The following is a 57,398-nucleotide window of genomic DNA, read 5'->3' as shown; positions in this document are numbered from 1 at the left end:
GTCGCGGAGCTGCGGTGATGGGGCGCGGACGCCGGCAACTTTCAGCGGCGTGAAAGTCCGCTCGCACAGGCGTTTGCCGCGTGCTCATGTGACGGCAACTCCGCGGGCGCCGAACGGACGTGCGCCCGGCGCCGCATCCCGGATCGCCCGGCGCCGCCGTCCGGATCGCCCGGCGCCGCCGTCCGGATCGCCCGGCGCCGCCGGTCAGGCGAGCATGCGCAGAGCGTCCGCGGTGGCCGGGGAGAGCCGCGGACCCGACGGCTCGGCCAGCTCGGACAGCGGTATCCAGCGGGCCGCGCTGGTGGAGCCGTCCTGCTCGGTGACGGTGAGCGGGCCCGGCGCCAGGCGGACGAGGTGGAAGAGCCCGACCAGGTGCCAGCTCACGCCGAGCCGGTGCGCGGTGTACGTCCGGGCCTCCAGCAGGCGGGCGTCGAGCAGTTCGAGGCCGGTCTCCTCCCGCAGCTCCCGGGCGAGCGCCTCGGCCGGCTGCTCGCCGGGGTCGATGCCGCCGCCGGGCAGATGCCACGACCCGGGCTCGAACACCGGTGAGGCGTCGGAGAGCCGGGTGAGCAGCAGTCGCCCGTCGGTGCGGGCGATGGCGTAGGCCGACACGCGGGTGCGTACGGGCTGCTCCGGCACGGCTTCCCTCCAGGGCGGCTCGGGACGACGGGACCCCCATTCGATCATGCGGCCGGCGTGCGCGCCGCGCGGGGGAGCCGGTACGGTCACGCCCGTGACGGAGCCGCTGCCCCACTTCCCCTACCACCCCGACCCCGTGGCGACCGGCTCGGTCGCCGCCGCGGACCGGACCTGCGTCTGCTGCGGGCGGGCCCGCGGGTACCTCTACCGCGGTCCGGTCCACGCCGAGGCCGACCTGGCCGGCCGGATCTGCCCCTGGTGCGTGGCGGACGGCAGCGCCGCGCGCCGGTACGACGCCCACTTCATCGGTGACCCGATCGGCGACGACGTGCCGCTGGAGGTCCTGCTGAGGGTGGACCGCCACACGCCCGGGTACAGCGCGTGGCAGGACCCCCGCTGGTACTTCCACTGCGGCGACGGTGCCGCGTTCCTCGGCGCGGTCGGCGCGGCCGAACTCGCCGCGTACCCGGACGCGTCGGCCTTCCTGCGCGGTGAGATCGCGAACTGGGGCTGGGCCGTCGAGGACATCGTGAAGTACCTCGCCGCGCTGGACCGCGACGGGCAGCCGACCGCGTACCTCTTCCGCTGCCGGGTGTGCGGCGCCCACCTCGCCCACTCCGATTTCACGTAGCACGGGCGCCGGCGTCTTCGTCAGGTGAAGGAGGGCCAACGGTCGGTGGACCAGGCGTGCCAGGTGGGCCAGGGGGGAGGGGGAGGGTCGAGGTCGTGTCCGGTGAGCTCGGCGGGGGTGGGCTCCTGGAAGGCGGCTCGCCAGCGGAGGAGGTCCGCTTCGGTCATGGGGAAGGTCTCGTCCGGGGTGGTCGCCTGGCGGTGGGCGATCCGGGCGCGTTGGGTGTCGAGGTCCACCGGCGCGTACACGAGGTGGCAGGTGGCGCCCGCGGACCTCGCCAGCCAGCGGATCGCGGACCGCTCGTCGCGCGACCAGCAGCCGAAGTCCAGGATCACGTGGGTGCCCAGCCGCAGCGCCTGCAGGGCGAGGGAGAGCAGCCGTCCCTCCAGCACGTCGCGCTTGCCGCCCGCGTCGGACTCGCCGAAGAGCGGGATCATCCACTCGTCGGGCGTCAGCCGCAGCGCGCCGTGCTGTGCGGCCAGCTCCCGGGCCCGCGTGGTCTTGCCGGCTCCGGGCAGGCCGACGGTCAGGAACAACAGGGTCACACCGGGATCGTTCAGGGAGACCGGGGCGGAGGACAACTGCTTTCTCCGGGCGGGTACGGACTCGGGTGCCGGTTCAGGTGCGGGTTCAGGTGCGCGGGGGCGGCGCCCCGGACCGGCCCGGAGCCGAGGCCGGGCGCGGCACGGCGGGGAGGAAACGGGAGAGCGGGGGCTCGGTGGCCAGGACGGCGCCCGCGGTGATGGTGAAGGTCAGGGTGACGCAGATCGCGATCAGCCAGGACAGGAGGGTGAAGACCGAGCCGAGCGGGCCGTAGGTGGCGAGGCTGCGGTTGAGCGCGATCGGCATGTAGACGCGGGCCGTGACCGAGAGGGCGGTCATCGCGGCGGCGGTGAGGACCGCCCCCGGCAGCAGCGGCAGCCAGGGCAGGCGGGCGCCGAGCAGGAGGTGCTGGGTCCACCACCAGACCGCGAGGTCGGCGAGGAAGATCAGCGGCACCCCGAGCCACGGCCCGGCGCCCAGCCCGTCGCGCAGCGGCCCTTGCAGGACAAGCACCGCCACCCAGGCCACGATCCAGGCGAACCAGCGCCACACCACCACCCGCGCCGCCGAGCGCGGCAGCAGCCAGGCGCGTTCGCAGACCCTGGCCATCGCCCGGCTGCTGGCGGTCGCGGCCAGCAGCGCGACCAGCGCACCGATCGCCCCGGTGGTCTGCCGCTCGGTGTCGGTGTCGGCGCTGTCCGGGCGGTAGAGCTGTTCGAGCTGGCGCTGGGCGCTTCCGTTCAGCCCGAAGAGGTCCTGCGCGGAGTCGACGATGTGGGTGCGGACGGACTGCGGGGTGAAGGCGGCCGCCACGAACATGAACGGCACGGCGGTGAGGAAGAGCTGCGCCGCCAGGCGGGTGGCCGCGTCCAGCAGGTTCACCGACAGCAGGCGCGCGGTCAGCTCGGTCAGTACGGGGAAGCGCTGCTCGGCCGTCCGGCGCGCGGCCAGCGTCCGCACCCGCAACGCCGACCAGCGCCCGCGCCGGCGTCCGCCCTCGCGCGCCCGCGCCCGCCGGGACCCGCCGCCCTTGCGGTCCGGCTCGCCCGGAGGCGGGGCCGTGGTGGCCATGGCTACCTCCGGCACGTGGGGGACGCACTGAGGGAATTATGCGATGAATGCGGTATTCACGCCGTTCGGGGCAGGCCGGAGCCGCGAGGAGAATCCACTAAGGTATTCTTAGTGCGCCGGGCGGATCGGCCCGGCGTACCGCTGGAACCGCGGAAACACCGAAACGCAGCACGCAGAAGGAGACGCGATGTCGAAGCTCGGGATCATTGTGGCGAGCACCAGGCCGGGACGGCTGGGTCTGCCGATCGCCCAGTGGTTCGAGGGGGAGGCGCGTACGCACGGCGGCTTCGACGAGATCGACCTGATCGACCTCGCCGAGATCGCGCTGCCCTTCATGAACGAGCCGAACCACCCGCGGCTCGGCCAGTACACCCACCAGCACACCCGCGACTGGAGCGCCCGGGTCGCCGGCGTGGACGCGCTGGTCTTCGTGATGCCGGAGTACAACTACGGCTACAACGCCGAGCTGAAGAACGCCATCGACTACCTGCACAACGAGTGGCTCTACAAGCCGGTCGGCTTCGTCAGCTACGGCGGGGTCTCCGCGGGCACCCGCGCGGTCCAGATGATCAAGCAGGTCGTGACGACCCTGAAGATGACGCCGGTCTTCGAGGGCGTCAGCATCCCCTTCGTCCGGCAGTTCATCGACGAGGAGGAGCAGGTGCAGCCGAACGAGACCATGCTCGCGTCGTCCAAGGCGATGCTGGACGAGCTGGTCAGGGTCGAGGCGGCGCTGCGCCCGCTGCGGCCCGCTCTGGCAGAATCCCGGCAGGGCGCGTAACACCGCACCGACAGCGCCGCGCGCGGGCCGCCCGCCCGCCCGCGGCGCGCACTACGGAGACGGGGGTCCCCGATGGCGTCCCAGGACCACGCGGCGGCGATCGAGATCCACCGGGTGTGCGAGCGGTTCCACGCCGCCATCGAGCTGATCGGGGGCCGGTGGACCGGCGCCATCCTGCGCGCCGTGTTCACCGGCCAGCACCGCTTCGCACACATCCGGGCGGCCGTGCCGGGGCTGAGCGACACCATGCTCGCCCAGCGGCTGCGCACCCTGGAGGAGCACGGCGTGCTCGAACGCCGGGCCGGGGCGAGCGGCCCGGCCCCGGTCGAGTACCACCTCACCGACAAGGGACGGGAGTTGGAGCCGGTGCTGGAGGCGGTCATCGCCTGGTCGCACCGCTGGATTCCGCTCCCGCCGGCTACCGCGCCCGATTCGCCGCCCGCGCCGGCTCCTTCGTCCGGGCCCGACTCGCCTTCCGCGCAGGCCCCTTCGCCCGCGGGGTGACCGCGCCCCTCGCACCGGCCCCGGCCTCGCCCCGCCGCTCGCTCCGGCCCCGCCCGGCTACGACGTGATCAGGTCGAACTCCTCCCACGGCCCGATCGCCGTGCGGTTCGCGATCAGCGGCGCCGCGCCCGCGTCCTCCGCCGTCACGTAGTCGCCGTCGGCCCGCGCCAGCAGGCTGACGCTGCCGTCGCCGTTGTGCACCAGCTGGAAGGTCTCCCATCCGCCGACCGCCGTACGGTTGGCGATCAGCGGGTCGGCGCCGGCGTCGTCCGCGGTCACGATCAGCCCGTTCGCGTGCGCGCGCAGCGCGATGTCGCCGCCGCCCAGGTCGAGTTCGTCGAACTGCTCCCACGTCCCGATCGCCGTGGCACTCGCGATCAGCGGTGCCGCACCGGCGTTGGCGGCCGTGACGTAGTCGCCGTCGGCATGCGACCGCAGGCTCACCACGCCCGCGGACGGCTGGCTGCCGGAGCCGTCGAAGAGCGACAGGTCGACGGCGTCGGCGATGGCCTGCAACCCGGCCTCGTTCGGGTGGAGATGGTCACCCGCGTCGTACGACGGCAGGTAGCGCTCCGGGTTCGCCGGGTCGTGGGTCGCGGCGTCCTGGTCGACCACGGCGTCGCACCCGCTGCCCGCGCCGCGGATGAAGGCGTTGACCGCGTCCCGGGAGTCCTCGCCGGCCTGCGACCAGCCGCCCGACCCCTGGAACGGGGTGAGCGTCGAGCACAGGAAGGAGATGCCGGCCTGGTGCGCGCGCGAGATGAGCTGCTGGAGCGCGGCGATCAACTGGTCACCGGTGGGCGGGTTCGCCACCCCGACATCGTTGATCGGGTCGTCGGAGAAGATCACCCAGCGCACTCCGGGCTGGCCGACCACGTCCCGGTCGAAGCGGTTGAGCGCGCTCTGCCCGGCGCCGTCGCTGAGCAGCTTGTTGCCGCTGATGCCCTGGTTGAGCACGCCGACCGTACGGCCGCTGTCCGACAGCCGCTGCGCGAGGTCGTTGGGCCAGCGGCGGTTGTCGTCCTGGGCCGAGGCCACCCCGTCGGTGATCGACGCGCCGAGCGTGACCACCGCGCCCGCGGCCGCGGAGTTCTGCACGTCCAGGTTGGTCAGGAACGCGTAACTGCCGCTCGTCGAGGCGCCGTTGAGCGTCACGTCGCCGCTGACGTCGCCGCCCGCAAGATAGTTGGTCTGGGTGCCCTGCTGGTGGTAGGTCGCCGAGCCGGTCGCGTTCGGCAGGTAGAAGCTGACCGCCACGTCCGACAGCGCGGACACCGTGAACGCGACCGAGTCGCTGACCGCCGTGCCGCCGGCCGGGATCGTCACCGACGGCTGCCCGCCGAAGTCCACCACCCGATCCGTGCCGGTGTCCACCGACGAGCCCGAGGTGCGCCGCGCCACATGCACGTCGGAGACGGTCAGCGGCGCCGACCCGAAGGCGTTGGAGATCCGGATACGGGCCGCGCTGCCGCCGATGCTGGTGTGCACGATCTGCCGGAGCGTCTGCTGGCCGTACGACGGGCCGCCGCTCTGCGGGGACACCGACCAGCTCCCGGTCCAGCCTCCGGCGTCGGCGGCCGGAGCGGTCGTGCGCGCGGGGGCGGACCGCGGTGCGGACCTGGATACGGACCCGGATGCGGATGCGGCTGCGGGCTCGGATGCGGTCGGCGTCGCTGCCGACGCGCCGGAGGACAGTGCCGGGACGGACAACCCAGCGGCGAGCAGGACGGCCGCGAGGACCGCCGCTCGCCGGCGGGCCGGTACGCGTCGTTGCATGGGAACTCCTGAGGGGGGAGGGGCGGGCGGGATGCCTGCTCCGTGGAGGTGCGACGGCGGACGCCTGGACTGTAAGTCCGCGCCCTGGTCCACGCCAATCCCCTTGCGGGCGGCGAAAGTTCGGATGACTCGCGGACGGATGTCCCGTGTGGTGGCGAAATCCGGCCGACCGGCGCCCTGACATCGGATCTCTCGGCCGCCGAGGTGGTGTGGTGACTCCGGTCACCACTTCGGCCGCACGGCTGCCGCGGCGCCGCGATTTGCTACGGTTGAGGTGTTCGCCCCGACGAGCGCGCCGTACCGGGACCCTGCAAAGACGGCGCACCCCCGTAGTCACCAACCCGCGGAGGTGCCGTCATGGCATGGGTCCTGATCATTGTCGCCGGTCTGCTCGAGGTCGCCTGGTCGATCGGCATGAAGTACACCGACGGTTTCACCCGGCTCGGGCCGAGCCTGCTCACCGGGGCCGGCATCGTGGCGAGCATGCTGCTGCTCTCGCAGGCGGCGAAAACCCTGCCGATCGGCACCGCCTACGGCGTCTGGGTCGGCATCGGCGCGGCCGGCGCCGCGGTGGTCGGCATGCTGCTGCTCGGCGAGCCGATCTCGGCCGCGCGGATCTTCTTCGTCTGCCTGCTGGTCGCGTCGGTGGTCGGGCTGAAGGCCACCTCGGGCCACTGACCGGCGTCGCCTCGCCCACGGCCCGCCCGGCGCGTCCTCCGACGCCGCCCGCGGGCACGGACAGGGGCCCGGATGCGGACTTCCGCATCCGGGCCCCTGTGGCGCTACGGCGCCGTCAGCTGCGACGGCTCCGCCTGACGCTGTGTCAGTGCGCGCGGCCGGTGCCGCGGCGGCGTACCACGAAGGTCACCGCACCACCGAGGGCGACCAGCACCACGGCGAGCGTGGCGAACAGCCCGGTGTTGCCGCTGCTGCCGGTGTGCGCGAGCGAACCGGTCGCGGACGGCGACGGGGAGTCGGTGTCACCGACGGCCGGCGCGCTGCTCGTGGCGGTGGCGGTGGCGCTCGCCGTGTCGCTCGGCGTGGCGGAGGAGGTGTCCGTCGGGCTGCCCGACGGCGTGCCGGTCGGGGTGTCCGTGGGGGTGCCGGTCGGCGTGTCCGTCGGCGTGGCGCTGTCCGAAGGGGACGGCGACGCCGGGGGAGTGGTGGGCTCGGTGGTGGTGCAGTCCTTGCCACCGGTCGGCCCGTTCCACGAGGCGAGCAGGTTGGAGCCGATCACCGACCCGTTCGGGCCGTGCGGCGCCGGGCCGTGGCCCGCGCCGGTCTTGCCGTCGTACTCGGTGCTGCCCTTGTACAGGTCGATCTGCGCGAAGCAGCCCGTGGCGGGCGCGGACACGGTGAGCGTGCCCTTCTTGTGGCGCTGCACGGTCACCGTGGAGAAGTCGGTGAGCACCTGCTGGCCGGAGGACGCGAAGTCCGGGCCCTGCGCGAGGTAGACCGCGAGCGAGACCGTGCAGGTGCCGCCGTCGGCGGTCACGCCGATGCTGATCCTGCCGTCGCTCGACGGCTTGATCGAGGCCAGGCCCTTGCCGGGCGTCCACGTCTTGCCCTCGACGGTGAACACGCACTTGCCGTCAGGGGTGGGCGTGCCGCCCGGTCCCTTGTGCTGCGCCGGATACGTCGACTGCCCGCCGTGTGCGGACGCCGGTCCGGCACCCACTGCCGTGGCGGCCGCGACCGCGGTCGCGGCCACGGCTATCTGCCATGTTCTGGTGCGTCTTGACATGAGAAAGCACCCCTCCCTCGTGCTCGGCGACCCGTGGTCGCACACGAGGGAGATCTGCTCCGGCGTGCGCCGCACCGATGTGCGCGGGCGTCGTGCGCCGGGGAACGGAATACGCCGGGCAGCCCCGGACCCGGGATCATGACGCATCGTGTCGGTGTGACCGGAGGTATGTCAAGCCAGGTCATAACGGCGAACACACCCTCGTCCCACCGCGTTTCGCCCGTTCCCGGACCACCTCTGACACCACCGGACGCACTCACCCCGCGCTCCCCGGCCGCCTCCCCGGGGGAGGTCGCGTGTCCGGCGGGGAGGCGATCGGGGGCAGGCGGTCGCGGCAGGTGGTCGGTGGTCCGGTGGCCGGTGGTCAGCTCGCCGCGCGGTAGGCCACGCCCGAGGAGTTGGGCACGGTGCCGTCGTACAGGCCGGTGGGGCTGGTCGCGGTGGACAGGGTGAACCAGGCGTAGCGCTCGACGAACGGCAGGCTGTCGAGCATGGCCGTGGAGGAGGTGACGAAGTCGGTCTGCTGCTGGGCGGTCGGGTAGCGCGGCGTGCTGCCGGAGAAGTCGGTGAGGGCGTACTCGGTGAGCCAGATCGGCTTGTGGTAGCGGTCGTACACCGCCTGGAGGTAGCCGCGCAGCTCGTCCGCGGCCGCCGACGAGAAGTCGCCGCCGTACCAGTGCAGCGGGATGAAGTCGACGCGGTAGCCGCGGGCCGCCGCGCCCGACATGAACTGGTCCAGCCAGCCGCCCGGGGTGTCGCCGCCGTACGCCACCGCCGGGGCGCCGAGCCGCAGCCCGGTCGCCTCCAACTGCGGCCACAGGTCGAGCGCCTGGTCGGGGGACATGGCCGCCTGGCCGGCCAGGTCGGGTTCGTTGAAGCCGAGCAGTTCGGTGCCCTGCTGGGCGGCCTGGGCGAGGGCGGTGGCGTTGACGTCGGCCGCACCCCAGATCATCGGCACGAACTCGGTGCCGGCCGGCCCCGTCACGGCGCCGGGCGTGGTGCTCCAGTCGTAGTACCAGCCGGCCCCGACGTCGGCGAGCGCCTGCGAGGCGCCGTCGACCGGGGTGACGCTCACGCCCTTGCGCGCGTCGGCGCCGGCCGCGGGGGTGCGGCCGAGCACGGTGAGCACGGCCAGCACGGCCAGGGCGACGACCACGGGCAGCAGGCGGGCGGGGACGCGGCCGAGGCTTCGCGAAGTGGTCACGGCGACGTCCTCTCAGTGGAAGGTGACGGTGAAGCCGCTGCATGACGTGCAGTCGCGCACCACCTTGTTGCCCGGGACGGTGTCGGCCTTCGACCAGGCGTAGGCCCAGGGGCAGTGCCCGCCGATCGCGTCGCTGTACGGGGTCTGCGCGTCGCGGTCGGGGTTGACGCACAGCGCGAGGCCGGTCCCCACGTCGGTGGTCAGGTCGTCGGGCGGGCAGTACGGCAGCAGGTCGTCCGGGCAGCCCTCCGGGGCGCAGGCCCCGCCGTCCGGCGGCGGGGCGACACCGTCGGGGCTGATGGTGACCGGCACCGAGAAGGCGTTGACGTAGCTGACGTTGTACCAGGGCGCCAGGCTGTCGGACGGGTCGAAGTTGAACTCGGCGAGGCTGACCGGCTGTTCGCCGGTGGTGCAACTGCCCACCGAAGCACCGCAGTCACCGAGTACGCAGTGGAACGTGCTGCCGTCGGCTCCCGAACACCCCTCGCGGGCGAAGAACTTGCCGCGCCAGTGGCCGGCGCCGGTGTCCTCCGGGATGGCGACGGTGGCGGACTGGCCGGTGTCGAGCGTGGGCAGTCCGGTGAGCTGCGCGGAGCCGTCGGCGTTGACGTTGCTGCCGATCCAGATGGTCTGCCCGGTGTCGTTGACCAGGGTGACCGGGTGCTCGGTGACGGTTGGTGCGGCGGTGGCGGGTGCGGTCGTGCGATGCGGCGCCGTGGCGGCTGCGGCGGGGCCGCCGGCCGCGGCGGTGGCCGCGAGCACGCAGCTGACGAGGAGTAACAGGGCGGACAAGGCCGAACGCAGCCTCATACGGACCTCCGTGGGGGGAAGGACGTGGGCAAGGACGTCGGGAGGACATCGTTGCCATGGTCATGCCCGTCTGGTTCCCGGATGAAGCCCCGCTTGCCGCCGCGGGCGCTGTGCGCCGGGCGTACGGGGGTGGCGAGGGGGAGTCGGAGGGGGCGGGTGCCTTGGAGTCGCGAGCCGGGAGCGGGGGCCCGGGCGGGACGGGACTCGGGAGCCGAATTTGCTCAAGGCTGTTGATAAGTTAGGTTGAGTATATGGCCGACGAACCGGATGCCGGCGAGGTCGCCGCAGTCCTGCTGGCGAGCTTCAGCGTGCTGCTGCGACGGGTGCGACAAGTGCCCGCCGCGGGCGAACTCACCATGCCCGAGCGCAGCGCCCTGTCGCACCTGGAGCGCTCGGGCCCCACCACCTCCTCCGCGCTCGCCCGGGAGGTGCAGATCACCGCCCAGGCGATGGGGACGACGATCGGCGCCCTGCACGCCCGCGGCCTGGTCGAACGCCGTCCGGACCCGGACGACGGCAGGCGCGCCGTGCTCACGGTCACCGACGCCGGCCGGCAGGCGCTGCGGGACAAGCGCAACGCGCGGACCGAACTCATCGCCCAGGCCCTGACCAGCGGTATGTTCACCCCCGCTGAGCTGGATCAGCTCGCAGCGGCCGCCGCGCTGCTGGAGCGACTGGCCCGGAACATCTGACGCCGACGGAAACCAGCCGACCTCCCCAGGAGAGACAGCCATGGCACAGACGACGCACCACCGCACGTCCGCACCCGGCGGCGGCGCCACCGCCGCCGTCGCGGCGGTCCGGATGATCGGGGCGGCACGATGACACTGCTCGGCGGGCTGCTGAAGAACCGCAGGGCGGGGGACGCGCACCTGGCGTGGCACCTGCCCAACCTGCAAGGCCCTGACGAACTGGCCCTGACCAGCCGGGACTTCGACGAGGGCGGCGCCATGGCGCTGGAGCACTGCGAGAAGCGCGTGGGCGGCGCCGACCTGTCCCCGCACCTGGCCTGGACCGCGCCGCCGGCCGGCACCGCCCAACTCCTCCTGGTCGTCGAGGACATCGACGTCCCCCTGGCCAAGCCCGCCGTGCACTGCGTCGCCCTCGTCGACCCGGCGGCGGGGCACCTGGACCCCGGCGCGCTCCGCGCACGGCAACCGGCCCCCGGAGTACAGGCGTTGCGCGGCACCGTCGGGCGCGGGTACCGCGGCCCCGGGCCCATCAAGGGCCATGGGCCGCACCGTTACGTCTTCCAGCTGTTCGCCCTCGCCGCTCCCGTCGGCGCCACCCCTGACGGCACGTCACCGGAGCGGGCCCGTCCCCGCACCCTCCTGCCCACCGTCGCCGGGCCCGTCCTCGGCCGCGGCCGGCTGACCGGCGTCTACGAGCGCTGACCCCCGGTCCGGGGACCCCGGACCCGTGGCCCTCGCGCGAGCCGCCGTGCGGCGGGCGGCAACTGCCGCCCGCCGCACGGCGTTTCGTCGATCCGGCGCACGCCCTTGCGTGGCGCCCCCGGTCCGCTCAGCTGGTCCAGATCTGGAACTCCGCGATCTGCCCCGCGGGCCAGCCGGTGTTGGCGGTGATGTTCAGCCGGAAGTAGCGCTGGGTGGTGGCCGGGAAGGTGATCGTGACGGTGTTGCCGGTCGCCGGATCGAAGGTGTAGGCGGCCGAGGACTTCACGGTGCCGAAGGTCGTGCCGTCGGTGCTGCCCAGCACGGACAGGGTCTCGGTCCGCGCGCCCCAACCGGCGGGCAGTTGCAGCACGATCCGCGACGCGCTGTGCGCCGCGCCGAGGTCGGTCTGGAGCCACTGCGGAAGCGCGTTGTCGGCGCTCTCCCAGTACGTGTTCCGGGAGCCGTCGGTCGCGTTCGACGAGGGGTAGACGTCGGTGTGGCTCGACTCGCTCGTCGGACGGTTCGCGGCGAGGTCGACGGCGGCGGAGCTGTCCGCGGTGAAGGTCAGGGAGTTGACGTTCCAGCCGCCGCTGTCCTGGTTCAAGGTGAGCACCTGACGGCCCGCGGGCAGCGTGACCTCGGTGTTCACGGTGGCCCAGTCCTGCCAGTCCCCGGTGCCGGGCAGGTCGACGGCGCCGCTGAGGTTCGCGCCCGCCGCGTCGGACAGGTGCAGCGCCCCCGGCACCGCCGCCGGATCGGCCACCCGCAGGCCGACGGTGTACGTCCCGGCCGTGGCGACGTCCACGGTGTAGCGGAACCACTGCCCGCTGTCGCTCCAGCCGAGGTCGTAGCCGCCGCCGGTGTCCGAGGTGGTCTCCAGATTCACCCCGTCCGCACGGTAGTTGTCGGCGTTGCCGTTGACGCTGGTGACGTGGTACGCCACTCCCTCGCCGCCGGTGTCGTAGTTCTCCGCCTGGACCGTGCCCGGGACCGCTGCCGCGGTGCCGCCGAACGGGCCCTCGGGCGCGGAGGGTTCCCAGTTGTTGCCGCTCAAGGTGGCGGTGAATCCGCTGGAGTTGTTGATGTACGCGGTGGCCCCGGTGTGCAGGCCGCTGACGGTGTTGCCGGTGATGGTCGCCGAGCCGGTGGGCGCGGGGTAGAACGGCGGCGCGATCACCACGCCGTTGCGGCCCGGGTCGGTGACGGTGTTGTCCTGTAGAAGGGAGTTGGTCGAGGTGGAGAAGTCGATCCCGTCGTAGAGCGAGTCCGTGACGGTGTTGCCGGTGGCGGTCACCGAGTCGACGACGCCGGTGTTCTGCCCGTCGCCGCCGTTGCCGATGTGGAAGGCGGGCTGGCCCTGGCTGTAGGCGTTGCCGCCGGAGCGGACGACGGTGTTCCCGGAGATCGTCGCGGACAGCAGGTCGCTGCCGTTGACGCCGAACCGCCCGGCGCCCAGGCCGATATAGCGGGCGGTGTCGCTGATGTAGTTGTCGGTGACGTGGTGGCCGCTGCCGCCGTAGATCCCGATGCCCTTGCCGCCCCAGGGCGCGATCGAGGTGTTGTTGCTGACGGTGATGTTCGTCATCGGGTTGTAGAACGTCTGGGAGCCGTCGCTGTTGGTGTTGTAGTGCACCGAGTTGATGGCGATGGCGTCGTCCCCGGTGCCGCGGACGAAGTTGTTGGTGACGGTCAGGTTGTTGCCGGTGTCGGCGTTGAGCGAGACGTTGTTGACGTTGATGCCGTCCGCCCAGACCGAGGTGAGCCGGCTGTTGCGGACGGTGCCGCCGGTGCCCGAGGCCCAGAAGCCGGACATGGTGTGCTGGGTCCAGATGCCGTCGGCGACCCAGTTGGTGCCGGTGGTGTCCATCGCGCCGCCGTCGCCGCCGACGGTGCCGCGGCTGACCGCGTTGGCGTCGATGTGGAAGTTCTGCACGGTGCAGGAGGTCACGTCGAACAGCGCTGCCAGCGGCGTGCTGTTGGGCACGGGCACGTCGCGGTAGACGGTGCTGTACCACAGCCCCGCGCCCGCGATGGTGATCCCCTGCGCGGTCAGGCCGGTGGTGCCCTTGACGTAGAAGGTGCCCTGCGGAATCCAGAGGATCTTGCCCTGTGACTGGGCCTGGTTGATGCAGCTCTGGATCGCGGCCCGGCTGTCCACCGCCTGGCCGTCGGCCGCGCCGTTGGTCGGGGTGTCGTCGGAGACCGCGCCGCAGCTGGTGATCGAGATCGAGTTCGCCGGCTGGGCGAGCGGCGCCGGCGGGTTCTCCACGTCGACGGAGTCCACGTCGTAGGAGGACGCGCTGTTGGCGGCGTCCTTCTGGAGCGAGAAGGTGGCGCCGGCCGGGATCGGCGTGCCGGTGACGAAGGTGTGCGACTCGTCCCAGAAGACCCGGGGGTCGCCGTCGGCCGGGTTCTGGTTGTCGCTGGTGTTGTAGTTGTTGTTGCCCTCGTACACCCAGCTCTGCTTGGAGTTGAGGTTGAGCGCCTGCCGGAACACCCCGTTGACGTACAGGTCGAGCGTCGCGGTCTGGCCGCCGCCGGACGCCGAATCGGGGATGCTGGCACGTACGTTGAGGAAGCTGATGGGCGATCCGGTGCTGTTCGTCCACCGCACGGAGTTGCCGGTGCCGCCGAGGTGCACGTAGGCGTGGCCGGACGCTTCGAGGGCGGCGCTGGAGTACTGCGTGGTCGGCGCCGACGTCAGCGAGGTGACGGTGGCGCCGCCGCCGGTGGTGCCGGCCTCGGCCTCGTAGGTCGTGAACGAGGTGGTGGCGCCCACCCCGGCGGTGGCGGCCGGCGCCTGCCGGGCCGCCTTGCGCGCCGAGGACGAAGCCGAAGGAGAAGCAGAAGCCGAGGACGAGGCCGAGGACGAGGCCGAGGCTGGGGCCCGGCTCGCGGCCTGGGAAGCGGAACCACGTGCGGTGTGCGAAGCGGAGGGGGAAGCGGCGGCTGCCGGCACGGCCGACAGGCACAGCGCGCCGATCGCCGCGAGGGCAGTCGCCGCCAAGGTGCGCCCTGCGTGGCGGGTACCACGCGGAGGTCTGGGGATCGCCCGCATCTGAAGCTCCTTCAGTACCAGGGGAAATCGGCGCCCCGACCGTACAGATTCGCCCCATAGCCCGCAAGCTTCCGCGCAGGAAAAGAAAATTCGCGTCACGAGCGTGGAAGATCCCCGCCGACGTGGGATCGCGGGGCGCCCGCCGGGAACCTCCCGGTCCGGCGCCCGCCCCCCGGTTCGCCCCCCGGCCGCCCCCGGTTCGGGGGTCTTGTGCCTGCTGCGCACCGGCGGGTTCAGCGCGTTCAGCGCGTTCGGCGGGTTCGGTGGGTTCGGCGCGACGCGGGCGATGCAGAATGACGGTGATCCGGAACGCGACCACCGCACCACCGAGGAGGACCCTCATGTCCAAGCCGCCGCTGCCCGAGGACGCCGTCGCCATGCTGGGCAAGGCGAACCCGGCCGTGATCACCACGCTGCGCCCGGACGGCCAGCCGGTCTCTACCGCCACCTGGTACCTGTGGGAGGACGGCCGGGTCCTGGTCAACATGGACGAGGGGCGGAAGCGGGTGGAGCACCTGCGCAACGACCCCCGGGTGACGCTCACCGTGCTGGACAAGGACGGCTGGTACACGCACATCAGCCTGGTCGGCCGGATCGGCGAAATCGTCCCGGACGAGGGGCTCGCCGACATCGACCGGCTCTCCCGGCAGTACACCGGCAAGCCGTACGCGCGCCGCGACCGCGCCCGAGTGAGCGCCTGGATCGAGGTCGAACGCTGGCACGGCTGGGGCGCGTTGAAGGACAGCAGCCAGCCCGGCTGACCGATCCGCCCCGGGGTCGGCGGGGGAGACCGGCGGTGACGGCCGGCGGGGGAGGAGGGACGGTCGGCCGGGCCGTGAGGCGGTCAGCCGATGCTCAGCACCGCCTTGCCCCGCAGCCGGCCCGCGGACATCCGCTTCAGCAGCGGGCCGGCGCCTGCCCAGTCACCGCGGTGCCCGATCTCGACCTGGAGCCTCCCCTGCGACGCCAGGTCCAGCAGCGCGGCCATGTCCGCGGCGTCACGGCTGCCGTCGCCGTCGCTGTAGACGAAGTGGCGCAGGGTCAGGGCCGAGCCGTCCTGGAGCTGGCGGAAGAAGTCCAGCGTGATGGGGTCGCCGCTGGCCTGCCCGAACCAGAGGAACTGACCGCCGGGGCGCAGCTTGTGGGCGGTCTTCGAGCCCAGCTCGCCGCCCACGGACTCCAGCACGACGTCGAACGCACCGCTCTCGACGGCGTCGATGTCGAGGGCGACCTTGGCGCCCAGTGCCTCCATGTGCGCGGTCGGCTGGCCCTGCGCGGCGACAGCGGTGATCTCGGCGCCCTCCGCGACGGCGAGCTGGATGAGGACCTGGCCGACCCCGCCCCCCACGCCGGTGGCCAGGAGACTGCGCCCCCGGAGCGGGCCGGCCAGCGCGAGGAGCCGCTGGGCGACCAGGCCGCCCAAGGGGAGTGCGGCGGCGGTGGCGGAGTCCACGTCGCCGGGGATGGTCGCGAGGCGGTCGGCCGAGGCGGCGACGTACTCGGCGCCGGCGCCCCCCGAGGGCAGGTGCAGGACCACCCGAGTGCCCTCCGCCGGCCCGCTGCCGTCGGCCGCTGCCTTCGCGACGACTCCCGCCGCGTCGATACCGGGGCGGAACGTGCTCGAAGGGTCGCTCAGATACAGGAAGTCGGCCCGGTTGAGCGCGATGTCGGTCACCTGGACCAGCGCTTCGCCGCTCCGCGGTGACGGGAGATCGACCTCTCCCAGCGCGGTGAGAGTCTCCGGGTTGCCGGTCGGGATGAGCGCGCGCATGAACACACCTCTCTGAGAAGCGGAAGTATCACTACCGGATTACCGTAACGCTTGAAACGGTAGTGGTGCAACCGGATCGAGCTGGGGTGGGTGGGGCGGGGCGAGGTGGGGCCTGTCCGACGAGCGCTGCCGCCACAAGAAGCGGTAGTATCGCTACCGAATCTCTGCCGAATCCACCGCCGCTGCCGAGATGGGCGAACCGCCCCTGCTTCGGTGGGTGTCACGACCAGGAGTCCGGTTTGACCGCCACGCCACCGCGCGCACCGCGCAAGGACCAGGTCCGCAACCGGCGGCGCCTGCTCGACGCTGCCCGGCTGGCCTTCGCCGAGCAGGGGGTCGAGCTGAGCATCGAGGCGCTGGCCCGGGCCGCGGGCGTGGGGGCGACCACCTTCTACCGGCACTTCCCCACCAAGGACGACCTCGTGCTCCAGTTGCTGGAGGACCTGGCGGGCGGCGCGAGCCAGGTCGCGGAGGAGGCGGCCGCCCTCGCCGACGACTGGGACGCCTTCCGCACGGTGTTCGCCCGCGGATGCGTGCTCGACGACGAGGGACTGCGGTTGTTCGACGCCCTGTGCAAGACGAGCCCGCAAGCGGCCGAACGAGGGCGGGCGATCACGGCCTCCCTGGTCACCCCGGTCGTCGACCGGGCCCGGCGCGGCGGTCGGCTGCGCCAGGACGTCGCCACCGAGGACGTGGTGGCGCTGATGCGGATGGCCGACTCGGCCTCGACCCCCGCGCAGCGAGAGACCGCGCACGAGGTGATGCTGGCCGGCCTGCGCGCCCCTGCCGCGTAGCGCCCTCGCGCACCGGGACCCGGGCGGCGACCTGTCGGCGGGCCGCGCGGGCCCTGCTTGTACGGCGGTCGGGCCGCCCGGGCGGACGACCTTCTCGCCGCGCGGGCCGAGGGCCTTCTCGCCGCGCGGGCCGAGGGCCTTCTCGCCGCGCGGGCCGACGGCCTTCTCCCCGCGCCGCGCGCCCGCGCGCGCCGGTCTGCTTCCCACCGTGGACGGCCCTCGGCACCGAGCCGGCGGCTCCCCCTGGCCAGAGTTTTAGTTTATTAGTAATAAACGTTGACACGCTCCGGCGCCCCCCGCACAGTCTTCGCGTGGCGGGGCGTCCCCGAGTGCTCGGGTGACGCGGTCCCGCGACCTTCGCGTATCCCCGACTCCTCGGAGAATCAAGTGACTTCGCATCACGCAGGGCTCACACGCGTGCGGCGGGCGGCGCTGGCCGCGGGCGCCGCCACGCTGCTGGCGGTGGCGCTGCCCGGCGTCGCGCAGGCCCGCAGCGGCGGCCCGACGCCGAACGGCGCCACGCACGCGACCCCCGCCGGCCTGAAGGCCGGCTCCGCCCCCGGCGCGGCTGCGGGCGCCGCCCCCACCGGCGGATACGGCAGCGGCCTCGCGCCGACGCCGTACATGGGCTGGAACACCTACTACGGCCTGGGCGCCCCGACCGAGGCGCAGGTCAAGAGCGTGGCCGACTACCTGGTCAGCAGCGGGCTGCGCCGCAGCGGCTACGACATCGTGTGGCTGGACGGCGGCTGGCAGGCCGACAACCCCCGTGACGCGCAAGGGAACCTGACGGCCAATCCCGAGCGCTTCCCCGACGGCATCCCGTCGCTGGTGAACTACCTGCACGCGCGCGGCCTGAAGGCCGGCATCTACACCGATGCCGGCGACTACGACCCGGCGAGCTGCGGGCTGGGCAGCCGGGGCCACTACCAGCAGGACGCCGACCTCTTCGCGAGCTGGAAGATCGACGCGATCAAGGTCGACTTCCTCTGCGGGATCGGCGAGAAGCTGACGCCCGGCCCGGCGTTCCGGCAGTTCAGCGACGCCGTGGCGAAGTCGGGCCGCGCGATGCTGCTCAACCTGTGCAACCCGCTCACCGACGACTGGGGCGTGCCCCACGACCCCGACCAGGACGCGCACAACACCTACGTCTACGGCCCGACCACCGCGGACTCCTGGCGCACCGGCACCGACATCGCGTGGGGCACGCCGACCGCGGGCGAGTTCCCGAACGTGCTGCGCAACATGGACGCCAACGCCGCGCACCCCGAGGCACAGGGCCCTGGCCACTGGAACGACCCGGACTACCTGATCCCGATGCGGCCGCTGGCAGACGGGTCGTACGAGATGAACCAGGAGGAGTCCACCACGCAGCTGGTGATGTGGGCCGAGACGGCCTCGCCGCTGGTGATCGGCTCCGACCCGCGCACGCTGACCCGGTCGATGCTCGCCACGCTGGAGAACCCGGAGATCCTGGCGGTGGACCAGGACCCGCTGGGCATCCAGGGCGTGCGGATCGCCGGTGACGCCACCGGCGACACCTACAGCAAGGTGCTCCAGGGGTCGGGGCGCCGGGCGGTGGTGCTGCTCAACCGCTCCGACCAGCCCGTGCTGCGCACCGTGGACTTCGCCGGCGCCGGGCTGACCGGGAAGGTCGCCGTCCGCGACCTGCGGGCCCGGGCCGACCGCGGCACGCACCAAGGCGCGTACACCGTCAGCGTGCCCTCGCACGGCACCGCCTTCCTCGGGCTGTCGGGCACCGACACCGCGCCGGGCGTGCGGCTCGGCGGCGCCGCGTCGAGCGCCGACCCGGCACTGGTGCGGGACGGCTCCACGCTCACCGCGTTCACCCGCGGGCGGGACGGCGCGTTGGAGATGCAGACCGGGCGGGACGGCCGCTGGTCCGGGCGGGCCACCGGACTCGGCGGGCCGACCGGCGGTCGCTTCACCGGCCAGCCCGCGGCGTACGGCTCGGCGGGCGGCCGGATCGACGTGTTCGTGCGCGGCACCGACGGCCGCGCGTACCTGCGGACGTACGACCATGGCCGGTGGGGGAGTTGGCAGGACCTCGGCGGCTGCCTCGCCGACGCGCCGACCGTGGCGTATCGCGGCCCCGGTGACTGGACGCTCTTCGCCACCGGCACCGACGGCACGGTCACCAGCCGCGGTACGGCGGCCGGTTGGACCTCGATCGGCGCCCCGAGCGGCCTCGCGCTCACCGGCCGCCCGTCCGCGGTGACCGACGCGGCGGGCCGTCTCCACGTGGCGGTGCGCACGGCCGACGACGCGGTATGGACCCGGGTGCGGGAGGCGTCGGGCAGCTGGTCGGCGTGGTCGTCGCTGGGCGGCACGGTCAGCGGCAGCCCCACCCTGGTCGCCACCGGCGGCAGCGTCCAGCTCCTCGCCCGCGCCTCGGACTACACGCTGTGGCAGCGGACGTACGACGCCCAAAGCGGCAGCTGGGGCGGCTGGTTCGCGCAGCCGGCCTTCGCGAGCGGCAGCTTCGACGGGGCGCCGGGCGCCGTCGCGGGCCCGGACGGCGGCGTGCTCGCGGCCTTCCGCGGGGTCGGCGGCGCGGTGTGGCAGAGTTCGCTCAGCACTCTTACTCAATAAATTACGAATTAATCTTGACGCCGTCGCGGCGTCCCGACAGTCTGTACGAGCCGAACGGGAGCTCCGCCGCCAGGGGGCGGGGCTCCGTCCGGCGTGGGCGCAAAAGGAGTCCCATGAACACCTCACCAACCACCCGCCGCAGCTTCCTCGCCGGAGCCGGCGCGCTCGGTGCCGCATCGCTGCTGAGCGGCTGCGTCACCTCCGGGTCCTCCGGTGGCAGCAGCAGCCAGGCCAAGGGCGGCACCGTCAGCTTCCAGTCCAACCTCTCCTCGCCGCAGGCCAAGTCCGCGATGCAGGACCTGGTGGCGGCGTTCAACAAGCGCGGCGGCGCCAAGGCGAGCCTGAACACCGTCGCCTCGGAGACCTTCCGTACCCAGCTCCCCACCTACCTCACCTCCGGCAACCCGCCGGACCTGCTCACCTGGTACCCCGGGTCGGTCGCGAACGCGTACGCCGAGAAGGGCCTGCTGCTGGATGTGGACGACATCTGGACCGGGTCCGAACTGTCCGGCTACTCCGACGCGTTGAAGAAGCTGTGCACCGACTCGCAGGGCAAGAAGGTCTTCGTGCCGGCCAGTTACTACTGGTGGGGCGTGTTCTACAAGAAGTCCAACTTCCGCAAGTGGGGCGTGACCGAGCCGAAGACCTGGGACGAGTTCCTGGCGCTGTGCGACACGTTGAAGTCCAAGGGCGTCGCCCCGATCGGGCTGGGCGCCGGCGCCGACACCGCCTGGGTCGCCTCCGCGTGGTTCGACTACCTGAACATCCGGATCAACGGCGCCGCCTACCACCGTGAACTCCTCGCCGGAAAGCACCGGTTCGACGACCCGCAGATCCACAAGGTCTTCGACACGTGGTCCCAGGCGCTGCCCTACTTCGACCCCAACGGCACCGCGCTGTCCTTCCAGGACGCCACCACCGCGATGCTCAACAACCGCACCGGCATGATGCTGATCGGCACCTTCTTCGCCGACGCGGCCCCCAAGGACCAGCTCGACGACATCGACTTCTTCCGGTTCCCGATCATCGACCCGAAGATGCCGCTGGTCGAAGAGGGCCCCACCGACGGCTACTTCGCCAGCGCGCACACCCACCACCAGGCCGAGGTCAAGGAGCTGATGCGCTATCTGGCCACCGCCGAGGCGCAGGAGATCTACCTCAAGGGCTCGTCCGGCACCTCCATCCCGACCAACCCCACCGCCAAGGACTCCGGCACCGCGCTGGTGAAGAAGGGGCGGGCGATGATCGAGAGCGCCGCGGACGTCACGCAGTTCTTCAACCGCGACTCCAGCGACGCGCTCCAGCCCACCGCGGACACCGCGCTGACGAAGTTCCTCGCCAAGCCCAAGCAGATCAACTCGATCCTCACCGGCTGGCAGCGCGACGCACAGAAGATCTGGAGCCAGTGACATGGCGGTACTGACCCCGGCCCGGGGCGGGAACGGGGGTGTCGAGGCGGGCGCACGCTTCCGCAAGGGCCTGCGCGGCGGCCGGCGCCGCGGCTCCACCCGGGTGCCGCCCGTGGTGCTCGCGTTCGTGCTGGTCCCGCTGCTCGCCGAGGGCTTCTGGGTGTTCTGGCCGGCCCTGCAGGGCTTCTGGCTCTCGCTCACCAAGTGGGACGGCGTCTCCCCGCCGCAGTTCATCGGCCTGGGCAACTACCGGGAGATGGTGCACGACACCGTCTTCCATACCGCGCTGCTGGACACCGTGCTGTGGCTGGCGCTGTTCGGCGGGCTGTCGGCGATCCTCGGCCTCGGCGCGGCGCTGCTGCTCCAGCAGGAGCGCCGCGGGGTCGGGTTCTACCGCGCCGCGCTCTTCCTGCCGGTGGTCTTCTCGCTCACCGCCACCGCACTGGTGTGGCAGGCGATGTACCAGCCGGACGGCCTGGTCGACAAGACGATGTCGGGCCTGGGCCTGGGCTCCCTCACCCACCCCTGGCTCGCCGACCAGGACACCGCCCTGTACGCGGTGATCGTGCCCGCCCTGTGGCGCCAGATCGGCTACGTCATGGTGCTCTACCTCGCCGGACTCAAGGGCATCGACCCGGCCCTGTACGAGGCCGCGAAGATGGACGGCGCGACCCGCTGGCAGCAGTTCCGGCACATCACGCTGCCGCAGCTCAGCAGCGTCAACGCGGTCGTGCTGTCGGTGATCATCATCGACTCGCTGCGCTCCTTCGACGTGGTGTGGGCACTGACCCGCGGCGGCCCGTACCACTCCTCCGAACTGCTCAGCACCTACATGTACTCCACCGCGTTCCAGTCCCTGCGGCTCGGCTACGGCTCCGCGCTGGCCGTGGTGATCTTCCTGCTGGCCTTCGGGGTCATCGCGACCTACCTGGTCCGGGCGTTCAAGGAGGCCGACTGATGGCACAGTCCACCGCGCCCGCTCCCGCGCCGGCCGCGTCCACCCGGGCCGCCGTGCCGGCCGACTCCCGGCACGCCCGCCGCCGCAGGATGTGGGGCACCTTCGCCTTCCACGGCAGCGCCTCCCTGCTGTCCGTGCTGTGGCTGATACCGATCGTCGTCGTCCTGATCACCGCCACCCGGTCCTTCGACGACATCGCCTCCCACGGCCTGGGCAGCATGCCGCACTCCTTCACCCTCGGCGGCTTCCGCTCGGCGTGGACCGACGGCGGCCAGCAACAGGCCCTGATCAACAGCCTGCTGGTCACCATCCCCACGGTGCTGGTCTCGCTGCTGCTCGCCTCCATGGCCGCCTTCGCGCTCAGCCGCTACGACGTCCCCTTCCGCCGCGCGCTGCTGCTGCTCATGCTCAGCGGCAACCTGCTGCCCCCGCAGATCCTGCTCATCCCGGTCTCCAAACTCAGCGAGAAACTCGGCCTGTACGACTCGCTGTACGCCCTGATCGGCGTGCAGGTCGGCTTCGGCGTCGGCTTCTACGTGTTCGTGCTGCACGGATTCATGCGGTCCATCCCGGCCGAGATCCAGCAGGCCGCCGTCATCGACGGCGCCGGGCCCTGGCAGATCTACACCCGGATCATCCTGCCGCTGGCCCGGCCCGCGCTGGCCGCGCTGACCGCGCTGTCGTTCACCTGGATCTTCAACGACCTGCTGTGGGCGATCACGGTGCTGCGCACCGGCAGCAAGATGCCGATCACCGCGTCCCTGCTGGGACTTCAGGGGCAGTACGTCTCGCAGTGGAACGTCATCGCGGCCGGATCGGTGATCGCCGCGGCCCCCACCGTGATCGTCTTCCTCCGCTTCCAGCGGCACTTCGTCGCCGGACTCAACCTCGGAGCCGTCAAGTGACCCCGCCCCCCGCCGAGCCCTCGGCATCCCGGCCGGCCCCCGGCAGCCAGTGGCTGCTGCGGACCGAGCACACCGTGTACGCCGTACGGCTCGAAGCCGGCGGCCGGTGGGCCGAGTCGGCCGCGTGGGGGCCGCACGGCAGCGAGACCGGGCCGTCCGCGCTGGACTGGTCCCGCCGCACCCACTTCGTCACCCCCGCCGACGCCGCCCCGGCCGAGTACATCCCGTACGGGCTGCGCCCGTTCACCGGCGCCGACCTCACGGTGCGCCGGCCGGACGGCGAACGCGGCACCTGGTGGACCTGCACCGGCGCCGAGCAGGACGAACACCGGTCGCTGCGCGTGGAGTTCACCGACGAGCGGACCGGACTGCGGGCCACGCTGCGCTACCAGACGGTGCCCGGCGCCGACGTGCTGCTGCGGTCGGTCGACCTCGTCAACGGCGGCGACGAGGTGCTGCACCTGGAGGACCTGGACTCCGCGGCCGTCAACGTGCCCGTCCAGGGCGGCGCCCGGCTCACCTACCTCGCCGGACAGTGGTCGCAGGAGTTCACCCGGCACCAACTCGACCTGGTGCGCGGGCGGTTCACGATCGGCTCCACCCAGGCGGTGCCCGGCCACGCCTACGCGCCGTGGCTCGCCGTCCAGGACGCCGCCGCCCCTGACGGCGCGGACACCCCCACCTACGGGGTCGCGTTGCAGTGGCCCGGCAACTGGCACATCACCGCCGACGCCGAACCCGGCGGGGCGGTCCGGGTGCGGGCCGGGCGGGTGCCCCACGAGGGCGCCGTCGCCCTGCCGCCCGGCGCCACCCTGACCACCCCCGTGCTCGCCTGCGCGTTCAGCCCCGGGGGACTCGACGGCCTGGCCGCCGTCTGGCACCAGTACGAGCGGCTGCTCGCGGGGGAGCGGCTGCACCGCACCCGCAAGGTGCTCTACAACTCCTGGGAGGCCACCGGCTTCGACGTCGAGGCGCCCGCGCAGCTCGAACTCGCGTCGATCGCGGCCGAGTTGGGTGTCGAGCTGTTCGTCGTGGACGACGGCTGGTTCACCGGGCGGCACGACGAGAAGGGCGGTCTTGGGGACTGGTGGCCGGACCCGGCGGCGTTCCCCGCGGCCGCGGGTACGGGCACGAGCGACGGCGCCGCTACGGCTTCGGGGTCGGGCTCCGGTTCCGGCTCCGACGCCACCGACGGCTCGGCGGGCCTGGACGACTTCATCGCCCGGGTCCGCGCCCTCGGTATGGACTTCGGCCTGTGGGTCGAACCCGAGGCGATCAGCCCCGCCGCCCGGCTCCACGCCGAGCACCCCGAGTGGGTGTACCGGATCGACGGCCGCCCGGTCACCCTGGTCCGCGAGCAACTCCTCCTCGACCTCGGCCGCGCGGACGTGCAGGACTTCGTGATCGCCACCCTCGACCGGCTGCTCACCGGCCACGACATCACCTACCTCAAGTGGGACATGAACCGGCCGCCCACCGAACGCGGCCGCCCCGGCCCCACCCCGCCCGGCGAGCTCGACCTCGACGCCGCCCACGTGGCCGGCTACCTGCGGGTCCTGGACCACCTGAGGGCCCGCCACCCGCACGTCACCGTCGAGGGCTGCGCGGGCGGCGGCGGCCGGATCGAGCACGCCACGCTGGCCCGTACCGACGTCGTGTGGCCCAGCGACAACACCGCGCCGCTGGACCGGCTCGCCGTCCAGCACGGCTACCTGCACGCGCACGCCGCGCACACCATGAGCTCGTGGGTCACCGACGCGCCCGGCGTCTTCGACCCCCGGCCGCGCTCGCTCGCGTTCCGCTTCGTGCTCGCCGCCGCGGGCGTGCTCGGCATCGGCGCCGACATCCGCGGCTGGAGCGCCGAGCAACGCGCCGAGGCCGCCGGCTGGGTGGCCCGCTACAAGGACGTGCGGGACGTGATCCACCACGGCCGGTCCCGGCTGATCGGTGGACCGGACGACGCGACCTGCGCGGTGCAGTACGACGCGGAAGGCGGCGGCCGGGTGGTCGTCGCCGCCTGGAGCACCGGACGGCTCGACGGCGCCCCGCTGGTGCCCGGCCGCCCGGCCCGGGTCCGGCTGCGCGGCCTCGACCCCGCCGCCCACTACGTCGACCACGACACCGGCACCACCTACAGCGGCGCCCACCTGCTGCACTCCGGGCTGCCGTTGAGCTGGAGCGCCGACCACGACGCCGAACTGGTCGTGCTGGCCCGGCAATGACCGCCCCCGCCGGCCCGGCGTCACTAAAGTCGCCAAGGTCAGCGTCACCGTCAATGAAGCCGTTACGGCCGCGACGGACCACCCGTCAGGTCCGCCCGGCCGGCCGGGACCGCCAGGCCCGACCGGAACCGCACCCCGAGGAGACGACCCACCCCATGGACGCACCAACCCCCCGCTTCGCCGGCCGCGTGGCCGTCGTCACCGGGGCCGCCTCAGGAATCGGCGCCGCCACCGCGCGCCGGCTCGCCGCCGAGGGCGCCGCAGTGGTCCTCGCCGACATCGCCGAGCAGGCCGGCGAGGCCGTCGCCGCCGGCATCCGCGAGCAGGGCGGAAGAGCCGCGTTCACCGCCGCCGACGTCTCCTCCCCCGAGGCGTGGCAGCGGGTGCTCGACCAGGCGCACGCCTTCGGCCCGGTCGGGGTGCTCGTCTCCAACGCGTACATCGTGGACGTCGCCCCCGCCCACGAGATGACCCTCGCGTCCTGGGAACGGCAGCTCGCGGTCAACCTCACCGGCGGGTTCCTGGGCTTCCGCGCTCTCCTGCCCGACCTGCGCGAGCAGGACGGCGCGGTCGTGCTCACCTCCTCCGTGCACGCCCACCGGGGTATCCCCGGCCACCCCGCCTACGCGGCCGGCAAGGGCGCGCTGCTGTCGCTGTGCGGCCAACTCGCCGTGGAATACGGGCCCGAGGTGCGGGTCAACGCGGTCCTGCCCGGGCCGATCCTCACCGCCGCCTGGGACCGCGTGCCGCCGGCGGACCGCGAACGCAGCGTCGCCGAGACCGCCGCCGGCCGGTTCGGCCGCCCCGAGGAGGTCGCCGCCGCGATCGCGTTCCTCGCCGCCGCGGAGGCGTCGTACATCACCGGCTCCAGCCTGCTCGTCGACGGCGGCTGGAGCGTCGTCAAGGCGTCCGCGTGACCGCAGTGCGACCCGAACCGACCTTGCAGAAAGGCAGAGACACATGACGCCATACGCGCGCCGCGGAGTGCACGGCCAGACCGTGGAGACCCTCGCGCGCCGGGTGCTCAGCGGCGAGATCCCGGAGGGCTCCACGCTCGACCTCCCCGCGTTGCAGAGCGAGTTGGACGTCAGCCTGACCGCGCTGCGCGAGGCGCTGAAGGTGCTCGCCGCCAAGGGCATGGTCGACGCGCGGCAGAAGCGCGGCACGTTCGTACGGGCCCGCGCCGACTGGAACCTGCTCGACGCCGACGTGCTGCGCTGGCAGTTCGCCGAGGGCACCGCGGCCGGCACCGACGCCGGCCTGCTGCGCAACCTCGGCGAGGTCCGCGCCATCGTCGAACCCGCCGCGGTCCGGCTCGCCGCGCTGCGCCGCACCGCCGACGACCTCGCCGCCCTGGACGCGGCACTGACCGCGATGGGCGACGCGGGCGAGGGGCCCGCGCACGCCGTCGAGGCCGACCTCGCCTTCCACCGCGCCCTGCTCGCCGCCACCCACAACGAACTGCTCGAACGCATGGAGATGGTGATCGAGTCCGGCCTGGCCCACCGCGACGAGATCGTGCACTCCTCGCCGCACGGCGAGGACCCCGTGCCCAGCCACCGCGCCGTCCTGGACGCCGTCCGCGACCAGGACCCGGACGCCGCGGAACGCGCCATGCGGGCACTGCTGGAGCAGGCCGTCCGCGACCTGGACCTGGTGCACGGCTCGGGCGCGGAGCAGCAGGCGCGGAAGCCGCCGCGGGAAACCCAAGGGTCGCAGGGAACGCAGGGAACGCAGGGAACGCAGGACACCCAGGGAACCCCGGCGGACACGCCGTCGGGACCGCAGTCCGTTTCGGAGGACACGAAGTGAAGATCGTCCGCGTCGAGACCTTCCTCGTACCGCCGCGCTGGCTGTTCTGCCGGATCGAGACCGACGAGGGCGTGGTCGGCTGGGGCGAGCCCGTCGTGGAGGGCCGCGCGGAAGTCGTGCGGGCCGCGGTGGACGTGCTCGCCGAGCAGCTGATCGGGCAGGACCCGCTGCGCATCCAGGACCACTGGCAGGTGCTCACCAAGGGCGGCTTCTACCGGGGCGGCCCGGTGCTGTCCAGCGCGGTGGCCGGCCTCGACCACGCGCTGTGGGACATCGCCGGCAAGGTGTACGGCGCACCCGTGCACGCCCTGCTCGGCGGCGCCGTCCGCGACAAGGTACGGGTCTACGCCTGGATCGGCGGGGACGAGCCCAGCCGGCTCACCGAGCAGGTCACCGCGCAGGTCGAGGCGGGCTTCACCGCGGTCAAGATGAACGGCGCCGGCCGCACCGACCCGATACCCAGCGCGGCGGCCACCGCCGCCGCCGTCGCCCGGGTGGCCGCCGTACGCGAGGTGCTCGGCCCGGACCGCGATGTCGCCGTCGACTTCCACGGCCGCTTCACCCCGGCCGGCGCCCGCCGGGTGCTGCACGAACTCGCCCCGCTGCACCCGCTGTTCGTGGAGGAACCGCTGCTGCCCGAGCTGGGCCACCTGCTCGGGCCGCTCGCCGCCGGCACCTCGGTGCCGCTCGCCACCGGCGAACGCCTTTACGGGCGGGCCGAGTTCCTGCCCGTGCTCAGCGCCGGGATCGCCGTCGCCCAGCCCGACCTGTCGCACGCCGGCGGCATCACCGAGGTCACCCGGATCGCCGCGCTCGCCGACACCTTCGGCGCGCAACTCGCCCCGCACTGCCCGCTCGGCCCGATCTCGCTCGCCGCCAGCCTCCAAGTCGCCTTCTGCACACCGAACTTCCTCATCCAGGAGCAGAGCCTCGGCATCCACTACAACAAGGAGGCCGACCTGCTGTCTTACCTGGTCGACACCGAGCCCTTCCGGTTCGTCGACGGCCACGCGCACCGCACCACGCTGCCCGGACTCGGCGTCGACGTCGACGAGGCCGCGGTCCGCGCCGCCGACCGGTCCGGCCACGCCTGGCGCAACCCGGTGTGGCGGCACGCCGACGGCTCGTTCGCGGAGTGGTGAGCGGCGTGGCCAGCGGCGTGCCGTCCGACGTCGTCGTCGTCACCGACCCCGCGCACGGCGGCCGTTGGACCTCCCTGCGGGCCGGTGACCGGGAGTGGCTCTGGCACCGCGACGAGCCGCGCCGCCCCGGCGCCGCGCCCGGCGACCCGTTCGCCGACGCGGGCGGCGTCGAGGAGTGCGTGCCGACGGTGCGGGGCACCCCCGACCACGGCGACGCCTGGACCCGCCGGTGGACCGACGACGGTGACGCCGATGGCGACGCAGATGGCGATGGCGATGGCGACGGCACGCACACCGTGCACTGCCCCGACTTCCGGCTGAGCAGGCGCATCCGGCACCTGCCCGGCCGGGCCGTCGCCGACTACCGGCTCACCGCCGCCCCCGGCCACCGCTTCCTGTGGGCGGCCCACGCGCTGCTCGCGGTCTCGCCCGCCGCCCGCCTCGACCTGCCCGCCGCCACCCCGGCACGGCTCTACGAGGACGGCGGCGCGGCGTGGACCCCCTTCACCTGGCCGCACGCGCGGCCCACGGCCGCCGGGGCGGCGGAGAGCGCCGGACCCACGACCGCCGCGGGTGGCGCCACCGCCCGCGACATCCCCGCCACCCGCGACATCCCCTTCGACCGGCTCGGCCCCGACGACGGCACCGCGTTCGGCGCGATCGCGCTCGCCGCGCGGGCATCCGTGCACGACGGCCCGGACACGCTGCGGTTCACCCTCGAAGCGGACGGCGGGCAACCGGTGTCCGTCGCCGTCTGGCGGAACCTGCGCGGCTTCCCCGCCGGCGCGCCCTACCGCTCGATCGGGGTGGAGCCGATGCTCGGCCGCGTCTTCGACCTCGCCGCGGCGGGGGAGGGCGACGCGGCGGTCGTACCGCCCTCGGGCGAGGTGCGCTGGCGGCTCACCGTCACCGCGGCCTGACCGACCCGGCCCGCGCGATCCGGCGCGGGCCCCTCGCGGGCCCTTCGCGGGGCCCGGCTCCGCCGCCCACCGCGACCGGGCCCAGGGCGTACCGGCAACCCCCGCCCCGACCCGTCGCCGTCGCACCCCATCCCACCCCACCACCGAAAGGACACCGCAGGTGGACCTGCTCACCGCGTTGCACACCCACCGCCTCGTCGCGATCGTGCGCGGCGACGACCCGCGCGCCGCGCTGCGCTCCGTACTGGCCCTCGTGGAGGAGGGCGTCACCCTGGTCGAGGTCTCGCTCAGCGGGGAAGGCGCCCTGGACGTGATCGCGCAGGCCCGTACCGCGCTCGGGCCGGACGCGCCGCTGGGCGCGGGCACCGTCCTGACCGCGGCCGACGCCCGCGCCGCGCACCTGGCCGGGGCGGACTTCGCGGTCACGCCGGGGCTCGGGGCGGGCGCGGTGACCGCGCGCGACCTGGGCATGCCGGTGCTGGCCGGGGTGATGACGCCGACCGACGTCATCGCCGCCCAGGCGATGGGCGCCACGGCGCTCAAGATCTTCCCCGCCGCCCAGGCCGGCGGACCCGGGTACCTGCGCGCGCTGCGCGGACCCTTCCCCGCCGCCCCGTTCGTGCCGGTCGGCGGCGTGGACGAGGAAGCGGCCCGCGCCTACCTCGCGGCCGGCGCCACCGCCGTCGGCATCGGCACCCCGCTGCTCGGCGACGCACCCCACGGCGGCTCCGTCGCCGACCTGCGGCTGCGCGCCCGCGCCTTCCGTGCGGCGGTCGCGGCATGAGCGGCGGCGCACCCGCGGCGCCCTTTCCGTACGGGGGCGGCCCGATCGTGTGTGTCGGGGAGACGATGGCCGCGTTCGTGCCGGAGCCGGGCGCGGGGCTCGCCGAGGCGGAGACGGTGCGCGTGGCGGTCGCCGGGGCGGAGTCGAACACGGCGATGTACCTGGCCGAGCACGGCGTGCCGGCGCGGTGGGTGTCCGCGGTGGGCGCCGACCCGCTCGGCGCCCGGGTCCGCGCGCAGGTGGCGGCGTGCGGGGTGGACGTGCGGGGGGTCCGCAGCGATCCGGCGCGGCCTACCGGCCTGATGGTCAAGGACCCGGGCCCGGACGGCACCCGCGTGCACTACTACCGGCGCGGTTCGGCGGCCTCGGCCCTCGGCCCCGGGCTGCTCGCCGACCCGGCGGTGCGGGACGCGGCGCTGCTGCACCTGACCGGGATCACGCCCGCCCTGTCGGCGTCCTGCCACGACCTGGTCCGGCACGCGCTGGACGGCCCGCACCCGGTGAGCTTCGACGTCAACTTCCGGCCCGCGCTGTGGCGCCCGGGACAGGCCCCGGACGTGCTGCGCGACCTGGCCGACCGCGCCGACCTGGTGCTGGTCGGGCTGGACGAGGCGCAGGCGCTGTGGGGCCCGCGGATCGCCGCGCCCGCCGACGTCCGCGCGCTGCTGCCCGGCCCGCGGCTGCTCGTCGTCAAGGACGGTGCCCGCGCGGCGACCGCCTTCGACGGCGCGACCGCGTACACGGTGCCCGCCCGCGCGGTGCGCGTGGTGGAACCGGTCGGCGCGGGCGACGCCTTCGCGGCCGGGTTCCTCGCCGGCCTGCACCGCGGCGAGCCGCTCACCCGCGCGCTGCGCCTGGGCCACCTCACGGCCGGCGCCGCGCTCGCAGTGACCGCTGACCACGGCCCGCTGCCGCCGCCCGAACGGATCGCGGAACTGCTGGCCGCGACCGACGACGTGTGGTGCCGCCGCACTCCCGGCGCACCGCCCGGTACGCGAGTCCCCGGGTGAGCCCGGCCCGCACGGCGGCCGTCAGCTGCCGGCGGGAACGGAGGGGCGGGGGAGCAGACGTGGTGCCTGGCCGGGTGCCCCGCGCGGGTCGAACCACACTCGTTTCCCGTGCGTACCGTACCTTCACGTCCATGTCTCGCTGAGTACGCCAAGTGATGCTCTCCTGGTGACGTGGACCACATCACCTTTCTTGTGGCAATGGTCATCGTCACGGCGCTGGCCTTCGACTTCACCAATGGCTTCCACGACACCGCGAACGCCATGGCGACGTCGATCGCCACGGGTGCGCTGCGCCCGAAGGTCGCGGTGCTGATCAGCGGGGTGCTCAATCTCGTCGGGGCGTTCGTGTCGACCGAGGTGGCGCGGACCATCTCCGGCGGCATCGTCAACGACAAGCTCGTCACCCCGGGCATGATCTTCGCCGGGCTGGTCGGGGCGATCGTGTGGAACCTCGTGACCTGGCTGCTGGGTCTGCCGTCCAGTTCCTCGCACGCGCTGTTCGGCGGGCTGATCGGAGCGGTGTGGGTGGGCGCGGGACGGAAAGGGGTCAACTTCGACCAGGTGGTCGAGAAGATCCTGATACCCGCGGTCGCCTCGCCGCTCGTGGCGGGGCTGGCGGCGCTGGCCGCGACGTACTTCGCCTACCGGATCACCCGGCGCGCCTCGGCCGACCGGGTCTCCAAGGGCTTCCGGATCGGGCAGATCGCCTCCGCCTCGCTGGTGTCGCTGGCCCACGGCACCAACGACGCGCAGAAGACCATGGGCGTCATCACGCTCGCGCTGATCTCCTGCGGCGCCCTCGGCGCGGGCTCGGGCCCGCCGGTGTGGGTGATCCTCACCGCGGGGGTGTCCATCGCGGCCGGTACGTACATCGGCGGCTGGCGGATCATCCGCACCATGGGCAAGGGCCTGGTGGACATCGAGTCGCCGCAGGGCTTCGCCGCGGAGTCCGCGTCGACCGCGGTGATCCTGACCTCCGCCAACCTCGGCTTCGCGCTGTCCACCACCCAGGTCTGCTCCGGCGGCATCCTCGGCGCGGGCGTCGGCCGCCGGCTCGCCGAGGTGCGCTGGGGCACCGCGGGCCAGATGGCGCTGGCCTGGCTGGTGACGCTGCCGGCCGCCGCGGCCGTCGGCGCGGTGGCGGCGAGCGCGGTGGTGCACGGCGGCACCCTCGGCACCGTGCTGATCGCGCTGGCGGCCGTCGCCGTGGCGGGCGTCATCGTGGTGCTGTCCCGCCGTCACCCGGTCGACGCGAAGAACGTCAACGACGGCCACGTCACCCCGGCCCCGCCCGCCGCGGGCGCCCGGGTCGGGGTGTGAACGGCCGCGCGCGGTCCGGGCGGATGCCGCCGGGACCGGAACGCGGACGGTGGCGGGGACAGGGACAGGGACGGTGGCGGGGACAGGGACGGGCCCGGGAGCCGCGGCGGCAGCGGGGAAGCGACGGCGAGAGGACGGCGACATGCACGTGAAATGGGGTTCGCTGGTGGAGGTCGCCGTGGTGAGCTTCGGCGCCACCGTCGGCGTCGTGGTGCTCTTCGCGCTCGGCGTGTGGGCGCTCGCCGCCCGCGACCAGCACCGTGCGTCCGGCGGCGAGGGCACCGCGCAGGCCATCAGCGCGGGCGCCTGCTTCGTGGTCTGCGCGTGCGCGGTCCTCTACGGCCTCTACCTGATCATCCCGCAGTTCCACTAGCAGACGATCGGACTGTCGGACCGGTGGACCCGTCGACCGGCGGGCCCGGTGGCCCTGGCGGATCGACGACGTACGGCCGAGGATGGTGCCGCCCGCCCCGCGCGGGCGGCGGACGTGGACGGAAGGACGGGTGAGACGGTGCGGCACACCAGCTCCGGCACCGGTGACCTGCTCGCCGGTATGACGGTCGACTACACCGACCAGGACGACCCGGTGCTGGTCCGCGCGGACGGCAGCACCGTCGACACCTGGCGGGAGAACTACCCGTACGGTCAGCGGATGGAGCGGCCGGAGTACGAGCGGCACAAGCGGCTCCAGCAGATCGAGCTGCTGAAGCTCCAGCGCTGGGTGAAGGAGACCGGGCAGCGCCTCGTCATCCTCTTCGAGGGGCGCGACGCCGCCGGCAAGGGCGGCACCATCAAGCGGTTCATCGAGCACCTCAACCCGCGCGGCGCCCGGGTGGTCGCGCTGGAGAAGCCCAGCGAGCGCGAGAGCGGCCAGTGGTACTTCCAGCGGTACGTCGCGCACCTGCCCACCGCCGGCGAGATCGTGCTGTTCGACCGCTCCTGGTACAACCGGGCGGGCGTGGAGCGGGTGATGGGCTTCTGCACCGACGACGAGTACCACCGCTTCATGCGGCAGGCGCCCGCGTTCGAGCGGATGCTCGTGGACGACGGCATCCAGCTGGTGAAGTTCTGGTTCTCCGTCTCCCGCAACGAGCAGCGCACCCGCTTCACCATCCGCCAGGTCGATCCGGTGCGGCAGTGGAAGCTCAGCCCGATGGACCTGGCCTCGCTGGACCGCTGGGACCAGTACACCGCCGCGAAGGTCGCGATGTTCCATGAGACGGACACCGCGTACGCGCCCTGGACGGTGGTGAAGAGCAACGACAAGAAGCGGGCCCGGGTCGAGGCGATGCGCAGCGTGCTGGCCCGCTTCCCGTACACCGACCGCGACGACGAGGTGGTCGGCGAGCCGGACCCGCTGGTCGTCGGCGCCGCCGCGAACCTGCTGGAGGCGGGCGAGGACGCCGCGGCCCGGTCCCTGCTGCGGCCGTGAACGGTCGCAACGGGCGGACGGATTGATCTGATTCATTTCCCGGGCTCCCCGCGGATGGTCGTCGTCGGGGGCCCGGGCCGTCGTCGGGAACCCGGGTCAGTCGAGGTGGAAGACCTCCTCCGCCGGCACCCACCACTCGCCCGGGGCGGCGCTGTCCAGGGGCTGCTGGCACGGGTCGGTCAGCTCCCACCACCGTCGGGTGACGGGGTCGGCGGCGATGGCCGCGGTGTCCGCGGCGTAGTCGGCGCCGGTGTACTCCAGGTAGCTGAAGAGCAGGCCGTCGCGCAGGAAGATCGAGTAGTTGGCGATGTGGGCCTGCTTGAGGGCGGCCTGCACGCCGGGCCAGACGTCGGCGTGCAGGCTCCGGTACTCCGACTCTTTCTCCGGCCGCAGCCTGATCACGGTGGCGAATCGCCGCATGGTGTCGGTCCTCCCGTCCGGCCGCCGCGCCCGGTGGCGCGATGACGGCACAGATCTGCTTCATCGATCGGGAAGAACCCTATGCATCCCGTCTCGGTCCGGCAATCCTCCGGAGCCGACCGGACTGACTGGGAGAGTATGATGCGATTTGCACCCTTGCGGTCCGGGAGTTGACGGGAAAATGATCCGAGGTCTTCCCTTCCCGTAACGTGGATGCCATAGTGACGGCGCAAATGAACGTGATTAATCGACGAGGAGGTCGCCCGGTGTCTGGCGAACGTGGTGCCCTGCCCCCGACCGGCGACAGTGACGCGGCGGGTGGCCGTTACCGGCCGGGCTATGAACTCGTCGCCGACCAGGTGCTGAGCTACATCGCCGACCAGGGGCTGCGGCCGGGCGACCGGTTGCCCACGGAGCAGGGGCTCGCCGAGATCCTGGGTGCGACCCGCAACGTGACCCGGGAGGCGGTCAAGGTGCTGGCCGCGATCGGGCGGCTGAGCGTACGGCGCGGCGCCGGCATCTTCGTGGCCGAGTCGCCGGGCGGGCCGGTCGACGACCAGCTCGCGCACTTCCAGCCGACCAGCATGGAACACGTCCTGATGCTGCTGGACTACCGCACGCTGATCGAGTCGGAGACCGCCCGGCGGGCCGCGGCCCAGGCCACACCCATCGAGGTCCGGGCCATCCGGGAAGGAGCGGAGAGCTCGCTCGTCGCCGGTCGCGCGGCGGACTCGGACGCCTTCGCCCGTGCGGACGCGGACTTCCACGACGCGATCGGGATCGCCGCGCACAACGTCTTCCTGCGGGCCGGCGTCGGAAGCGTCCGGCGGTTCGCCGCGCAGTCGGACGTGCTGCTCTTCCACGGCGACGTGCCCGGCTCGCTGGAGGTCGCCGGACGCCAGCACGTCGCCATCGCCGAGGCCATCGCCGCGGGCGAACCCGAAGGCGCCGCCGACCTGATGGCCGAGCACATCGCCACCACCCAGCACCAGTTCGAGCGCAAGATCCGCGACCGGGTCTTCGACCTGGCCGGCAACCGCGGCACCACCGCGGCCGGCGGCGGGTCCAAGGGCGACGAGGCCGCACCCCCCTCACCTCGGTCGTCCGCCTCCTAGCCCGTACGACCCGCACCGACCGCACCACCCGTTCAACCCGCGCCACCTGTCCAACCCGCACTGTCTGTCCAACCCGCACCACCCGTTCGCCCCGCCACCTGTCCAACCCGTTCCGCCCCCGCGTCCCCACCCCGCCCCGTACCGACCCCGCCTCGACCCGCGCGCCCGCTCCTCCTTTCGCGCGCCCGCTTTCGAACTCGCGCGCCCCGCCACCGCATCCGCGCGCCCGCCACCGAACTCGCGTGCCCGGCACGCACATCCGCGCGCCCGCCACCGCATCCGCGCGCCGTCCCCCGCGTCGCTCCCGTCCCGCCCCTCCGCGCGGACCGAGCCGCCCCATGCCATCAGGCCCGGCACCCACCGGGTCCCTCGACCAACCCCTCCCCACCGCCAGGCGATTGGATACCCGTGTCCATACCCGCAGCCCCACCGTCACCACGCCTTCGCACTCCCGTGCGAAGGGGCGCCCTCGCCGTGCTCGCGCTCGCCGCCGCCGCGCTCCCCTTCACCTCGGGCCAGGCGCTGGCCGCACCCGCCGGCTCCGCCCCCCAGCCGCCGCCCCTCACCGTCCACGTCTCCCCGGACACCGGCCGGGACACCGGCTCCGGCAGCGCCGCGCACCCCTTCCGTACCCTCGAGCACGCCCGTGACTACGTGCGCACCGTCAACCACGACATGCGCGGCGACATCCACGTCGAACTGGCCTCCGGCACCTACCGCCTGTCGAAGACCTTCGCCCTCACCCCGCAGGACTCCGGCAGCAACGGCCACCGCATCGTCTACGAGGCCGCGCCCGGCGCCCACCCTGTGATCAGCGGCGGCAGCCAGGTCACCGGCTGGACCCTCGCCGACCCCGCCCACCACGTGTACAAGGCGCACGTCGGCGACATCGACACCCGCCAGCTCTACGTCGACGGCGAGTTGGAGACGCGCGCCCGCAGCGCCGACAACCCGGGCGGCTTCACCAAGACCGCGACCGGCTACACCATCACCGACACCGCTCTGGACGCGTACAAGAACCAGTCGGACATGGAGGTCGTCAGCCGCTGGGGCTGGATGCTCATGCGCTGCCCCGTGCAGTCCATCTCGGGCACCACCATGACCGTCCAGCAGCCCTGCTTCCACAACGCCAACCTGCACCAGGGCGAGGAGATCCAGAACCCCACCTGGCTGGAGAACGCCCGCGAACTGCTGGACACGCCCGGCGAGTGGTACCTCGACAAGAGCCAGGGCGAGCTCTACTACCTGCCCAAGCCCGGCCAGGACCTGAAGACCGCCGACGTGACGGTGCCGCGCGTGCAGGACCTGGTCGACCTGAACGGGACCGCCGCCCACCCGGTGAGCGACGTCTCCTTCCAGGGCATCACCTTCGCCGACTCCACCTGGCTGGCGCCGAGTTCGGACGACGGCCTGGTCGAGGGCCAGGCGGGCTTCCGTATCACCGGTGACGACAACCCCGACTTCGACTCCACCCGCCTGAAGTGGGTGAAGACCCCCGGTGCGGTCAACGTCAGCCACGGCCACCGGATCGGCTTCCAGGGCGACACGTTCACCCGCCTCGGCGCGGTCGGCCTCAACCTCAACACCGGTACCCAGGGCACCGACGTCACCGGCAACGTCTTCAAGGAGATCGCCGGCACCGGCATCCAGGTCGGCGGTGTCGAGGTGGTCGACGCCCATCCCACCGACCCGCGCGACATCACCAAGGACAACACGGTCGACAACAACGTGGTCACCAACGTCGCGGACCAGTACGGCGGTTCGCTCGGGATCTTCGCCGGCTACACCGACCACACCGTGATCACCCACAACAAGGTCTACGACCTTCCCTACAGCGGCATCTCCGTCGGCTGGGGCTGGGGCCTGACCGACCCGGGCGGGGACACCAACTACCCCGGAAACTCCGGCGTCCCGATCTGGGACACCCCCACCACCAGCCGCGACACCGTCGTCACCGACAACGTGATCAGCGACATCATGAAATCGCAGGCCGACGGCGGCGCCATCTACACCCTCAGCGCCGACCCCGGCGGCGTGGTCTCCGGGAACTACATCAACGGCACCACGCCCACCGCCTACGGCGCCATCTACCAGGACGAGGGCAGCCGTTACTGGCACACCACGGACAACGCCCTGTGCGACGTGGCCTTCCAGTGGCTCTTCCTCAACCACGGCATGGACATCACCGCGGAGCGCAACTTCACCTCCCAGCCGGCGATGAACACCCAGGCCAACAGCACCGGCGACACGATCACCGGCAACACGACGGTGGACTCCTGCGAGCAACTGCCCGCCTCCATCGTGGACAACGCCGGCCTGCAACCGGCCTACCGGCACCTCGACCCCGGTCCGGCCGTGACCGACCACACCGCGCCCACCGCCCCCGGCCGGCCCGCCGCGGTCACCGACTTCCCGACCGTCGCCGACCTGATCTGGCCGGCCGCCACCGACGACACCGGCGTCACCGGCTACGCGATCCGGCAGGGCGGCACCGTCGTCAGCGCCTCCACGGGCACCTCGGTACGCCTCGCCGGCCTCACCGCCGGCGCCACGTACACCTTCACCGTCACCGCCCGCGACGCGGCCGGCAACGAGTCGGCGCCCGGCAAGCCGCTGACCGTCACGATGCCCGCCGGCGGCGACCTCGCCCTGCACCGGCCGGTCACCGTCAGTTCCTTCTCCGACCCGAACACCCCCGAACTGGCCGTCGACGGCGACCTGTCCACCCGGTGGGCGCAGGGCCTCGGGCTGCCCGACCCGTCCTGGATCGAGGTGGACCTCGGCGCGCAGTACGACGTGACCGGCGCCATCACCACCTTCGAGAAGGCGAACGGCTACCAGTACCGCGTCGAGGTCTCCGCGGACGGCACCGACTGGACCACCCTCGACGACCACACCGCCACCGCCACCACCCAGCAGACCGCCTACTCGCCCGCCGCCACCCCCACCCGCGGCCGCTACGTCCGGCTCACCGTCACCGGCTCGAACTACAACGGCGGCAGCATCTACGAACTCCAGGTCTACGGCCGACCCTAGGGCGCCCGCCCGCTCCGGCCGCACGGACCACGGCGCCCTCTCCTCTCACCGGCGCCCTCTCACAGAAACGACACACGCACGGATGAAGATCACTCATGTCGAAGTCCACCGGATCGACGTTCCGGCGGCGGACCCGCCCTTCTCCTGGCGGCACGGCCTCAGCGGCAGCGCGCCGGTCGGCGACGGGGCGGTCCTGCACATCGGCACCGACGAAGGCGCCGAGGGCGTGGCGCTCTTCGCCCGGCCGGGTGCCGCCACCACGCTCACGGACCTGGTGGACCGGGTCTTCCGGGAGGAACTGCTCGGCGCTGACCCCTTCCGCCGTGAATGGCTGTGGCACCGGGTGTGGGAGCTCGACCGTATCCACGAACTGCCGCTGCCCACCCTCGGATTGATCGACACCGCCCTGTGGGACCTGGCCGGCCGGGTCAGCGGGCAGCCCGTGTGGCAACTGCTCGGCGGCTTCCGCGAGTCCATCCCCGCCTACGCCTCCACCTCCACCTTCGACACGACCCGGGAGTTCCTCGACGTCGCCGACCAGTGCCTGGCGCTGGGCTACCGCGGCATCAAGCTGCACGCCTGGGGCGACGCCCGCCGGGACGCCGCGCTGTGCCAGGCGCTGCGCGCCCACGTCGGCCCGGACGTCCCCCTGATGTACGACGGCTCGGCGGGCTTCGACCTGCCCGACGCCATCCGCCTCGGCAGGGCCCTCGCCGAGGCCGACTACCTCTGGTACGAGGAGCCGATGCGCGAGTTCAGCGTCAGCGCGTACCGGCAGCTCGCCGAGTGCGTCGACGTACCGCTGCTCGTCGCGGAGACCTCCGACGGCGCCCACATGAACTCCGCCGACTTCATCCGGGCCGGCGCCGCCACCTTCGGGGTGCGGGCCGGCACCACCCTGCGCGGCGGCATCACCGGCGCGATGCGCACCGCGCACCTCGCCGACGCCTTCCGGCTGCGCGCGGAGGTGCACGGCTCCGACATCCCCAACCACCACCTGTGCATGGCCATTTCCAACACCACCTACTACGAGTCCCTGGTGACCGCCACGCAGGTCGTACGGGAACGCCACGTGGACGACCAGGGACTGGTGCACGCCCCCACCGGGCCCGGCATCGCCCTCCCGCTCGACTTCGGCTACGGCAGCGCGCTCACCCGCTTCGTCGAGCAGCCCCGCTGACCGCCCCGCCGGCAGCGGCACCACCAGCGCTCGTGACCCCACCAGCGCTCCCGACTCCAGCAGCGCTCCCGACATCACCCTCACCCGCAGCAAGAAAGGCACCACGATGAAGACGACGCTGTCTTCCGGTTCCGCGAGAACCACCCCGCGCCGGTCGGCGGTACGCACCGCCGTCGCCGCGGTCGCCCTGGCAGCGGCCACCGCCCTGGTGGCCGGATGCGGCGCCAGCGCCGACACCACCAAGGACGCCGGCACGGCCGCCGGGCATGCGGCGTTCACACCGGCCGCGCAGAAGGCCGGCTCCCCGATCACGGTGTGGGCCGACGCCACCCGCCTGCCGTCCGTGCAGGCGTACCAGAAGGCCCACCCGGACGTGAAGATGAAGATCGTCACGTACGACGGCGGAGCCGACGGCTCCAGCTACCTGCAGACGAAGGTCGAGCTGTTCGACCGTACCGGCAGCGGCTGGCCCGACGTCGTCTTCGGCTCGCCGACCGACGTCACCTGGGCGTCGGCCCCCACCAAGCCCGGCGCCATCCCCTTCGCCGCCCCGCTGGACCAGAATCTGGTGCCCGCGAGCACCCTGGACGGCTTCGCGAAGGGGTCGCTGGCGCCCTGCCAGTTCGACGGGCACACCTACTGCCTGCGCAACGACATCGCCCAGGTCGTGCTCTGGTACAACAAGTCCCTGATGGACAAGTGGGGTTACACCGTCCCCACCACCTGGGCGCAGTACGAGGCGCTCGGCGAGAAGGTCGCCAAGGAGCACCCCGGCTACCTCGTCGGCTCGGTCGGCGACACCAACTCCCAGGAGTCCTACCTCTGGTCCAGCCAGTGCCCGGCCTTCGACCTGGTGAAGCCCGACACCCTGCGGGTGGACCTGAAGGACCCGAAGTGCACCCGGATGTCCACCCTGCTCGACAAGCTGATCTCCGCCAAGGCGGTCAGCACCCAGGGCTTTTTCAGCCAGGGCTTCGCCAAGGACAGCGGGTCCAAGGTGCTGATGGCGTACGGGCCGTCCTGGTACGGCCAGTACCTGTTCAAGACCGCCTTCCACACCCCCGCCAAGCAGATGGCCGCCGCTGCGCCGCTGACCTGGCCGGGGGAGACCACCGCGGCCACCGGCAACGTCGGCGGCGGGGTGTGGATGGTCTCCGGACACAGCAAGAACCTCAAGGCGTCCACCGACCTCGCCACCTGGCTGACCACGTCCGACGAGAACCAGGCGTCCGCCCCGACCTATCCCGCCTACACCAAGGCGGCCACCGCGTGGCTGGCCAACCCCGCCAACCGCGACTACTTCGCCGCCGACGTCAGCGCGCCGTTCCAGCAGGCCGCGAACGAGGTGTGGACCGGCTGGTCGAACACCAGGTTCTCCGACGCCACTGCCTGGTCCAGCGTGGTCCTGCCGGCGCTGACCGCGGGCAAGTCCCTCACCGCCACGCTGCCCGCCTGGCAGAGCGCCATCAGCAACGAGGCGAAGAGCGACGGATACCAGGTGACCACCGGATGACGCTGCTGGACACCCGGCGCGTCACCGCTCCGGTCCGCCGACGCGGCCCCGCGCCGCGCCGGCGGACCGGCGGGGCCGCCGGCCGGCTCTTCGTCGCCGGCTACACGCTGCTGCTGCTCGCCTTCGGCGTCTTCCCCACCTGTTACGCCTTCTACCTCGCGTTCACCAACGACGCGGGCCAGTTCACCGGCATCAACCAGTTCACCAAGGTCGCCCGCGACTACCGCTTCGGCCCCGCCTTCACCCACGTGCTGGTCTACCTCGTGCTGTGGCTGGCGGTCCTGGTGGTGCTCACGGTGCTGACCGCGGTGGTGCTGCGCAGCCGGGTCCGCCCCGGCCTGTCCGCGCTGCTGCGCTTCCTGTACTACATCCCGGGCGCCCTGGCCGGCGTGGCGAGCGTGCTGGTCTGGCTGTTCATGCTCGACCCCGACGTCAGCCCGGTCTCCTGGCTGCTGAAATCCCTCGGCCTGGGCAGCTTCGCGGCCGTGCTCGCCCCCGGCAACCTGCCGGTGATCTTCCTGCTGATCGCCTTCTGGACCGGCGCCGGCGGCTGGATGGTGGTGATGTACGGGGCCCTGAACAACATCTCCGACGAGGTGCTGGAGGCCGCCCGGATGGACGGCGCCGGGCCCTGGCGGATCGCCTGGCACATCCAGATCCCGATGATCCGGCAGTGGATCGCCTACATGACGATCCTCGCCTTCGCCGGCGGCACCCAGCTGTTCGTCGAGCCGCAGCTGCTGCAGACCGCCAGCCTCGGCCGGGTCAGCCCCACCTGGTCGCCGAACCAGCTCGCCTACGTCTACGCCTTCCAGAAGGGCGACTTCAACGGCGCCGCGGCCATCTCGGTCTTCCTGCTCGCCCTCGGCCTGCTCTGCGCCGGCGTGCTGGTGGCCCGGACGAACATGTTCACCTCGGAAGAGAAATGACGCCATGACAGAAGCCACGACGGACGTGGCGACACCCGCCACGACACACGCCACCAGGGGCGCCGCGAGGCGGTCCGCCCCCACCCCCGCCCCGCGCGCCGCCGGATGGCGCACCGCGCCCTCGCGGGCCGTCTCGGTCCTGGTCATCGGTGTGCTGCTCGCCGCGCTGCTGGTCTTCTTCGTGCTGCCGGTGGTGTGGCTGCTGCTGGCCCCGACCAAGACCGCCGGCCAGATCACCCACGACAACCCGCTCTCGTTCGGCTCGCTGCACCAGGTCGGCGCCGCCTGGCGGCACCTGTACGACTTCCAGGACCACGTGCTGCTGGTGTGGCTGCGCAACTCCGCGGTCTACTCGCTCGGTTCGCTGGTGCTCACCCTGCTCACCAGCCTGCCGGCCGGCTACGCGCTGGCGCTGACCCGCTTCCGCGGCCGCAAGACGCTGCTCCTCGCCACCCTGGTGACGATGATCATGCCGTCGGCGACGCTGGTGCTGCCGATCTTCCTGGAGCTGAACCGCTTCCACCTGATCGGCACCATCTGGTCGGTGATCCTGCCCTTCTCGTTCTACCCGTTCGGCGTGTACCTGGTGTACATCTACTTCGCCACCAGCCTGCCGCGCGACCTGCTGTCCGCCGCGCGGATCGACGGCTGCTCGGAGTGGCAGCTGTTCTCCCGGATCGCGCTGCCGCTGGCCAAGCCGGTGGTCGGCCTGGTGGCGTTCTTCAGCTTCGTCGGCAACTGGAACAACTTCTTCCTGCCGTACCTGGTGCTGCCCAGCAGCGACCAGTTCCCGATCCAGGTGGGGCTCAACCAACTGCTCACCTCCACACCGTCGTTCAACCCGGTCGCCGGTGCCGGGCTGAACATCACCATCCCGGAGCTGGCGCTGGCGATCATCGTCGCCATCCTTCCGGTGCTCGTGCTCTTCCTGTTCTCCCAGCGCACCCTCGTCTCGGGGATGCTGGCCGGCGCCACCAAGGAGTGACCTCGGCGGGCGGCGGACCGGGCGAACGGGCCCGCGGGGGCTACGGCGCCACGTCGACCACGGTGCCGCTGATCCGGGCCCGCTCCGCCGCCCACACCACGCGGTGGCCGGCCAGGCTGGTGGCGGCGTCGGACCGCAGCAGCTCCGCGTCGCCGGTCGCGACGGCCGCGAGGAAGGCGTCCATCAGCGCCTCGTCGCCGCCGCCGTGCCCGTCGGCGGCGGACGCGCCCGCCTCGGCCCCGACCTCGACCGTCTCGTCCGCGCCGGTGAGGAAGTCCACCCGGCGGATGCTCCGGCCGTCGCCGTCGAGGAAGCCGCGGGTGCCCATCAGCCGGGTCCTGCGGTGCTCCATCGGCGTGAACGCGCTCATCGTGAACGAGCAGGTGGCGCCGTCGTCGAACTCCATCGACACCACCTGGTGGTCCACCACGTCGTTGTCGCAGGCGTACACGCAGCGGCCGTACGGCCCGGTGCGCAGCGCCGCCAGCACCCCGGCCTCGGTGTGGTCGTCGGTGACCGCCGACAGCGGCCAGAACCGGCTGTCCGCGTCGGCGAGGCAGTCCAGGTACAGCCGCTTCGCGGAGTACGGGCAGGTGGACTCCAGCGGGCAGTCCAGGCACCGCTCGGCGGCGTCCTTCGGGGCGTCCTCGGCACGGAAGTGGGTCAGGCTGCCGAAGGAGCCGACCCGCCGCGGCGCCCGGCCGAACAGATGCAGCAGCCAGTCGATGTCGTGGCAGGACTTGGTGAGCAGCATCGGCGCGGAGGTGCCGGAGTTCCGCCAGTTGCCGCGGACGAAGGAGTGCGCCTGGTGCCACCAGCCGACCGGCTCCAGGTGCTGCACGCTCACCAGCCGGCCGATCGTCCCGTCGTCCAGCATCCCCTTGAGCGCACGGGTGTAGGGGGTGTAGCGCAGCACGTGGCAGACGGCCAGCATGATCTTGTTGCGCTCGGCCGCCGCCGTGATCACCTCGGCCTCGGCCTCCTCGGTGGCCATCGGCTTCTCCAGCAGGATGTGGTAGCCCTGGTCGGCCAGCGCCACGGTGGGGCCGCTGTGCTGCCGGTCCTGGGTGGCCACGATGGCGGCGTCGGCGAGCGGTCCGGCCGCGGCCAGTTCGGTCCAGTCGGTGTACACGCGGTCGGCCGGGACAGCGAACTCGCGCGCCGCGGCGGCACGTCGCCCGGGGTCGGGCTCGGCCACCGCCACCACCCGGCCCTCGCCGGTGTCATGGGCACGGCGCGCGTACGACAGGCCGCGCAGCCCGGCGCCGACGAGAGCTAGAGTCACCCGAGGCATGGGGTCCTTTCCCGTACTTACGAAGGAGTCCCTCATTATTAGGTGTGTGGCAACCGATCTCAAGGGGGCCTGGTGACCGACGCTGCGCCGGGCGGCGACCTGTCCCAGCTCCGGCGGCTCAACTCGCTCGCGCTGATCGGCGTGTTGCGCGAGGAGCCGGGGCTGACGCTGACCGAAATCTCCCGCCGGACCGGGCTGTCCCGGGCCTCCACCGAGGACGTGGTCCGCGAACTGCTGGAGCGCGGCTGGCTGGCCGACGTGCCGGCCGCGGCCGGCGCCGTGGGCCGGCCGGCCCGCCGGTACCGGTTCCGGGCCGACGCCGGCCGCGTGCTGGGCGTGGACATCGGCGGCCACAAGATCCTCGCCCTGGTCGCGGACCTGGACGGCACGGTGCTGCACAGCGGCCGGATCGCCGTCGCGCCTGCGATGGGCCGCAAGCAGCGGCTGGCGGCCCTGGACCGCGCGGTGGCCGACGCGCTGGCCGGGGCGGGGGTGGCCGCCGACGGGATCTGGGCGGTGGGCGCGGCCACCACCGGGCTGGTGGACGGCGCGGGCCGGGTGATGCTCTCCGAGGCGCTGCCGGAGTGGACCGGGGTGGACGTGGCCGGGCACCTGGGCCGGCGGGTGGGCGGCCCGGTCCTGGTGGAGAACGACAGCAAGCTCGCGGCGCTCGCCGAGTCCTGGCGCGGCGCGGCCCGCTACGCCAAGGACGTGGTGCTCATCCTGGCGGGCCTGCGCACCGGCGCGGGCCTGATCATCGACGGCAAGCTGCACCGCGGCTTCGGCAACGCCGCGGGCGAGATCGGCGCGCTGCCCGCGTCGGGGTGGATCAGGGCCCAGGAGCACCTGAAGTCCTGGCCGGCCGCCGAGCCCGCCGGCGACATGGACGCGGCGGCGGAGGCGGTCTTCGAGGCCGCGCGGGCCGGCGACCGCAAGGCGGCGGCGGTGGTACGCCGCTACGTCCGCGACGTCGCCGTCGGCGCGGCGGCCCTGGTGCTGACCCTGGACCCCGAACTCGTGGTGATCGGGGGCGGGTTCTCACGATCCGCCGACCTGATCGCCGAGCCGCTGCGGCGCGAGCTGGACCGCTGGTGCATCCGCACGCCCGAGGTGCGGGTGTCGGAGTTCGGCGACGAGGGGGTGGCGCTGGGCGCGCTGCGCCTCGCGCTCGACCACGTGGACCGCGAACTGCGGGAGAGCGCCGACCTCGGCGGTCCCGAGCGCTTCGCGCGGGGGCCGGGCGGGGCGGGTCGGGGCGGCGGCGGCCGGGGCGACGGGGGCCGCTGACCTGGTGGTACGGTGCGGCGCCGGGTGGCGGAAACGCTTCCGCGACGCCGCCCGTAGCCGTGCCCGCGCGGCGCGCGGCAGGCCCGGAACGCGGCGCGCGAGGAGGGCCGGCACGCGGCGGCAACAACTTCGTAACCGCCCCGGGTATTGACTTAATTTCCCTGGACTCCATGATTAGGCGAACTCGATGCCCTTGCTGGCCGGTCGGCGCGGAGGGCTTCTCGACTGTCGGGAGGACATGGGATGCGGAACTCGGTGCGGTGGCCTGCGATGGCGTTGGGGGTGGTCCTGGCCGCCTCTGCCTGCTCGTCGGGCGGAAGTGGTTCGGCGTCCTCCGACGGCAAGGTCACGCTGTCCTACGGGGTGTGGGACGCCACCCAGAAGTCGGCGATGGAGCAGCTCGGGAAGGCGTTCACCAAGACCCACCCGAACATCTCGATCAAGGTCGAGCTGACCCCGTGGGCCGACTACTGGACCAAGCTGAAGGCCGCGGCGACCGGCGGTTCCGCTCCTGACGTGTTCTGGATGAACGGCCCCAACTTCCAGCTGTACGCGTCCAACGGCGTGATCCGCCCGCTGGACGACGACATCGCCAAGGACAAGGTGCCGCTGTCGGCCTACCCGAAGCAGCTGGTGGACCTCTACACCTACCAGGGCAAGCACTACGGCCTGCCGAAGGACATGGACACCGTCGGCGTCTGGTACAACAAGTCGCTCTTCGACGCCGCCAAGGTGCCCTACCCCAAGGCCGGTTGGACCTGGAGCGACTTCAAGCAGGCCGCCGCGAAGCTGACCGACAGCAGCAAGGGCCAGTACGGCACCGACGCGGAGCTGACCAGCTTCCAGGAGTACCAGTACAACACCATCGCCCAGGCCGGTGGCCACGTCATCTCCGCCGACGGCAAGAAGTCCGGCTACGACGACCCGAAGACGATCGAGGGCCTGCGCTTCTGGACCGACCTGATCGCGAAGAAGGAGTCGCCCGACCTCAAGACGATGACCGACACCGCGCCGCTCCAGCTCTTCGAGGCCGGCAAGATCGCCATGTACTGGGGCGGTTCGTGGGACGCGACGGAGTTCGGCGGCAACAGCTACACCAAGACGCACGTGGACGTCGCCCCGCTGCCCAAGGGCGTCAAGCAGGCCACCGTCATCCACGGCGTCGCCAACGTCGTCTCGGCCAAGACCCACCACGCCGACCAGGCATGGCAGTTCGTGAAGTTCCTCGGCTCCAAGCAGGCCGCGGACATCTTCGGCGCCAAGGGCACCATGCCCGCCTACAACGGCACCCAGGGCGCCTGGATCGCCGCGCACCCGCAGTTCAAGCTCCAGACCTTCCTGGACGAACTCCCGTACGCCGTGCCCTTCCCCGTCTCCAAGGACACCGCGGCCTGGAACGAGGAGGAGCTGACCTACCTGACCAAGGTGTGGAACGGCGACGAGTCGCTCGACAAGGCGGCCAAGGAACTCGCCGCGGCGATGAACGCCTCGCTCGCCAAGGAGTGACATGACGATCACCTCCACCCCGGGCGCCGCCCGCACCGAGCAGCCGCCGCCCGACGGCCGCCGCCCGGGCCGGGCCCGCCGCCGCCCGCGCCGCGACCGGGTCGTCGAGGCGCTGTGGGGATACGCGTTCATCGCCCCGATCGGCCTCGGCCTCGCGGTGTTCTACCTGTGGCCGGTCGTGCAGACCGCGTACTTCTCCTTCACCGCCTGGGGAGCCTTCGGCGGCCACACCTGGAGCGGCCTGGACAACTACCACCGGATGCTGCACGACCACGAGTTCGGCCAGGCGATGGTCAACACCCTTGCGTACACCGGGCTCGGACTGGTCTCCATCCCGCTGGCGATCGTCTTCGCCGCCCTGCTCAACCGGCCCGGCCTGCGCGGCATCGGCGTCTACCGCACGCTGTTCTTCCTACCGGTGGTCACCATGCCGGTGGCCATCGCCATGGTCTGGCGGTGGCTCTACAACGGCGACTACGGGCTGGTGAACTACCTGCTCTCGCTGGTCGGCGTCGACGGCCCCAACTGGATCGCCGACCCGCGGGTGGCGCTGTACGCGCTGGTCGCGGTCGGCGTGTGGAGCAGCATCGGCTACAACCTGGTGATCTTCCTCGCCGGCATGCAGGCGATCCCGAAGGAGTACTACGAGGCCGCGGAGATCGACGGCGCGGGCCCTGTACGGCAGTTCTTCTCGGTCACCATCCCGCTGCTGTCGCCCACCGCGTTCTTCGTGTCGGTGATCTCGGTGATCGGGTCGCTGCAACTGTTCGACCTGGTCTACGTGATGGCCGGCTCCGGCGACGCCGCCCGCGCCAACCCCGCCTTCCCGCGCCTGGAGACCGTCGTGCAGCTCTTCTACGACCGGGCGTTCGTCACCAACGACCGCGGCTACGCGGCCGCGATCGTCATGGTGCTGCTGCTGGTCATCATCGCCCTGACGGCCCTTCAGTTCCGCATGCAGAAAAGGTGGGTGCACTATGGCTGAGGCCCGTTCCCGGCGCACGGGTTCGCACTTCGGCGTCCACACCGTGCTGATCGCCGCCTCGCTGGTGATGGTCGGGCCGTTCGTGTGGGAGGCCGTCACCTCGCTGAAGTCGCTCACCGACGCCACCCATGTGCCGCCGTCGCCGCTGCCCGGCAGCCAGTGGTCGAACTACCGCAAGGTCTTCGACCTGCTGCCGTTCGGCCACCAGTTCCTCAACACGCTGCTGATGGCGCTGGGCCGCACCCTCGGCCAGGTCGTGCTGTGCCCGATGGCCGCCTACGCCTTCGCACGGCTGCGCTTCCCCGGCCGCGGCGTGCTGTTCGGGCTGTTCCTGTCGGTGCTGATGGTGCCGCCGCAGCTGTTCATCATCCCGCAGTACCAGATCATGTCCGACCTCGGCTGGCTCAACAGCCTCCAGGCGCTGATCCTGCCCGGCATGTTCAGCGCGTTCGGCGTCTTCCTGCTGCGGCAGTCGTTCCTGGCGCTGCCCAGGGAGTTGGAGGAGGCCGCGCGGATCGACGGCGCCGGGCCGTTTCGGATCTACTGGTCGGTGATGCTGCCGCTGGTGCGCCCCGGTCTGGTCGCGCTCGGCGTCCTCGCCCTGCTGTGGAGCTGGAACGACCTGTTCTGGCCGCTGGTGGTGAACACCGACCCCGACAAGATGACCCTCTCGGCCGGACTCGCCTCCCTCCAGGGCCAGTTCCAGACCGACTACCCCGTGCTGATGGCCGGCTCGCTGCTCGCGTCGCTGCCGGTCATCGTGGTGTTCGCCTTCCTGCAACGGCAGTTCGTGCAGGGCATCGCGCACACCGGAGTCAAGGGCTGACCGGCCCGCTCCGCCACCCCACCCCCCACCGTGAAAGGGGCACACGTGTTCTCCTCCCACCGATCGACCCACCGATCGACCTCCCACCGCCCGGCGGCCGGCTCCGGCCGGACCGCCGGGCGGGCACGGGCGGCCGTGCTCACCGCGGCCGCCACCGCGCTCGCGCTCACCGCGCTGGGCACGGCGGGCGCCCCGGCGAACGCCGCCGCCGGCGTCCAACACGTCGCCGTACCCGCCTACTTCAACCCCTCGGACGCGGCCGGCGCCGGCTACTGGAACCAGATCGACCAGGCAGGACCCGGCGTCGGCATCGCCGTCGCCAACCCCTCCAACGGCCCCGGCACCGCCGCCGACAGCGGCTACGCCCAGGCCGTACGGTCGGCCACCAATTCCGGCACCAAGGTGATCGGCTACGTGGACACCGGCTACTTCGGCACCACCGGCCGCACCACCCGCGACGGGCAGACCACCGTCGCCGCCTGGACCGCGCAGATCCAGGCGGACGTCGCGAACTGGTACTCCTGGTACGGCTCCTCGGGCCTGGCCGGGATCTTCTTCGACGACGCCCTGAACGACTGCGGCACCAACAACGCGCACGTGAACCTCTACTCGGGGATCAACACCACCACCAAGCAGGCGCACCCCGGCGCCCTCACCGTCGACAACCCCGGCGCACCCGCCGACCAGTGCTACTCCTCGGCCGCCGACATCCTGGTGATGTTCGAGGGCAGTTACGCCACCTACGCCTCCTGGACCCCGCCCGCCTGGGAGCTGAACGCCACCGACCCCGGCAAGTTCTGGCACCTGGTCTACGCCACCCCCACCCAGGCCGACCTCGACACCACCGTCTCGCTGAGCAAGCAGCGCAACGCCGGCTACCTCTACGCCACCCCCGACGACCTGCCCAACCCCTGGGACACGCTGCCCACCGGCAGCTACTGGTCCGAGGAGCTGAGCGGAACCGCCGGCGCCAGCTGACCGACAGGCCGCGCACCGCGGGGAGTTGCCTCCCCGCGGTGCGCGGCCGGTGCGGTGCGCGGCTCGTCAGGCCGGGCGCATCAGCTGCCGAGCACCGCCCGCAGGCCCGGCTGGAGCAACTCCCCGTGCGCGCGCACCATGTCGTCGCACAGCTGCCAGATCCTCTCCACCGGCAGCGCCGCCGCCGTCGCCGGGTCGGCCATCGCCGCGTGCCGGATGTGCCGCGGATCGTCCTCGACCGCCGCCCGCACCACCAGGTCGTTCATGCTCAGGTAGGAGCGGTTCAGCGCCGCGCACTGCGGCGGCAGCGCCCCGACCCGGGTCGGCTGCACACCCAACGCGTCGACCAGGCACGGCACTTCGACGGTGCCGTGGGCGGGCAGGTTGTCGATCAGGCCGCGGTTGGTCACGTTGCCGTAGACCGTGCGGGGCGTGCCCGTCACGATGCTGTGCACGATCTGCGGCGCGTACTCCATCGTGCCGGCCACCGGCAGCGGGGTGCCGGCCGCGAGCGAGTCGCGGGTCTTCTCGTACTCCGCCACGTTGTCGGCCACGATGTCCAGGTAGGTGCCGATCGGCAGCCGCAGCCGCTCCACCTCGCTCGCGTGGCCGAGGTACCACGGCACGTACTCCGAGGAGTGCTCGCTGGTCTCGGTCGGGTAGTAGCCCAGCCGCCGGTACATGTCCACGCGTACCCGGCGGCGCAGTTGCGGGTCCCGCTCGATCAGCGCGTCGAGCCGCGGGTACACGCTCTCGCCCTGGTGCTCGAAACGCAGCACCCACGCCTGGTGGTTGACACCGGCGGCCTGGTAGCGGACCTCCTCGAACGGCACCTCCAGCAGCTCGCACAGGTCGTGCATCGTCCAGTACACCGAGTGGCACAGGCCGACCACCCGGGTCAGCCCGGTCGCCTCGGCGAGGTACTGGACGTTCATCGCCATCGGGTTGGTGTAGTTCAGCAGCCACGCGTCCGGGCACACCTCCGCGATGTCCTGCCCGAGCGCCTTGAGCAGCGGGAAGGTGCGCAGCGCGCGGAAGATGCCGCCGACGCCCAGGGTGTCGCCGATGGTCTGCCGCACTCCGTAGCGGGCCGGCACCTCGAAGTCGGTGCGGGTCGACTCGCCCATCCCGACCTGCACGATGTTCACCACGAAGTCGGCGCCGGCGAGCGCCTCCCGGCGGTCGGCGTGCGCGGTGATCCGCGGCCCGGCGCCCAGGTGCGCGGCGATGTGCCGGGCCGCGCCCTCCGCGGTCGCCAGCCGCTCCGCGTCGATGTCGTGCAGCGCGATGTGCACGCCCTTCAGCTCCTCGAAGGCGAACAGGTCGGCGAGCAGCCCCTGGGTGAACACGACGCTCCCGGCGCCGATGAACGCGATCTTGGCAGTGGTGGTGGTCACGTGCTCTCTCCGTGGTTCTGCCCCGGGTCCGGGGCGGTGGTGCGGGACGCGGCCAGCGCCTCGTCCCAGGTGGGCTGTGCGCCGGTGCCGCCGTACGCGCGGGTGGACAGCGCGCCGCAGGCCGCGGCGAGGGCGAGCGCGCCTTCGAGGGGCAGGCCGGCCAGCATCCCGGCGACGAACCCCGCGTCGAAGCTGTCGCCCGCGCCGACGGTGTCCAGCGGCGTCACCGGCACCGCGGGCGTACGTAGCAGGGCCGTGCCGTCGTGCGCGAGCGCTCCGTCCGCGCCGTCCTTCACCACGACGGTCGGGCCCTGGCCGGCCAGCGCCGCGGCCGCCCGCTCCAGGTCGGCCGCGCCCGAAAGCGCCCGCGCCTCCTGGGCGTTGGGCAGCAGGTAATCGGTGACCGGCAAGGCGGACGCGAGGCCCGCCGGGTCCCACCGCCCGTCCGGGTCGTCGTTGGTGTCGAGCGAGGTGGTCGCGCCGTGCCCGCGGGCGGTACGGAACAGGTCCGGCAGCGCCGCGGCGAGCTTCGGCATCAGGAAGTACGAAGCGGCGTGCACATGGCGGCAGTCGGCGAGCAGCGCGGCCGGCACGTCGTCGCCGGTGGTGGCGGCCAGCGTGCCGGGCGCGGTGAGGATGGCCCGGTCGCCGCCCCGCTCGCCAGGCCCCGCGGCCCGGTTGAGGACCGCGGTCAGCGGCGACGGCAGGCCGGGGTCCTCCCGCAGCGCGTGGGTGTCCACCCCCCGGGCGGCGAGCGCGGCGCGGACGTACGCGCCGGTGTCGTCGGCGCCGATCCGCCCGGCGAAGGCGACCTTCAAGCCGAGCCGGGCCGCGCCGCAGGCCATGATGGCCGCCGAGCCGCCCAGCGTGAGCAGCCCGGTGGAGACCAGTTGCTCGCGCTGCCCGAAGGCGAGTGGCCCGGTCAGCGGGCCGACCACGACATCGGGGTTGACGTCCCCGACCACCAGCAGGTCGAACGTGGGTGGCATCGGATCAGCCCTTCAGGCCGCTGGAAGTGATGGACTGGATGAACGACTTCTGCGCGCCCAGGAAGGCGAGCAGCACCGGCAGCACCGTGACGACGTTCCCCGCCATCACCGCCGACCACTTGGTGTGGTGCTGCCCCTGGAAGGTGGTCAGCCCCAACTGGAGCGTGTAGTGCACGTCGTGGTTGATCGCGATCAGCGGCCAGGTCAGGTCGTTCCAGGTGCTGAGGAAGGTCAGCACCGCGACCGTGCTCAGCGCCGGCCGGGACAGCGGCAGCACCACCGACCACAGCACCCGCAGCCGCGAGCAGCCGTCGATCCAGGCCGCCTCCTCCAGCTCCCTGGGCAGCGACAGGAAGAACTGCCGCAGCAGGAACACCGCGAACGGCGTGACCAGCGACGGCACGATCAGCGCGCCGAGCGAGTCGATCAGCCCGAGCCGCTTCATCACCAGGAACGTCGGGATCATCGTCAGCTGGAACGGGATGGCCATCGTGGCCAGCATCGTCACCAGCAGAATCCGCGACCCGGCGAACCGCATCCGCGCGAAGGCGTACCCGCCCAGCGCGCCGAAGACCAGGTTCGAGGCGACCGCGGACACCGACACGATCAGCGAGTTGGCGAACCAGCGCGGGAACATCGCGTTGCCCAGCACGTAGCGGTAGCCGCTCAGGTCGATGTGCGAGGGCCACAGCGCCGGCGGGAAGCGGTTGATCTCCGCGTCGCTCATCACCGAACTCAGCAGCAGCCACACCAGCGGTATCGCGAACAGCAGCGCCAGCGGGGCCAGTGCCAGATGCCAGGCGCTGAACGGCAGCAGCCGGCGGGCCCGGCCGCCGGGCGGGGCGGCGGACGGCGTGTCCGAGTCGGGGACGGCACGCGCGGGCGCCGAGGTCGCGGTCATCGGGTGGCTCCTTCCAGGCGGTCCGTGCCGCGGCGGCGCAGCAACCGGGTTCCCGCCGCGAGCACGAGCAGGGCCACCGCCAGGACGTACGCGGCCGCCGCCCCGTATCCGGCGGTGAAGTTCTGGAAGGCCATCTCCCAGATGAAGTAGACGATCACCGTCGTCGAGCCGAGCGGGCCGCCCTTGGTGGTGACGTACACCAGGTCGAAGACCTGCAAGGACTCGATCACCTGCCACACCAGCAGGAAGACGTTCACCGGGGTGAGCGTCGGCAGCACCACGTGCCGCAGCAGGTGGCGGCGGCCGGCGCCGTCCAGCCGGCCCGCCTCCAGCAGCTCCGGCGGCACGTCCTGCAACGCGGCGAGGTAGACCACCAGGCAGAAGCCGGTGCCGCTCCACAGCGAGATCGCCACCAGGACGTACAGCGCCTGCCCGGGGTCGGTGAGGAAGCCCTGCGCGGGGATGTGCAGCGCGTGCAGCACCGAGTTGGCCGCGCCGAACTCCGGGTCGAGGATGAAGGAGAACAGCACGCCCTGCGCGGTCGCCGAGATGACGAACGGCACGAAGATCAGCGTCCGGTACAGGCCGACCAGCCTGATCCTGCGGTTCAGCGCGAGCGCCAGCACCAGCCCGAGGGCCATGCTCAGCGGCACGTAAAGCGCCGTGTAGATGAGCGTGTTGCGCACCGCCTGGCGGAAGTTCGGGTCCTGGGTCAGCGCGTGGTAGTTCTGCAGCCCGACCCAGCGGCTGGGCGTGACCAGGTCGTCGGCCTGGAAGGACAGCAGCAGCGACCAGATCACCGGCAGGACGCTCAGGCCGAGGATGACCAGCACCGAGGGCATGACGAACGCCCACGCGGCGGTCGACTCCGAGCGCCGCCGGCGGCGTCGGGCCCGCCGCAGCTCGGCGTCGGTCGGGGCGCCGGCGGGCAGGGTGAGCGGGGTGGGAAGGCGAGGCATGGGTCCTCCTCAGCGCGGGATGAGCAGAGCGGCGTTGGACTGGCGGGCACAGTCGTGCATCGCCTTCGCCGGGGTGGCGCGGCCGAGCAGCACGCTGACGATCGCCTGGCCGAGCGCTGCGGAGATCTGCGGGTAGGCGGCGTGGTTGGGGCGGACCCGGGCGGTCTCCAGGGCCTTGGTGAACACCGTGAGCGCCGCGATCTTGTGGGACTGCGCGATCCACTGCGGTGTCGCCTCGGTGGCCCGGCTCAGCGGCAGGCTGCCGGTCCTGATGCCCCAGCGCACGTCCTGTGCGGGCTGGATCAGCCAGGACACGAAGGTACGGGCGGCGGCCACCCGGGCGGAGCCGTTGTCGAACAGCGTCCAGGTGTCGGGTCCGGCGATGGTGATGGGCTTGCGGCTGTAGCTGGGCAGCGGCACCACCTGGTAGTCGATCTTCGCCTGGATGATGTCGGGCAGCGCCCAGGGGCCGGCGACGACCATGCCCATCCGGCCGGAGTTGTAGACCTGGTACATCTGCTCGCTGCCGGGCTTCGGGTCGACGTAGACACTGCGGTCCTTGGCGAGCGCGGCGACGGTCTCCAGGGCCTTGACCCCGCTGTCGGCGAAGCCGATGCTGTGCCCGTCCGAGGCGACCACCTCGCCGCCCAGGTCCCAGACCATCGGCCACAGCCGCCAGACCGTGTCCTCGTCGCCCACGCCCGGCCAGCCGGTGCCGAACACCCCCGCGCCGGTGTCGCTGAGAGCCTTCGCGGTCTCGGTGAACTCCTGCCAGGTCCAGCCCGGTCGCGGCAGTGCCAGGCCCTTCGCCGCGAACAGCTTCTTGTTGCAGATCACGGCGAGCGAGTCCAGCACGGCGGGCGCGGCGCGCACCCGGCCGTTGACGGTGACGGCGTCGCGGGACGCCGGCCAGAACCGGTTCCACGGTGTCGGCCCGTTCCGCACGGTCGCGGTGAGGTCCACGACCTTCGGGCTGCGCGCGACGCTGGCCAGGTCGGAGCCGAAGATGTAGGCGATGTCCGGATACGAGCCGGACGCCAGGGCCGCGGTGACCTTCTGGAGCATCGAGTCGGACAGCACGCCGCCGCCCGGATCGACCCTGATCGTCGGGTGGGTCCGGTTGAACTCGGCGACGAGCCCCTCGATCGCGGCTCTGCCGACGTCGGTCTGACCGTGCCACAGCTCGACGGTCACCCGGCCGTCCTTGCCGACGCCGTCACCGTCGCCCGCACCGCACGCGGACAGCAGCGGCCCCGCGCCGGCCGCGGCGGCCACCGCGGCGCTGCCGCGCAGCAGGGTGCGGCGCGAGGGCCGGTCGCGCCCGGACGGCGGTTGTGGCCCGGTCATCGGGACCTCCTGGGAGACGGACAAGGCAGAGGCATGGGACACCACCGGATCGCGGAACGGAGCGGACGGGGAGGGAGGGGACAGGGGAACGGCCGGCGGACGTGCGGAACGCCGCCTGGAGGGACGCGTGGAGGAAGGTGTGTCGGAAGGAGCGGGGGAGGGGACGGCCGGGGGAGCGGCGTGATGAGCGGATGAGCAGATGAGCGGGCGCGAGGGCGTACGAGGACGCCAGGGCGAGGGCCGCGAGAGCGGCGGGCGGCGGCGAGAGCGCCGAGGTCGAGCAGGAGCAGGAGCAGGAGGCGGGCGGGCGGCACGCGTGCGGGCGCCGGGGCATCGGCACGCGTGCCGCCCGCCGCGGACGTCAGCAGGTCTGGCGGACGTAGCCCTTGCTGCCGGCCGGAGAGACGTCCAGGTCACGGCGGACGACGCTCAACTCGTCGCCCCAGCCGGAGCACGCCTTCTGCAGCCCCTTCGCGGTGTACTCGATGACGATGACGTGGTCGCCGAACGCGGCGGTGTAGTCGCCGCACTCGTCGTACGTCCCGCACTCCTCCGCGACCGCGAAGTCCAGTCCGGTCTTCGCCCGGTCGCCCGCCAGCTCGGAGGTGTTCTTCTGCGCGATGGCCAGGCCGTCGGCGTGCGCGTGCGCGGACAGCAGGGTGATGTACGCCTCCGCCTCGGCGGAGGTCAGCAGCTTGCCGGAGCGGCTGTAGCTGTCGTAGTTGTCGGGCTCGATCGCCTGGTAGCCCTTGGCCGCGCAGTCGTCGATCCAGCCGTCGACCTTCTCCGCGATCCGCTGCCGCTTGTCCGCGGTGCTGGTGTCGAGCAGCGCCTCGCCCCAGTCCTCGTCGTAGACGACCTTTCCCTTGGCGTCGTGGAGCAGGAGGTCGGAGTCCCAGTCGCCCTCGGCGCCGGGCTGCGCCTGGAACGCGTTGACATAGCAGATGTTGTACAGCCCGGCGGCGGGCGGGTCGGTGTGGTCGCGGCTGACCACGCTCACCCCGGCGGGCGGGGTGTACGCGCCGCCGATCTGGTAGTCGAAACCGGCGTGGGCCGGCGGCGGTGACACCGCTTCGGACGCCGCGCCGGCCTGGTCCATCGCGAGCGACGGGACGAGTGCGGCGGCCAACAGCGCCGGAAGCGCGGTGAGTCGGAGAGCGGAACCGCGGTCGATGCGCATCATCGAGCTCCTGATGATGGAGGGTACGTCCCCGCCTCGGACCCTGCTCGGTGGTCCTGGCGACTTTGTCCGGGCTTGCGGCGCAACTGCGGGCCGCTTACCGGCTAGGCGTACCTCTGGCGCCGGTACTCGTATTCCAGCGCTTGACCGGGAGTAAATCGCGCAGATTCCCCCGTGTCAACCGCGCGTTTCTGCGCAGTTGGGGCACGTACGAGTCAAGAACGCGCAGCGCGCCCCGAGTTCCGCGCACGGACCCGCCCGATCCCGGGGGGAAGCGGTGCGTCCACGACGGCTGCGGGAAGGATATGCGTATGGACACGCAGGAGATCTACCGGGACCGCTGGATTCGCTGCACGCCGGACGCCGTGCGCATCCGCGGCTACTACTTCCCGTGGGGCACCAAGACCGTGCGCTACGCCGACATCCGCGACGTGCGGCGGGTGACCCTCGGTCTGTTCAGCGGTCAGGCGCGGATCTGGGGCACGTCGAGACCGACGATATGGGCCAGCCTGGACCCGGGCCGGCTGGGCAAGAGCGAGGGGCTGCTGCTCGACGTCGGCAAGCACATCCGCCCGTTCATCACCCCGGACGACCCGGCCGCCGTCGAGGCCGCGATCCGCGCCCGTATCGCGCCGGAGCCGAAGACGGATGGCAAGGTGTGAGCGGAGAGAGGTGTGAGCGGTGGACACGCCCTCGGGGCGACGGCGCGATCGATGCGAGCGGGTGAGGCGATGACCACGGGCGGAGCCGAGCGGCACGGCGCGGTCAACGCGCTCACCGACGTCGCCGGCCTGCGGGTCGGCCACGCGCAGCGCGCCGGCGACGGGTGGCTCACCGGCACCACCGTGGTGCTGGCCCCCGAGGGCGGCGCCGTCACCGCCGTGGACGTGCGCGGCGGCGGCCCGGGCACCCGCGAGACCGACGCGCTCGACCCGCGCAACCTCGTCCAGAGCGTCGAGGCGATCGTGCTGACCGGCGGCAGCGCCTACGGCCTCGACGCGGCCGGCGGGGTGATGGCGTGGCTGGAGGAGCAGGGGCGCGGCTTCCGCGTCGGCGGCCCCGGCCAGGTGGTGCCGGTGGTGCCGGCCGCCGCGCTGTTCGACCTCGGCCGCGGCGGCGACTGGTCGGCCCGCCCGGACCGGGCGATGGGCCGGGCGGCGGTGGAGGCGGCCGCCGCGACACCTGAGGGCGCGCCGGTCGCGCAGGGCTGCGTCGGCGCCGGCACCGGCGCGGTCGCCGGCGGCCTCAAGGGCGGCGTCGGCACCGCGAGCACCGTCCTGCCCGCCGGGACCACGGTGGCCGCGCTCGCCGCGGTGAACTCCTC

53 protein-coding genes and 1 riboswitch (1 of these 54 running past the window's edge) are annotated in these 57,398 nt (G+C 72.7%); of the genes, 36 read left to right on the top strand and 17 right to left on the bottom strand.

Annotated elements, in window-relative coordinates:
- Positions 1-204 precede the first annotated feature (204 nt).
- Positions 205-639, bottom strand: coding sequence for an NUDIX domain-containing protein (locus OG896_RS01715; protein WP_329361671.1), 435 nt, complete (start codon positions 637-639; stop codon positions 205-207).
- A 94-nt stretch (positions 640-733) separates the two neighbouring features.
- Here OG896_RS01715 and OG896_RS01710 point away from each other — a divergent pair, with 94 nt between their 5' ends.
- Positions 734-1,270, top strand: coding sequence for a CbrC family protein (locus tag OG896_RS01710; RefSeq protein WP_329361669.1), 537 nt, complete (start codon positions 734-736; stop codon positions 1,268-1,270).
- 20 nt (positions 1,271-1,290) lie between these two features.
- On the opposite strand, the gene OG896_RS01705 is transcribed toward OG896_RS01710, so the two are convergent.
- Positions 1,291-1,815, bottom strand: coding sequence for an AAA family ATPase (locus OG896_RS01705; RefSeq protein WP_329361667.1), 525 nt, complete (start codon positions 1,813-1,815; stop codon positions 1,291-1,293).
- A gap of 85 nt (positions 1,816-1,900) precedes the next feature.
- The gene (locus OG896_RS01700) at positions 1,901-2,884 is read right to left on the bottom strand and encodes a ribonuclease BN (protein WP_329361665.1); all 984 of its coding nucleotides are present in this window, start codon (positions 2,882-2,884) and stop codon (positions 1,901-1,903) included.
- Positions 2,885-3,071: 187 nt separating this feature from the next.
- On the opposite strand from OG896_RS01700, the gene OG896_RS01695 reads away from it, so the two are divergent.
- Both OG896_RS01695 and OG896_RS01690 read left to right on the top strand, forming a co-directional pair.
- Entirely contained in the window at positions 3,072-3,665 is a 594-nt protein-coding gene (locus OG896_RS01695; protein WP_328473086.1) for an NADPH-dependent FMN reductase, read from the top strand.
- A gap of 72 nt (positions 3,666-3,737) precedes the next feature.
- Complete coding sequence (locus OG896_RS01690) at positions 3,738-4,169, top strand: winged helix-turn-helix transcriptional regulator (RefSeq protein WP_328473089.1); 432 nt, start codon at positions 3,738-3,740, stop codon at positions 4,167-4,169.
- Between the two features lie 57 nt (positions 4,170-4,226).
- Here OG896_RS01690 and OG896_RS01685 read toward each other — a convergent pair whose 3' ends face one another.
- The gene (locus tag OG896_RS01685) at positions 4,227-5,711 is read right to left on the bottom strand and encodes a GDSL-type esterase/lipase family protein (protein ID WP_329361663.1); all 1,485 of its coding nucleotides are present in this window, start codon (positions 5,709-5,711) and stop codon (positions 4,227-4,229) included.
- A 496-nt stretch (positions 5,712-6,207) separates the two neighbouring features.
- Positions 6,208-6,271: riboswitch (guanidine-III (ykkC-III) riboswitch) on the top strand.
- 31 nt (positions 6,272-6,302) lie between these two features.
- On the opposite strand from OG896_RS01685, the gene OG896_RS01680 reads away from it, so the two are divergent.
- Positions 6,303-6,623 carry a DMT family transporter gene (locus OG896_RS01680; RefSeq protein WP_328473093.1) on the top strand — a complete coding sequence of 107 codons (321 nt, stop codon included), beginning with the start codon at positions 6,303-6,305 and terminating at the stop codon, positions 6,621-6,623.
- Between the two features lie 145 nt (positions 6,624-6,768).
- Here the strand turns inward: OG896_RS01680 and OG896_RS01675 are convergent, their stop codons facing one another.
- The 3 genes from OG896_RS01675 to OG896_RS01665 all read right to left on the bottom strand — a co-directional run bounded on the left by OG896_RS01675 (position 6,769) and on the right by OG896_RS01665 (position 9,703).
- Positions 6,769-7,689: an LAETG motif-containing sortase-dependent surface protein gene (locus OG896_RS01675; protein ID WP_329361659.1), complete on the bottom strand. Its 921-nt coding sequence runs from the start codon at positions 7,687-7,689 to the stop codon at positions 6,769-6,771.
- A gap of 364 nt (positions 7,690-8,053) precedes the next feature.
- The gene (locus tag OG896_RS01670) at positions 8,054-8,893 is read right to left on the bottom strand and encodes a glycoside hydrolase family protein (RefSeq protein ID WP_329361658.1); all 840 of its coding nucleotides are present in this window, start codon (positions 8,891-8,893) and stop codon (positions 8,054-8,056) included.
- 12 nt (positions 8,894-8,905) lie between these two features.
- Positions 8,906-9,703, bottom strand: coding sequence for a thaumatin family protein (locus OG896_RS01665; protein ID WP_329361656.1), 798 nt, complete (start codon positions 9,701-9,703; stop codon positions 8,906-8,908).
- 251 nt (positions 9,704-9,954) lie between these two features.
- Here OG896_RS01665 and OG896_RS01660 point away from each other — a divergent pair, with 251 nt between their 5' ends.
- Entirely contained in the window at positions 9,955-10,395 is a 441-nt protein-coding gene (locus OG896_RS01660) for a MarR family winged helix-turn-helix transcriptional regulator (protein ID WP_329361654.1), read from the top strand.
- Between the two features lie 129 nt (positions 10,396-10,524).
- Positions 10,525-11,097: a YbhB/YbcL family Raf kinase inhibitor-like protein gene (locus OG896_RS01655; protein WP_329361652.1), complete on the top strand. Its 573-nt coding sequence runs from the start codon at positions 10,525-10,527 to the stop codon at positions 11,095-11,097.
- 127 nt (positions 11,098-11,224) lie between these two features.
- Here the strand turns inward: OG896_RS01655 and OG896_RS01650 are convergent, their stop codons facing one another.
- Complete coding sequence (locus tag OG896_RS01650; RefSeq protein ID WP_329361650.1) at positions 11,225-13,876, bottom strand: discoidin domain-containing protein; 2,652 nt, start codon at positions 13,874-13,876, stop codon at positions 11,225-11,227.
- Here OG896_RS01650 and OG896_RS01645 point away from each other — a divergent pair.
- Positions 13,854-14,159: a hypothetical protein gene (locus tag OG896_RS01645; protein ID WP_329361648.1), complete on the top strand. Its 306-nt coding sequence runs from the start codon at positions 13,854-13,856 to the stop codon at positions 14,157-14,159. The genes OG896_RS01650 and OG896_RS01645 overlap by 23 nt on opposite strands.
- Positions 14,160-14,496: 337 nt before the next feature.
- Positions 14,497-14,916, top strand: coding sequence for a PPOX class F420-dependent oxidoreductase (locus OG896_RS01640; RefSeq protein ID WP_329361646.1), 420 nt, complete (start codon positions 14,497-14,499; stop codon positions 14,914-14,916).
- 83 nt (positions 14,917-14,999) lie between these two features.
- Here OG896_RS01640 and OG896_RS01635 read toward each other — a convergent pair whose 3' ends face one another.
- Positions 15,000-15,926 (bottom strand): zinc-binding dehydrogenase, encoded by a 927-nt coding sequence (locus OG896_RS01635; protein WP_329361645.1) that lies wholly within the window; start codon positions 15,924-15,926, stop codon positions 15,000-15,002.
- A gap of 239 nt (positions 15,927-16,165) precedes the next feature.
- On the opposite strand from OG896_RS01635, the gene OG896_RS01630 reads away from it, so the two are divergent.
- From OG896_RS01630 to ppk2, 15 genes are all read left to right on the top strand, one after another.
- Positions 16,166-16,720 carry a TetR/AcrR family transcriptional regulator gene (locus OG896_RS01630; RefSeq protein WP_329361642.1) on the top strand — a complete coding sequence of 185 codons (555 nt, stop codon included), beginning with the start codon at positions 16,166-16,168 and terminating at the stop codon, positions 16,718-16,720.
- A 387-nt stretch (positions 16,721-17,107) separates the two neighbouring features.
- The gene (locus tag OG896_RS01625) at positions 17,108-19,333 is read left to right on the top strand and encodes a glycoside hydrolase family 27 protein (RefSeq protein ID WP_443056902.1); all 2,226 of its coding nucleotides are present in this window, start codon (positions 17,108-17,110) and stop codon (positions 19,331-19,333) included.
- A gap of 113 nt (positions 19,334-19,446) precedes the next feature.
- Positions 19,447-20,742, top strand: coding sequence for an ABC transporter substrate-binding protein (locus tag OG896_RS01620; RefSeq protein ID WP_329361640.1), 1,296 nt, complete (start codon positions 19,447-19,449; stop codon positions 20,740-20,742).
- Position 20,743: 1 nt separating this feature from the next.
- On the top strand, positions 20,744-21,700 hold the full coding sequence (locus tag OG896_RS01615; protein WP_329361638.1) for a carbohydrate ABC transporter permease: 957 nt from the start codon (positions 20,744-20,746) through the stop codon (positions 21,698-21,700).
- An 89-nt stretch (positions 21,701-21,789) separates the two neighbouring features.
- The gene (locus OG896_RS01610) at positions 21,790-22,605 is read left to right on the top strand and encodes a carbohydrate ABC transporter permease (protein WP_443057221.1); all 816 of its coding nucleotides are present in this window, start codon (positions 21,790-21,792) and stop codon (positions 22,603-22,605) included.
- A complete protein-coding gene (locus OG896_RS01605) occupies positions 22,602-24,827 on the top strand; it encodes an alpha-galactosidase (protein WP_329361636.1) in 2,226 nt (741 codons plus the stop codon). Before OG896_RS01610 ends, OG896_RS01605 begins: the two co-directional genes overlap by 4 nt.
- Positions 24,828-24,982: 155 nt before the next feature.
- Complete coding sequence (locus OG896_RS01600; RefSeq protein ID WP_328473119.1) at positions 24,983-25,744, top strand: SDR family NAD(P)-dependent oxidoreductase; 762 nt, start codon at positions 24,983-24,985, stop codon at positions 25,742-25,744.
- A 43-nt stretch (positions 25,745-25,787) separates the two neighbouring features.
- On the top strand, positions 25,788-26,639 hold the full coding sequence (locus OG896_RS01595) for a FadR/GntR family transcriptional regulator (protein ID WP_329361634.1): 852 nt from the start codon (positions 25,788-25,790) through the stop codon (positions 26,637-26,639).
- Entirely contained in the window at positions 26,636-27,781 is a 1,146-nt protein-coding gene (gene dgoD, locus OG896_RS01590; RefSeq protein ID WP_328473123.1) for a galactonate dehydratase, read from the top strand. The genes OG896_RS01595 and dgoD overlap by 4 nt, the downstream gene beginning before the upstream one ends.
- A 5-nt stretch (positions 27,782-27,786) precedes the next feature.
- On the top strand, positions 27,787-28,701 hold the full coding sequence (locus OG896_RS01585; protein WP_329361631.1) for a hypothetical protein: 915 nt from the start codon (positions 27,787-27,789) through the stop codon (positions 28,699-28,701).
- A gap of 160 nt (positions 28,702-28,861) precedes the next feature.
- The gene (locus OG896_RS01580) at positions 28,862-29,485 is read left to right on the top strand and encodes a bifunctional 4-hydroxy-2-oxoglutarate aldolase/2-dehydro-3-deoxy-phosphogluconate aldolase (RefSeq protein WP_329361629.1); all 624 of its coding nucleotides are present in this window, start codon (positions 28,862-28,864) and stop codon (positions 29,483-29,485) included.
- A complete protein-coding gene (locus tag OG896_RS01575) occupies positions 29,482-30,495 on the top strand; it encodes a sugar kinase (protein ID WP_329361627.1) in 1,014 nt (337 codons plus the stop codon). Before OG896_RS01580 ends, OG896_RS01575 begins: the two co-directional genes overlap by 4 nt.
- A 171-nt stretch (positions 30,496-30,666) precedes the next feature.
- Positions 30,667-31,815 carry an inorganic phosphate transporter gene (locus OG896_RS01570; RefSeq protein WP_329361625.1) on the top strand — a complete coding sequence of 383 codons (1,149 nt, stop codon included), beginning with the start codon at positions 30,667-30,669 and terminating at the stop codon, positions 31,813-31,815.
- Between the two features lie 142 nt (positions 31,816-31,957).
- Positions 31,958-32,188, top strand: a complete 231-nt coding sequence (locus tag OG896_RS01565; protein ID WP_329361623.1) for a hypothetical protein — start codon at positions 31,958-31,960, stop codon at positions 32,186-32,188.
- A 180-nt stretch (positions 32,189-32,368) separates the two neighbouring features.
- The gene (ppk2, locus tag OG896_RS01560; RefSeq protein WP_328474848.1) at positions 32,369-33,247 is read left to right on the top strand and encodes a polyphosphate kinase 2; all 879 of its coding nucleotides are present in this window, start codon (positions 32,369-32,371) and stop codon (positions 33,245-33,247) included.
- Between the two features lie 96 nt (positions 33,248-33,343).
- Here the strand turns inward: ppk2 and OG896_RS01555 are convergent, their stop codons facing one another.
- Positions 33,344-33,667 carry an L-rhamnose mutarotase gene (locus OG896_RS01555; protein ID WP_329361621.1) on the bottom strand — a complete coding sequence of 108 codons (324 nt, stop codon included), beginning with the start codon at positions 33,665-33,667 and terminating at the stop codon, positions 33,344-33,346.
- A 266-nt stretch (positions 33,668-33,933) separates the two neighbouring features.
- Between OG896_RS01555 and OG896_RS01550 the strand changes: the two genes are divergently transcribed.
- The 6 genes from OG896_RS01550 (at position 33,934) to OG896_RS01525 (ending at position 42,425) form a co-directional block, all read left to right on the top strand.
- A complete protein-coding gene (locus tag OG896_RS01550) occupies positions 33,934-34,782 on the top strand; it encodes a FadR/GntR family transcriptional regulator (protein ID WP_329361619.1) in 849 nt (282 codons plus the stop codon).
- Positions 34,783-35,457: 675 nt separating this feature from the next.
- Positions 35,458-37,818 carry a discoidin domain-containing protein gene (locus tag OG896_RS01545; protein ID WP_329373613.1) on the top strand — a complete coding sequence of 787 codons (2,361 nt, stop codon included), beginning with the start codon at positions 35,458-35,460 and terminating at the stop codon, positions 37,816-37,818.
- Positions 37,819-37,900: 82 nt separating this feature from the next.
- Positions 37,901-38,998 (top strand): enolase C-terminal domain-like protein, encoded by a 1,098-nt coding sequence (locus tag OG896_RS01540; protein WP_329361617.1) that lies wholly within the window; start codon positions 37,901-37,903, stop codon positions 38,996-38,998.
- Between the two features lie 106 nt (positions 38,999-39,104).
- Positions 39,105-40,511, top strand: coding sequence for an ABC transporter substrate-binding protein (locus OG896_RS01535; protein ID WP_329361614.1), 1,407 nt, complete (start codon positions 39,105-39,107; stop codon positions 40,509-40,511).
- A complete protein-coding gene (locus OG896_RS01530) occupies positions 40,508-41,440 on the top strand; it encodes a carbohydrate ABC transporter permease (protein ID WP_329361613.1) in 933 nt (310 codons plus the stop codon). Before OG896_RS01535 ends, OG896_RS01530 begins: the two co-directional genes overlap by 4 nt.
- Before the next feature lie 4 nt (positions 41,441-41,444).
- Positions 41,445-42,425 (top strand): carbohydrate ABC transporter permease, encoded by a 981-nt coding sequence (locus OG896_RS01525; protein WP_329361611.1) that lies wholly within the window; start codon positions 41,445-41,447, stop codon positions 42,423-42,425.
- 40 nt (positions 42,426-42,465) lie between these two features.
- On the opposite strand, the gene OG896_RS01520 is transcribed toward OG896_RS01525, so the two are convergent.
- Positions 42,466-43,719 (bottom strand): Gfo/Idh/MocA family protein, encoded by a 1,254-nt coding sequence (locus OG896_RS01520; protein WP_329361609.1) that lies wholly within the window; start codon positions 43,717-43,719, stop codon positions 42,466-42,468.
- 72 nt (positions 43,720-43,791) lie between these two features.
- On the opposite strand from OG896_RS01520, the gene OG896_RS01515 reads away from it, so the two are divergent.
- The 5 genes from OG896_RS01515 to OG896_RS01495 all read left to right on the top strand — a co-directional run bounded on the left by OG896_RS01515 (position 43,792) and on the right by OG896_RS01495 (position 49,301).
- Positions 43,792-45,006, top strand: coding sequence for an ROK family transcriptional regulator (locus tag OG896_RS01515; protein ID WP_329361608.1), 1,215 nt, complete (start codon positions 43,792-43,794; stop codon positions 45,004-45,006).
- A 270-nt stretch (positions 45,007-45,276) separates the two neighbouring features.
- Positions 45,277-46,512: an ABC transporter substrate-binding protein gene (locus OG896_RS01510; protein ID WP_329361607.1), complete on the top strand. Its 1,236-nt coding sequence runs from the start codon at positions 45,277-45,279 to the stop codon at positions 46,510-46,512.
- Between the two features lies 1 nt (position 46,513).
- Positions 46,514-47,497, top strand: a complete 984-nt coding sequence (locus tag OG896_RS01505) for a carbohydrate ABC transporter permease (protein ID WP_329361605.1) — start codon at positions 46,514-46,516, stop codon at positions 47,495-47,497.
- Positions 47,490-48,323: a carbohydrate ABC transporter permease gene (locus tag OG896_RS01500; protein ID WP_328473148.1), complete on the top strand. Its 834-nt coding sequence runs from the start codon at positions 47,490-47,492 to the stop codon at positions 48,321-48,323. Before OG896_RS01505 ends, OG896_RS01500 begins: the two co-directional genes overlap by 8 nt.
- Before the next feature lie 45 nt (positions 48,324-48,368).
- Positions 48,369-49,301: a spherulation-specific family 4 protein gene (locus tag OG896_RS01495; RefSeq protein WP_329361602.1), complete on the top strand. Its 933-nt coding sequence runs from the start codon at positions 48,369-48,371 to the stop codon at positions 49,299-49,301.
- An 80-nt stretch (positions 49,302-49,381) separates the two neighbouring features.
- Here OG896_RS01495 and OG896_RS01490 read toward each other — a convergent pair whose 3' ends face one another.
- From OG896_RS01490 to OG896_RS01465, 6 genes are all read right to left on the bottom strand, one after another.
- Positions 49,382-50,698, bottom strand: a complete 1,317-nt coding sequence (locus OG896_RS01490) for an alpha-glucosidase/alpha-galactosidase (protein WP_329361600.1) — start codon at positions 50,696-50,698, stop codon at positions 49,382-49,384.
- On the bottom strand, positions 50,695-51,687 hold the full coding sequence (locus OG896_RS01485) for a carbohydrate kinase family protein (protein WP_329361598.1): 993 nt from the start codon (positions 51,685-51,687) through the stop codon (positions 50,695-50,697). The genes OG896_RS01490 and OG896_RS01485 overlap by 4 nt, the downstream gene beginning before the upstream one ends.
- 4 nt (positions 51,688-51,691) lie before the next feature.
- On the bottom strand, positions 51,692-52,588 hold the full coding sequence (locus tag OG896_RS01480) for a carbohydrate ABC transporter permease (protein ID WP_329361597.1): 897 nt from the start codon (positions 52,586-52,588) through the stop codon (positions 51,692-51,694).
- Positions 52,585-53,547: a carbohydrate ABC transporter permease gene (locus OG896_RS01475; RefSeq protein WP_329361595.1), complete on the bottom strand. Its 963-nt coding sequence runs from the start codon at positions 53,545-53,547 to the stop codon at positions 52,585-52,587. The genes OG896_RS01480 and OG896_RS01475 overlap by 4 nt, the downstream gene beginning before the upstream one ends.
- A gap of 9 nt (positions 53,548-53,556) precedes the next feature.
- Entirely contained in the window at positions 53,557-54,894 is a 1,338-nt protein-coding gene (locus OG896_RS01470) for an ABC transporter substrate-binding protein (RefSeq protein WP_329361594.1), read from the bottom strand.
- 361 nt (positions 54,895-55,255) lie between these two features.
- The gene (locus OG896_RS01465) at positions 55,256-56,077 is read right to left on the bottom strand and encodes an endo alpha-1,4 polygalactosaminidase (protein WP_402445996.1); all 822 of its coding nucleotides are present in this window, start codon (positions 56,075-56,077) and stop codon (positions 55,256-55,258) included.
- 308 nt (positions 56,078-56,385) lie between these two features.
- On the opposite strand from OG896_RS01465, the gene OG896_RS01460 reads away from it, so the two are divergent.
- Together OG896_RS01460 and OG896_RS01455 are read left to right on the top strand one after the other, a co-directional pair.
- Positions 56,386-56,736: a hypothetical protein gene (locus tag OG896_RS01460; RefSeq protein ID WP_329361592.1), complete on the top strand. Its 351-nt coding sequence runs from the start codon at positions 56,386-56,388 to the stop codon at positions 56,734-56,736.
- Between the two features lie 69 nt (positions 56,737-56,805).
- Positions 56,806-57,398 carry the 5' portion of a P1 family peptidase gene (locus tag OG896_RS01455; RefSeq protein ID WP_329361590.1) on the top strand. Its footprint extends 526 nt past the window's final position, so 593 of the gene's 1,119 nt are visible here — the first part of the coding sequence; it begins with the start codon at positions 56,806-56,808; its stop codon lies off the right edge, out of view.

This window comes from Streptomyces sp. NBC_00669 (assembly GCF_036226785.1).
GTDB lineage: Bacteria > Actinomycetota > Actinomycetes > Streptomycetales > Streptomycetaceae > Actinacidiphila.
Note: the sequence above shows the minus strand (reverse complement) of the source record. Positions and strands in the feature narration are given on the sequence as shown.

Coding starts and splice junctions, on each gene's coding strand:
- OG896_RS01475 (WP_329361595.1), bottom strand. CDS start 53,547: ATGCCTCGCCTTCCCACCCCGCTCACCCTGCCCGCCGGCGCCCCGACC.
- OG896_RS01480 (WP_329361597.1), bottom strand. CDS start 52,588: ATGACCGCGACCTCGGCGCCCGCGCGTGCCGTCCCCGACTCGGACACG.
- OG896_RS01565 (WP_329361623.1), top strand. CDS start 31,958: ATGCACGTGAAATGGGGTTCGCTGGTGGAGGTCGCCGTGGTGAGCTTC.
- OG896_RS01505 (WP_329361605.1), top strand. CDS start 46,514: ATGACGATCACCTCCACCCCGGGCGCCGCCCGCACCGAGCAGCCGCCG.
- OG896_RS01540 (WP_329361617.1), top strand. CDS start 37,901: ATGAAGATCACTCATGTCGAAGTCCACCGGATCGACGTTCCGGCGGCG.
- OG896_RS01675 (WP_329361659.1), bottom strand. CDS start 7,689: ATGTCAAGACGCACCAGAACATGGCAGATAGCCGTGGCCGCGACCGCG.
- OG896_RS01555 (WP_329361621.1), bottom strand. CDS start 33,667: ATGCGGCGATTCGCCACCGTGATCAGGCTGCGGCCGGAGAAAGAGTCG.
- OG896_RS01700 (WP_329361665.1), bottom strand. CDS start 2,884: ATGGCCACCACGGCCCCGCCTCCGGGCGAGCCGGACCGCAAGGGCGGC.
- OG896_RS01640 (WP_329361646.1), top strand. CDS start 14,497: ATGTCCAAGCCGCCGCTGCCCGAGGACGCCGTCGCCATGCTGGGCAAG.
- OG896_RS01660 (WP_329361654.1), top strand. CDS start 9,955: ATGGCCGACGAACCGGATGCCGGCGAGGTCGCCGCAGTCCTGCTGGCG.
- OG896_RS01520 (WP_329361609.1), bottom strand. CDS start 43,719: ATGCCTCGGGTGACTCTAGCTCTCGTCGGCGCCGGGCTGCGCGGCCTG.
- OG896_RS01615 (WP_329361638.1), top strand. CDS start 20,744: ATGGCGGTACTGACCCCGGCCCGGGGCGGGAACGGGGGTGTCGAGGCG.
- OG896_RS01460 (WP_329361592.1), top strand. CDS start 56,386: ATGGACACGCAGGAGATCTACCGGGACCGCTGGATTCGCTGCACGCCG.
- OG896_RS01500 (WP_328473148.1), top strand. CDS start 47,490: ATGGCTGAGGCCCGTTCCCGGCGCACGGGTTCGCACTTCGGCGTCCAC.
- OG896_RS01610 (WP_443057221.1), top strand. CDS start 21,790: ATGTGGGGCACCTTCGCCTTCCACGGCAGCGCCTCCCTGCTGTCCGTG.
- OG896_RS01635 (WP_329361645.1), bottom strand. CDS start 15,926: ATGCGCGCGCTCATCCCGACCGGCAACCCGGAGACTCTCACCGCGCTG.
- OG896_RS01695 (WP_328473086.1), top strand. CDS start 3,072: ATGTCGAAGCTCGGGATCATTGTGGCGAGCACCAGGCCGGGACGGCTG.
- OG896_RS01600 (WP_328473119.1), top strand. CDS start 24,983: ATGGACGCACCAACCCCCCGCTTCGCCGGCCGCGTGGCCGTCGTCACC.
- OG896_RS01655 (WP_329361652.1), top strand. CDS start 10,525: ATGACACTGCTCGGCGGGCTGCTGAAGAACCGCAGGGCGGGGGACGCG.
- OG896_RS01680 (WP_328473093.1), top strand. CDS start 6,303: ATGGCATGGGTCCTGATCATTGTCGCCGGTCTGCTCGAGGTCGCCTGG.
- OG896_RS01465 (WP_402445996.1), bottom strand. CDS start 56,077: ATGATGCGCATCGACCGCGGTTCCGCTCTCCGACTCACCGCGCTTCCG.
- OG896_RS01545 (WP_329373613.1), top strand. CDS start 35,458: ATGCGCGGCGACATCCACGTCGAACTGGCCTCCGGCACCTACCGCCTG.
- OG896_RS01525 (WP_329361611.1), top strand. CDS start 41,445: ATGACAGAAGCCACGACGGACGTGGCGACACCCGCCACGACACACGCC.
- OG896_RS01620 (WP_329361640.1), top strand. CDS start 19,447: ATGAACACCTCACCAACCACCCGCCGCAGCTTCCTCGCCGGAGCCGGC.
- OG896_RS01595 (WP_329361634.1), top strand. CDS start 25,788: ATGACGCCATACGCGCGCCGCGGAGTGCACGGCCAGACCGTGGAGACC.
- ppk2 (WP_328474848.1), top strand. CDS start 32,369: ATGACGGTCGACTACACCGACCAGGACGACCCGGTGCTGGTCCGCGCG.
- OG896_RS01510 (WP_329361607.1), top strand. CDS start 45,277: ATGGCGTTGGGGGTGGTCCTGGCCGCCTCTGCCTGCTCGTCGGGCGGA.
- OG896_RS01470 (WP_329361594.1), bottom strand. CDS start 54,894: ATGACCGGGCCACAACCGCCGTCCGGGCGCGACCGGCCCTCGCGCCGC.
- OG896_RS01530 (WP_329361613.1), top strand. CDS start 40,508: ATGACGCTGCTGGACACCCGGCGCGTCACCGCTCCGGTCCGCCGACGC.
- OG896_RS01665 (WP_329361656.1), bottom strand. CDS start 9,703: ATGAGGCTGCGTTCGGCCTTGTCCGCCCTGTTACTCCTCGTCAGCTGC.
- OG896_RS01485 (WP_329361598.1), bottom strand. CDS start 51,687: ATGCCACCCACGTTCGACCTGCTGGTGGTCGGGGACGTCAACCCCGAT.
- OG896_RS01690 (WP_328473089.1), top strand. CDS start 3,738: ATGGCGTCCCAGGACCACGCGGCGGCGATCGAGATCCACCGGGTGTGC.
- OG896_RS01575 (WP_329361627.1), top strand. CDS start 29,482: ATGAGCGGCGGCGCACCCGCGGCGCCCTTTCCGTACGGGGGCGGCCCG.
- OG896_RS01535 (WP_329361614.1), top strand. CDS start 39,105: ATGAAGACGACGCTGTCTTCCGGTTCCGCGAGAACCACCCCGCGCCGG.